The following is a 56171-nucleotide window of genomic DNA, read 5'->3' on the forward strand; positions in this document are numbered from 1 at the left end:
GAGCCCGGCCGCCACGAACGTGGTGATCTGGATCCAGCCCAGGCCGCCGGTGGCGAGCTGGCTGATCGGGTGCCGGGTGATGTCGAACCCCTCACGGGTGCGCATCTGGACGATCGTCGAGGCGAAGAACACTGGCCCGGCCAGGGCACCGGCCAGCAGCAGGCGTCCGGACGAGGGGTGCACCGTGAGGGCGGCGGGGGCGGCGATGGTGGCCATGACTTCCTCCATTCGGTGGGGTTCTTGCCGCTACCTCGTGGCCGGACCGGCGATCTCGACACGCACGTTGTGTGGTCTGAGTCACAGCTGACGGGTGTCGAGGGGCGGGCGTCGCCTCCGAGGTAGCGGCAAGTACTCACCAAGGAGGACCAATGACTGAGAACCCGCAACCAAGCGCCGAACTGCAGGCCCTGGACCGCCTGGTCGGCACCTGGAAGGTGACCGGCGGCGCCGAGGGAACCGTGCGGTACGAATGGATGCCCGGCCGCTTCTTCCTGCTCCAGCACGTCGAACTGAGCCAGTTCGGCCAGCCGGTCACCGGCCTGGAAGTGATCGGCAACCTGCGCCCGTACGGCGAACCCACCAGCGCAGACGTGGTGTCGCGGTTCTACGACGCCACCGGCAACACCTTCGACTACGTCTACGAACTCACCAGCGACACGCTCACCATCTGGGCCGGCGCCAAGGGCAGCCCCGCGTACTACCAGGGCACCTTCAACACCGACGGCACCGCCGTCACCGGCGAGTGGACCTACCCCGGCGGTGGCGGATACACCTCCACCATGACCCGGATCTGACAGCGCCGCACAAGGCGACCGGCGCGGCCGGAGAGCGGTGGCCTCGCGTAACCCGCAGGTCACCGCCCTCTTCGGCCGCGCGGCTTGTCCGGACGCACAGCCGGGTCATCGGCGCTATCGCCGTTCCGACCCCGGCGGCCAACCCCCGGCTGACCGGCCGGCTGACTGGCCGGCTGACTGGGCATCGGCGCCTGCTGCGTGGAACCAATCAGCAGCCTCTTGAACGTGACGTCTCCTGTCGCGCCAGAACGTCGACTCCGAGGCGATGGGTTCTTCGTCGTCGGTAATTCGGCCGTCGATCAGCTCGCGAATGATGTCGGCGTGGCCGGCGTGCTGCGCAGTCTCGCCGACCATCCTGATCAACAGCACGCCGAGCGTTGTCTCCTGCTGACCCTCGGCCCAGTGCGCCACCCGGCCTGGGCTGTCCAACTCGCACCCGTCGATCGTGACGTCGGAATGAGCGCAGGCCCGCTGGTAGACGGCGGTGATGTAGTCGCTCGATTCATCGGGCGTCGCCCACATGTCGATCTCGGAGTACGGGTCATCTCGGAACCACGACGGCCGCTCGAGCGGCGGGCGGCCGAACGACGCTCCGAGGTACCCGTACTCCAAACCAGCTAGGTGCTTCACCAAACCCAGCAGGTTCGTGCCTGACGGAGTCAGTGGGCGACGTCGGTCATACTCCGACAACCCGTCCAGCTTGGCGAGCATTACTGCCCGACTGCCACGCAGGGCCGTCAGCAGCTCCCCCTTGAGATCGGTCGTCAGCTTCACGAACGCCATCCGTTCCGAGTCGAGTCCGTCGTCGTCGCAGGCCAGTCTCCCAGGCTCTGCGCTCCACGCGTCAGTCGGCGGGACCGTACAAGCGGGCGACGTCGGGAGAGTCGAGCCAGGCGCTGTACGTCGGCCCCTGCGGCCAGCCTTCCGGGGAGTCCTGCCACTGCTCCCGTCGCCCGTAGGGCAACACATCGGCCAGGGCGAACGTGAACGTGAGCTGTTCCACTCCGCGACCGCTCGTGTGCCAGGTGCGGTACACGGTCTCGCCGTCCCGCAGGAAGACGTTGACCGCGAACCCGCCACCGGGTGGTGCGTCGACGTCGCCCCCGAACGGGCTGTCGGCGGTGGAGTACCACGTCATCTTGTTGCCGACGCGCTCGGCGTAGGCCAGGGCCGCCTCGATCGGTCCCTGGGTGACGATCACGGATCGCGCGTCGTAGTTGTCGAGGAAGTCCAGCCGGGTGAACGACGACGTGAAACTGGTGCAGCCGCCGCACTGCCACTCGGCGTTCGGGTCGGGGTCCCACATGTGGTTGTAGACGATCAACTGCGACTTGCCGTCGAAGACATCGACGAGCCGGACCGGTCCCTCGGCCCCGACCAGGGTGTATTCAGGCATCCTCACCATGGGGAGCCTGCGTCGAGCAGCGGCGACCGCGTCGAGCTCCCTGGTGGCTGCCTTTTCGCGTGCGCGTAGCTCGTCCAGCGCCTCGCGCCACGTAGCGGAGTCGACAACGGGTGGCAGAGCAGTCAAGATCAACATCTCCCTCGTTCGTCTTGACACACACTGGCCTTCTACTACAGACACCCGAGGATCCCGCCGGGGGGTCGTAACTGGCGGCCACGTGCCGGAGCGGGAAACGCTCGGCACGATTGGACGAGCACGATGGCGTGCGACAACGGCAATCGACACTGACCCTCCAGAACGGGGTGGCCCGCTCGGGGTAGACCGGTGCTACGGGTTCTTGCGGCCGATGCCGGCGTAGGAGGCGAACCGTGCGGGATCCGCGCCGGCCGGCTCGTCGGGAAGCCAACTGGTCAGCTCCACCAGGCCCGGCTCGGTGAGCGTGAAGCCGTGGAAGAAGGCGGCGATCTCGGTGCGGGTGCGCCAGGTCATCGGTTCCGGTGACTGGGAGTTCCAGTACTTCAGCATCTGGATGGTGTTGGCGGATTGGGCGTCGTGAGTGGCGTGCTGGATCGCCAGGTAGCTGCCCGGCACCATCCGCTCCACCAGGGTGGCCACGCAGCCGGCCGGGTCGGCGTCGTCGCCGACGAAGTGTAGGACGGCGCACAGCAGCAGACCGACCGGTCGGTCGAAGTCGATCAGCCGGGACAGCTCCGGCGATTTGAGGAACGCGGCAGGGTCGCGGATATCGCCGGCTATCGCGGCGACCCGGTCGTTGCCGGCCAGCATCGCCTTACCGTGCGTGACCGCGACCGGGTCCCGGTCGATGTAGACGACCCGGGCCTGCGGGTTGACGCGCGCCGCGACCTCGTGCACGTTGCCGACGGTGGGCAGGCCGGCGCCCACGTCGATGAACTGGTCGATCCCGGCATGCGCCATCAGGCGGACGCTGTGCCGCAGGAACGCTCGCACCGCGCGGGCCAGCTCGGGCAAGTCCGGCTTGAACCGGATCGCTTCGGCGGCCACCTGCCGGTCCACCGCGAAATTGTGGGCACCGTCGAGGAAGAAGTCCCACACCCGGGCCGCTGACGGGGTGTTGAGGTCCACATCGGGTGGTGCCCACTCCGGACGATCCATCACACCTGCCTCAAATCCCTCCGGCTCGATCACCGGACGCGTGCTTGCCCACAGTACTGGAGCGCGACGACAGGGCAACGCCACGGCGGGACTGGCGTCAATGGGTGGGAGTGGGGGGCACGGCGCCGGGCGGAATACCGGTCGGGAGGCGGCGGCGAACGTGTCGCGACCGCCTCCCTGGAACCGGGTCGTGCTGGGTCAGTAGACGAAGGGCCAGCCGGCGGAGTCGTAGCCGATGCGGTTGATGCCCAGGAACGGTGCTCCGTTGTTCGCGTAGTAGTGGTAGAAGAGCACGTCACCGTCGCTGTCGGCGATGACCGCCTGGTGGCCCGGGCCGTGGATGGAGCCGTGTCCGGCCAAGACCTGAGTGCCGCCGCCGGAGGTCATCGCCACACCGTTGCGATCGGTGTACGGACCGGTAATCGACGTGGACCGGCCCACCATGATCCTGTAGGTGCTGGACGCGCCTTGGCAGCACCGGTCGAAGGAGACCCACAGGTAGTAGAAGCCGCCGCGCTGGTAGATGACCGGCGCCTCGACCGCACCGCCGTTGCTAGGCCGGCCGGACAGCGAACGTACCGCGGTGTCGCTGGTGGATCGCTTACCCGTGGCGGGGTCGAGCCGGATCATCTTGATCCCGGACCAGAACGAGCCAAAGGACAGCCACCACTGCCCGCCGGCGTCCACGATCAGGTTCGGGTCGATCGCGTTGTAGTTGACCGACGCGCTGCTCTCAATGATCAGCCCTTGGTTGGTCCAGGAACCGGACGCACCGGTCGAGCTGGTCGCCAGGAAAATCGCCGAGCGCTGTGAACCGAATGTGGAGGCCGAGTAGTACAGGTAGTACTGGCCGTTGTGGTAGGAGATGTCCGGCGCCCACAGGTCCGCGCCGCCATTGGTGTAGCTGGTGGTCCATGGGGCACCGTTCGGCCACACCGCGCCGGCGCCGCGCCAGGTCCGGCGGTCGGTCGAGGTCTTGAGCGCCAGGTTGCGGCCGGTGGCGGCGAGGATGTAGCCACCGCTGGGAGTCTTGACCACCGTAGGGTCGTGAGCGCCTGTGTCCCCGCTGATCGCCCCAGGGTTCGGGTACGACGCCGGTGGCACCGTCGGTGTCCCGGTCGCCGATGGGGTCGATGGGCTAGGCGAGGCCCCGCCGACGCGGACCAGTAGAAACTGCTGATTGTTGCCATTGCTGTCGGTGTACTGCGATAGGCGGGCGCCGTCAGCGGTGGACCACTCCCACACATCCAGCGCCTTGCCACTGTTGCGGTTGATCAGCTGAACGTAGCCGCTGTCGGTGTCCACCACCGACCACTGCTGGTTCGTCCCACCGGTGTCGGACCACTGGATCACGTTGGCGCCGTCCGCCGTTGACCTGCCCTCGACGTCGATCACCTTGCCGCTGTGCCGGGCCCGAAGGCGGTAGAACCCACCACCGGCATCCACGAACTGGAACTGCTGGGAGGCCCCCGCCCCGGTGCTCTGCTGGACCACGCCAGCACCGTCGGCCGTCGACCCGCCGGCAATGGTCAACGCCTTGCCGCTGTGCCGGGCTACCAGCTGGTAGAACGCCGACGGATCGATCGTCGCCGCGTTGGCCACCGGAGAGATGACCGATGCGGCCGCGAGCGCGGTTGCGACGACCGCAGTCGCCGACGCCATGGCCAGATATTTGCGGCGTCGGGTAGTCAGCCGACGAAGCATCGGCGTGGCTCCTTTCTCTTGTGGGTGTGACTGGCTTGGCGTGTCATACGGTCAGCCAGATTCGCCGGATGGTGCGGCGAGGGTCACGCCGAGCCTGACGGGGGTTCCGAAGTTCGGTGTGCCGTCGGCGTTCCAGGTGAACTTCTGCGCGCGGGAGGAGCGGTTCATGTCGCAGCCGCCGGAGGCCGAGCTGTTGGCGTGGTAGACGATCCAGTCCTCAGTGCCGTCCGGGGACTTGAAGAACCCGTTGTGTCCTGGTGCGTAAACGCCGTTGGCGTCGTTGCGTTGGAACACCGGGTTGGGGTGCTTGGTCCAGTGCCCGGGGTTCATCGGATCATTGCCGGTCAGGGTCAGCAGGCCGAGCTTGTAGTCCGGTCCCCAGCACGCGCTGGCGGAGTACACGACCATGACCCGGCCGTTGTGGTACAGCGGCTCGGGACCCTCATTGACCGGGGCGGTCTGCCGCTCCCAGCTCAGCGTCGGCGAGCTGAGCCGTACCCGGGAGCCGGTCAGCGTCCAGGGGTTGCTCAGCCGCTGGATGAAGTTGCTCTGCCCGGCGCCATCACCGCCGTAGGTACCCATGAGGTAGAGGTTGCCGTTGGCCTGCAAAACGCTGGCGTCCAACTGCCAGTCGTTGCCCAGGTCTGCCTTGAACGTGTACGGGCCCATCGGGTCGGTGCCGGCGCTTTCCAACACGTGCAACCGCTGCGTCGGGTTGTAGTCGGCGACGTTCTGCCCGGCCACGTAGTACAGGTACCAGCGCTGGCCGTTCGGTCCGTTGAGCAGATGGAACTCGGGCGCCCACATGTTGCAGCAGCCGTTGGCCCGCCCGGCGAGGTTGAACACCACCTGGTCGGGCGCCGCCGCCAAGCCGCTCAGCGTGGTGGCCCGACGCATGGTGATAGTCGAGTTCCATGTCGTGGTGGCCAGGTAGTAGTAGCCGTTGTGATACGTCATCCACGGATCCGGCCCATTCCGCTTGACCGGATTCGTGAACGTCCGGGTCGCCGGTGGGGTTGATGGGGTACTGGTCGGCCCGCCACCGCTCACGTTGACGAGTTGCCATTGTTGGTTGTTGCCGCCGGTGTCGGTGTACTGCGCGATCCGTCCGCCGTCGGCGGTGGACCACTCCCACACGTCCAGCGCCTTGCCGCTGTTCCGGTTGACTAGTTTGACGAATCCCGCGGTGGTGTCCGGTACGGAGAACTGCTGGTTGGTCCCGTTGAGATCGCTCCACTGGACCACGTTGGCGCCGTCCGCGGTTGAACGCTCATACACGTCCAGGACCTTTCCGCTGTGCCGGGCGCGGAGCCGGTAGTAGCCGCCGCCGGAGCTGACGAACTGGAACTGCTGGCTCGTCTGGCTACCGCGGGTGGTCTGCACCAGCCCCGCGCCATCAGCGGTGGATGCCCCGCTGATGGTCAGCGCGAGCCCGCTGTGCCGCGAGACGATCTGGTACCAAGCGTTCGGATCGATCGTCGCCGCGTACGCGTCGCCGTGGGTAACCACGGCGGTCGAGGCTGCCGCGACGACACCGACCACGACCGCCGCCGCAGCCGACCACCGCCGGCGACGCCGGGCCGTGTCAGATCTATTCATCTAAGGGTTCCTTCCGTGGACGGGCGTCAGTGTTAACGTTCACAATCGACCGAGGTGGCGCCCCCTTCCACCTAGGGCTCCGGCGGTACGCAGGCCTCGGACATGGTCGATCCGTTTCGCACGCGCACCGACCAGGGGCGGAGCGAAAGGCAGATGTGGCGCCGATGGCCTCGAAGCGAACGGCTCCCTCGTTTCGAGTGCACGCCGAAGACGGCGCGCCTACGGCTGCCCTGGCCGTGGGCGCGGGGGCTTGTCTTTGGCGCCACTACCTTTGCAGCGCTGCAAACAGCATGCATCGATGCCCATCTAGATGCAAGAGAGACGGCTGGGAAACCTCGGCACGGCCACGTCTCCTAGCTCCATCTCCAGCTTCGCACTCGGGCCACTACGTCCTGTTAGCGCCACTACGCCGGCAGCGGCACGCAGCGCCGGGGCGTCAGTCTCGACGGGTGCGACTCGGCCGGCTCGCCATGGGGCTGCCAGCTCGCGCGGACGCGCGACGGCCCGATGCCGGAGCGGCACGCCCGGCGGTGCTTTCCCGGACGACCAGCTTGTGCGGCGCCCGCAGCTCGAGTCCAGGCGGCGGCGTGCGGCTGGAGATGCGCAGCAGCAGCCGTTCGACCGCCGTGGACGCGATCATGTCCTTGTCGGGCGAGATAGTCGTGATGGTGGGGTTGGAGTAGGCGCCATCCTCTATGTCGTCGTATCCGATCACGGCCACGTCCTCCGGGACGCGCAGGCCGCGAGAGACGAGGGTGCGGATGGCGCCCAATGCCACCAGGTCGCTGTAGCAGAAGACCGCGTCCGGCGGGTCGTGCAGGTCCAGCAGGTGCGCTGTGGCACCGGCGCCATCGGCGCGGTTGAAGCGCGGCGTCGGAATGACGAGCTCCTCGTGCACCGGTAAACCGCGGCGCTCGTGGGCATCCCGGAACCCTCGCGTACGCAGCTGTGCCGCCTCGCCGGTCGGGTAGGGCTGGTCGCCGATCGCCGCGACCCGTCGGCGGCCGAGGTCGAGCAGGTGCTCGGTGGCCTGCCGGGATGCGGCGACGTCGTCGATGCCGACGTGGTCGAAGGAACCGTCACTGACCCGCTCACCGAGGATGACCAGCGGCAGTTCTGGGTCACGGTCGGCGAGCGCCTCCTGAGACAGACCGAGCGGGCTGAAGATGACGCCGTCGAAGAGCAGCTCCCGTGATCCGCGGGTGATGAGCATCCGCTCGTGGTCGGGGTCGCCGTTCGTCTGGTCGATCAGCACGTTGTAGCCCTGGACCCGAGCGGCCCGGATGATGCCCTGCAACAGCTCAGCGAAGTAGGGCGTGTCGAGATACGGCACGACGACCGCGATCTGACCGCTGCGTCCGCGCGCCAGGTTGCGGGCAAGGACGTTGGGCCGGTAGCCGAGTTCCTGGACGGCGCGCTCGACGCGTTGTCGGGTCCGTTCGGTGACGTTGGCGTAGCCGTTCACCACGTTGGACACGGTGCGGCTCGACACTCCGGCCAGCGCCGCCACGTCGCGGAGAGTGACTTCTCTTCGCATGCCGCCCTTTCGCGATCGAGGTGCGCCGCCGGCTCGCTCGCCACCCGGACCATGCCGCGCGCCCCCGTGGGCAAGTTTCCGGCACGTTGCCTCTTGCCGTCCATCAGGTGTCCATGCATGCTGTTTGCAGCGCTGCAAAATTCTACCGGAAACCGGTGGATCTGCCCCCGACCACCCCGGAGCAAGCAGAACGCCGCGGGACAACCCGCGGCGGCGAGAAGCCGTTTGCGTCCGCGCGACGCGGGCTCCACGACTGACGGCCGGCCCGTGTGCCAGTCCGCGGCCGCCTGTCCCCGCACAAGGTATGGAGTGCGCCTTCTCAGACCCAATAGGAGGGACCACGTGAGCGCCAGGTACCTCAGCTTTGAACGTAGGCCGGCACGTTCTTTTATCAGGAGCGTTATCGCGACGCTCGCGGCCGTCACAGTGCTCGCCGCCTGTGGCAGATTCGGCGGTGACGACGAGGGTACGGCCGGCGGCCCGGTTCGCATCAAAGTGTGGGCCTGGTACCCCGAGTTCAAACCCGTTGTCGACCTGTTCAACGCCACGCACAAGGACATCCAGATCGATTGGACCAACGCGGGCACCGGGCAGGACCAGTACACCAAGCTGCAGACCGCGCTGAAAGCCGGCAGGGGCGCACCGGACGTTGTGATGCTGGAGTTCCAGGAACTGCCGACGTTCCAGCTCACCAAACACCTGGTAGACATGGGAAAGTACGGCGCCAACGACATCAAGGACAACTACGTCGACTGGGCCTGGAAGCAGGTCAGCAAGGGTGACGCGGTCTACGCCATCCCTGTCGACGCGGGCCCGATGGCGATGCTGTACCGGCAGGACATCTTCGACAAGTACCAGCTGACCGTGCCGAAGACCTGGGACGAATTCAAACAACAGGCGCAGAAGCTGAAGGCCGCCTCAAAGACCAGCTTCATGACCGACTTCGGCGCCAACGACGGCGGGTTCATGACCGGACTCATGTGGCAGGCCGGTGCCCGCCCGTACACCTACTCCATCGCGGACCCGTCACAGGTCGGGGTCCGTGTGAACGACGCGGCCGCGAAGAAGACGATGGCGTACTGGGAGGACATGGTGGACAGTGGCCTCGCCGACACCACGGCCTTCGGTACTACCGATTTCTACAATGGTCTCGCCAGCGGCAAGTACGCCACCTATCTGGCCGCCGGCTGGGGCCCTGGCTATCTGCAGAGCGTCGCCAAGACCACCACCGGCACGTGGCGCGCCGCGCCACTTCCACAGTGGAACGCGGGCGAGAACGCGCAGGGTGACTGGGGCGGGTCGTCATTCGCAGTGACCGACCAGACGCAGCACCCTGAGGAGGCTACCAAGGTGGCCATGGAGATCTTCGGGTCCAACGAAGATGCCTGGAAGATCGGCATCGACAAGGCGTTCCTCTTCCCCACCGCCACCTCCATCCTCGAGTGGGACTACTTCCGGAACAAGGAGTACGAGTTCTTCGGTGGCCAGAAGGTCAACGAGATCTTCGTCCCCGCCTACAACGGCATCGAGTCGTTCGACTGGAGCCCTTTCAACAGCTACAACTTCAGCCAGTTGACGGCCGCGATCGGGCAGGCGGTCGAGAAGAAGACATCCTGGCCAGCCGCGCTGGACACGGTGCAGAGGAACGTGACGACCTACGCCAGCCAGCAGGGTTTCAAAGTCGCCCAATGAGCGGCGGACGGAGCAGGACAGTGACCATCGATGACCCGTTGACGACGGCGGCGGAACGATCCGCCGTCCGGGTCGGGGGGAGCATGCCGTCCGGCGCGGGCCGGCGGCACCGGTTAGACCGCCAGGCGGTGACGGGGTGGCTTTTCGTCGCTCCGTTTACCGTCCTGCTCGTCGCGTTCCTGCTGCTGCCGCTGGGATACGCGTTCAAGATCAGCCTATATCGCTCCACCCTCGTCGAGGGCGAGGTGTTCGCGTACCTCGGGAACTACCGGCAGGCGTTCGCCGACCCAGAATTCCGCGCAGGCGTCTGGCGGGTGCTGATCTTCGGCGCGTTACAGACGCCGGTGATGATTGGCGTGGCACTGCTCGGCGCACTGCTCGTCGACGGGGTCACCTCACGCTTCGCGCGGCTGTTCCGGCTCGCCGCGTTCGTGCCGTATGCGGTACCGGCGGTCATCGGCACCCTGATGTGGGGCTTTCTCTACAGCCCCAACACCGGTCCGTTGAGCTCGCTGACGAACATCAACTTCCTGACCGGAAACACCATCCTCGCCTCGCTAGGCAACATCGTGACCTGGCAGTGGGCCGGATACAACATGATCGTGCTGTACGCCGCTCTCCAAGGACTCCCCCGCGAGATCTACGAACAGGCCAAGGTGGACGGTGCCGGCCCGGTCCAGATCGCGTTACGCATCAAGACGCCCATGGTGTCGGCGGCCATCGTGCTCGTCACGGTATTCACCATCGTGGGCACCCTTCAATTCTTCGCAGAGCCGTTCATGCTCCAGCCCTTGAACCCTGGCGCCATCACCAACGACTACACACCCAACATCTACGCGTACCACCAAGCCTTCTCATACCAGCAGTACAACTACTCGGCGGCGATCTCGTTCCTGCTCGGGGCGGTGGTCTTCGTCGGGTCCTACATATTCCTGTTCGTGAACCGCCGAAGGAGCGCGCTGCGGTGAGCACTCCGAACGCCTCTGAGAAGCCGCGCCGCGCCGGCGGTCGGATGCTGTCCCACGCCATCATGGCGCTGATGGCCGCCTACTTCCTGCTACCGTTTTGGTGGCTGGTGGTGGCTTCCACAAAGGACAACGACGACCTGTTCAACACCGCCCCGCTTTGGTTCACCTCTCGCAACGAGTTCTTCGACAACCTACGGGTGCTGTTCAGTCAGGGCGACGGCATCTACTTCATCTGGCTGCAGAACTCGGCGTTCTACTCGATCGTATGCGGCGTCGGGGCTACCGCCGTCGCGGCGTTCGCCGGGTACGCCTTCGCCAAGCTGCGTTTCCCCGGCCGCAACCTGCTGTTCTCACTGTTGCTGGGCCTCATCATGGTCCCCGCGACCGCACTCGTGCTGCCGACCTACCTGTTGATGAGCCGGCTTGGGCTCACCGACACGATCTGGGCGGTCATCCTGCCTTCGCTGCTCAACCCGTTCGGCGTCTACCTGCTACGGGTGTACGTGCACGACTCGGTGCCAGACGAGATGCTCGAGGCGGCCCGTCTGGACGGCGCGAGCGAACTGAGGGTATTTCGTAGCGTGGCGCTGCCGATGATGCGGCCCGCACTGGTGACAGTGCTGTTGTTCACCATGGTGGCGACCTGGAACAACTTCTTCCTGCCGCTGGTGATGTTGAGCGACGACAAGCTCTACCCTCTGACCGTCGGGCTGCGGTCGTGGTATCTGGCAGCGACGCTAGGCAACGCCGGGCCGGCGCTGTTCAACGTCATCGTGACGGGCGTGCTGGTCGCGATCGTGCCGCTGATCATCGCGTTCCTCCTGCTCCAACGGTACTGGCGCGGCGGCCTCACCATGGGCTCCCTCAGATAGCCGTCCCGGCGCGGACGGCTTCCGTAGGAACGGATCAGCAGCAGGGTGCCCGGACCGTCCGGTCTGGGCACCCTGCGGACCGGTTACGGACCTGGTGCCACGGTGAAGGCGTCCCAGTCGAGGACCCGGTTGACCCGGTAGAACTCGCCCAGGTCTCCGCCGCCGGTGCTGTTCTCGCCGGCGGGGATCATGCAGGCGGCTGCACCCACGGGCAGCGAGTCCAGCACGGTGTACGAAGGCCGGGCACCAAGCACATGTCGAGGACTATCGATTGACAATCAAGCGCTCGCCCGTAACACTTCTTGACACGTCTCAATGGGAGCGCTCACAGGGCCTGTCAGCAGGCCATTAACCCCACGCGAGGAGTGATCGTGTCGATGCAACGACGTACGTTCCTGAAGGCGAGCGCCGCAGGCGCGGCGGCCGTGGGAGGCGCGGCCCTGCTCGGTACCTGGCAGGCACACGCCGCACCGGTCAACACCCTGGACACCGCGCCGACCACACCATTCAGGGTAGGAGTACGCCGATACAACTGGACACGCGGCAGCCGCCCATGCACCACCTACGTCTACTACCCCGCCACCGGCACCCCAGGCGGCAACCCCGTCACCGACGCCCCCGCCGCCGCCGGGATCTTCCCCGTCTACAACTTCACCCACGGCTACGGCAGCAGCCCACAAAACTCGCTGTTCATCATCCGCGCCCTAGCCGCGGCAGGGTTCATCGTCCCCGCCCCCCACTTCCAGCACAACTTCAGCGACGTCAACAACGGCAACACGTCCAAAGACGTCTCCGAGATCCTGACCCGAACCCTCGCCCTCAACAGCAGCGGACCGCTGGCCGGACACATCAACACCAGCATCGGTGTCGGCGTATCAGGCCACTCCCTAGGCGGCATGACCACCCACGGCCTGCTCACCTCCTGGCCCGACAGCCGCATCATCTCCGCCAACCCGCAATCATGCGTGGACATGGGCAACCCCGCCAGCTCCGTAAAGGCCAAAGTCCTGTTCGTCCACGGCGACCGCGACTCGACCACGCAATACTCCTCGGCCCGGCAGGCGTACACCGAGATGCCCGCACCCAAAGCCTTCCTCACCTTCGTCGGCGGCAGCCACACCAGCTTCTGGAGCGACAACCGCTTCCCCAACACCGTCGTCGACTGGGCACGCTGGAGCATGTACGGCGACACCGCCGCCCGCGACCGCCTCCCATCCGACGCAGCCGGCTCCAACACCAGATGGGAAGCCAATCTGGGCACGACTCCGACCTCGGCACCGGCGACGACGGCCCCCCCGACGACACCTCCCCCGACGACCCCGGCACCCGGCGGCGCGGTCAGCGCCACCTACCGGACCGTCAACAGCTGGCAGGGTGGCTACCAGGCCGAGGTGACGGTGACGGCGGGCAGTTCGCCGATCAACGGCTGGACCGTCCGGTGGACCCTGGCGAGCGGCCAGACCATCAGTCAGCTCTGGAACGGCACATTGAGCACCAGTGGCTCGGAGGTGACGGTTCGCAATGCCTCCTACAACGGGTCGTTGGCCGCCAACACATCAGCCACCTTCGGATTCACCGGGACGGGCTCCCCGTCGACTCCCTCGCTGACTGCGACCACGCCGTAGCAGTCGATGCCCGTCTTTGTTTGGAGTGGATGATGAGACGTGCGATTGCGCTGATCGCGGCAGTCACCGTGGGTCCTTTCGCGGTCGTCGCGGTTTCGGCGACGACGAGCGGCGCGGCGGCCGGTCAGGTGTATTACGTGGCCCCGAACGGCAGTGACAGCGCCGCGGGCACGCAGGCCGCCCCGTGGGCGTCGATCGCCCGTGCGCAGACGGCTGTCCAGTCTGGAGACACGGTCTATTTCCGGGGCGGCACCTACGCCTATACCCGCGCGAACAGCGGCTGTTCGAGTCGGACGGCCCGAGTCGACGCGATCACCCTGAACAAGAGCGGCACTTCAGGCAATCCCATCCGCTATTGGGCCCATCCGGGCGAGAAGCCGGTCTTCGACTTCTCCCGGATGACGGACGACTGCCGGATCAAGGGATTCAGCGTCACGGGCAGCTACATCCACCTCAAGGGGCTGGAAGTCAGGGGCGTGCCGCAGAACAATACTTTGAACGCTGAGTCATGGGGGATCTGGGTTTCGGGTAGCAACAACGTCTTCGAGCAGATCGACACCCATCACCACATGGGGACCGGGCTGTTCATCAACGGTGGAGGCGGCAACCTCGTCCTGAACACGGATTCGCACGACAACTATGACCTGCGCAGCTCGGACGGGCCGGGTGAGAACGCCGACGGTTTCGGTTCGCACTACACGCCGGCTGGCCGTCCGGCGAACGTGTTCCGAGGTTGCCGCGCGTGGTGGAACGCCGATGACGGGTTCGACCTGATCTCCACCTACTCGCCCGTGACCATCGAGCACTCGTGGGCCTGGCGCAACGGGTACGTGCCGGGTACGACGACGTCGTCCGGCAACGGCGCCGGCTTCAAGGTCGGAGGCTTCGGCGCCGAGTGGGACTCCGGCGCGGTCAAGCACACCGTCCGCTTCTCGGTGGCGTTCGCCAACAAGGCGGCGGGTTTCTACTCCAACCACCACCCGGTGGCCAACGACTACTTCAACAACACCGGCTACGCGAACCGCCCGAACTTCGACATGCGTGGAATCGATTCCAGTGGCGCCGCCGTCGGCCGGGGCAACCTGCGCAACAACATCGCCTACTCCGGCACCGCGACATCGAACATGAACGGTACGAACGCCTCGTACAACTCCTGGAACCTGGGCATCACCCTGTCGGACGCGCAGTTCCAAAGCGTGTCGACGTCCGGCTGGGACGCGCCCCGCCAGACCGACGGCAGCCTGCCCGTGCTGCCCCACCTGCGCCTCGCGGCGGGCAGCACCCTCATCGACAAAGGCACCAACCTCGGCCTGCCCTACAACGGGGCGGCACCGGACCTTGGCGCCTTCGAGTCCGGTAGTACACCACCGCCATCCACGCGACGGTACGAGGCGGAGACCGCGCCGGCGGTGTGTCAGGGCACGATCGACTCCAACCAAGCCGGCTTCTCCGGCAGCGGTTTCTGCAACGGCACCAACGCGGTCGGCGCCTACGCCCAGTTCACCGTCGACGTGTCGGCGGCCGGCACAGCGACGTTTGCGATCCGGTTCGCCAACGGCGCCAGCAGCGGTGCGCGACCGGCGAACGTCATCGTCAATGGGGCCACGGTGGGGACGGTCTCGTTCGAACCCACAGGCGCGTGGACGACATGGGTCACCAAGACCCTGACCGTCTCGCTCAACACCGGCAACAACACCATCCGGCTGGATCCGACCACGTCAGCCGGACTGCCCAACGTCGACTACCTCGACGCCAACGGTTGAAAGGCCACACCATGATGCGTACCACGCGTAAGACACTGAAACGAGGAGCACTCGTCGCCGCCGCGATGCTGTTCATGTCGGTGGCGGCGGCCGGTGGCTTCGCCACGGCGGCGACGACGACCAGCGGTGAGACCGCTTCGGCCGGGCCTCTGGAGGGCTTGGGGAGTCTGGTCGCGGACTACAAGACGCGCTCCGCGAGCAAGTACACCGGCGACTCCTGGACACCCTTCGCCAAGGCGTTGGACACCGCAACCGAGGTCGCCGCCGACGCGTCGGCGACCGTACCGGAAGTCGCCGCCGCCAAGACGGCGCTGATGAGCGCCGCAGCCGAGCTGGAGGCCGCCGACGAGGGCACGTTCCAGACCATCACGAACAACACGTTCTGGAACGACACCAGTGGCAACCCCATCTATTCGCAGGGTGGGGGCGTTTTCAAGTTCGGCGACACCTACTACTGGTACGGCGTGCACTACCTGGGCGCCGAAAGCTACCGGGCCAACCCGACACGCAAGTACGACGACCAGGTCTCGTTCCGCTCGATCCCGGTGTACTCCTCGAAGGACCTGGTCAACTGGAAGTTCGAGAACCGGGTCGCGACGCGCTCGACCCCGATCCAAAACGGCGCCACGCTCGGTCAGGCGGGCTGGGTTGGGCGGCTTGGGGTCTCGTACAACGAGAACACCGGCAAGTACGTGCTCGCCACCCAGGCCTACGTCGGAGGCGGGCACGGGGTTCTGTTCCTGCAAGGCGACTCGCCCACCGACACCTTCGACTACGCCTACTTCCAGACCCAGGTCGTCAACTCGCCGACCACGGGCACCGGGGACCAGACCGTGTTCACCGATGAGGACGGCAAGGACTACCTGATCTTCTCCAACCGCGAAGGACGTTCGCGCGCCTTTGTCAGCAAGTTCAGGGAGTCCGACTCGCTGCGGATCGAACCGGGAGTGGAGATCGGTCGTAACTCCAACGGGCGCGAGGGCAACGCCATGTTCAAGCTCGACGGCAAGTACTACCACGCGGCGTCGGACCTGCACGGCTGGAACACGTCAGTCAACTACGTGATGGAGTCGAGCAGTGTTCAGAGCGGTTACTCGGGTGAGTACGTCCTGGCCGGCACGGAGATGGACTACAGCCACGTGACCCAGACCGGGTTCTTCGTGACGGTCAAGGGCACCAAGCAAAACACGGTGATCTACGCCGGCGACCGGTGGGCGGACTTCGCGTGGAACGGTATCGGCTACAACCAGTGGGTGCCGATCACCAGGACCGGCGCACGGCCCCAGTTCCACTCGATGACCCAGTGGCAGTTCAACGCCACGACCGGTGAGTGGCGGGTCGGGCCGCAGAACAACTACCTCCTGAACCCGAACATTCAGGCCGACCGCGTCACCGTCTCCCAGGTGCGGGGCTGGACCAATACCGGTGGAAGCGTGACCAACGTCAGCCCTGGCGCGAACGGCAGCCGCTTTGCGCTGCAGCTCGGCTCCGGATCGGCTGGCGTCCGGCAACAGATCACCGTGCCGGCCGGCACCTACAAGCTGTCCACCTACGCCAAAACCGCTGGCTCGATCAGCGGCGCACAGCTGTCGGTCACCGACGCCAGCGGCGCCACGCGTACGCTGAGCATCCCGTCATCCAGCGGCTGGACCCGGCGCGAGTCCGCGGAATTCCAGCTGGCCGCTGGCGCAGCCACCGTCACCATCCGAACCAGCGGCGGAACCCTCACCGTCGACGACCTCGCGCTGGTCAGGACGTCCGGCGACGACCCGCCGCCGCCGACCGGGCAGCGGTATGAGGCAGAGACCGCACCGGCGGTATGCCAGGGCACGATCGACTCCAACCATGCCGGCTTCTCGGGCGCCGGATTCTGCAACGGCACCAACGCGGTCGGCTCGTACGCGCAGTTCACGGCGACCGCGGCGGCGGCCGGCACCGTAACGCTGGGAGTGCGGTTCGCCAACGGCGGCAGCGGTCCGCGGGCGGCGAACCTGATCGTGAACGGTTCGACGGTGGCGACGGTTTCGTTCGAGAGCACCGGCGGGTGGACGACATGGTCCACCAAGAACCTCGCCGCATCGCTCAATGCCGGCAGCAACACCATCCAGCTCAGTCCGACCGTCGCCGACGGCCTACCCAACATCGACTACCTCAACGTCGGCGCCGCCTGACGTCCCCGTCCGATGCACTGTCACCTGACCACCGCCTGCGAAAACCGACCTTCTCCCTGGTAAGCCAGCGCGTCCGTGGCCCCGCCGACCGGGCCAGCGGGGCCGCGGACGCGCTGGCGCTTGACACCCCGGTCAACCGCGGCGGCTGGTCTGGTCGTGTGCCGCGCTCGGTGACGGCGGGCAGCGACGACCAGACCAAGAGCGACGCGGCACCCACATCGAAAGGACCGCACGTCATGCTCCGTGCTCGCGCCTGGCTCGCCGCCACGGCTGCCCTGCTCACCGCGTTCGCGGTCGGCATCGCGGCCCCCGCCGAAGCCGCACCTGGCCGCCCGTTTACCAACCCGATCAAATCGGTCAAGGCCGCCGACCCGTACCTGACCTTCTACAACGGCGACTACTACCTGGTGGGCACCACGCTTACGAACGTCCTGTCGATGCGTAAGTCACCGACGCTCGCTGGCCTCGCGACCGCGCCGTCCGTGCAGATCTGGCGGGACGCCACCAGTTCCCGCGGCACGAACTTCTGGGCGCCCGAGATGCATTTCATCAATGACCGCTGGTACGTGTACTACTCGGGTGCGCGAGTCGGCGCGACCTGCTGCGACACCCAGCGCACGCATGTGCTGGAGAGCGCCGGTACCGATCCGCTCGGGCCCTACACGTACCGGAACATGCTCACGGGCTCGAACCTGACGCCGGGCGGCTGGCTCATCGACGCCAGCGTGTTGCGCCTGAACAACTCCCTCTACCTGCTGGGCAGCGGCTTCATCAACGGCAGCGCGCAGGGCCTCGTCATCGCGCCGATGAGCAACCCGTACACGGTCAGCGGCTCCTTCAGCCTGATCTCGCAGCCCACCCACGCATGGGAGCGGTCCGGCGCGCCGGTCAACGAGGCCCCGGTGGCGTTGCAGCGGAACGGACAGACCTACGTCGTCTTCTCGGCAAGCTCCTGCCAGACCGCCGACTACAAGCTCGGCCTGCTGACGTATACCGGTGGTGACCCGCTGTCGGCCGGCTCGTGGACGAAGAGCGCCAACCCGATCTTCCAGCGCAACAACGCCGCCGGCGTGTACGGTCCAGGCCACAACGGCTTTTTCACCTCGCCCGATGGCACCGAGAACTGGATCGTGTACCACGCGAACAGCTCCGCCTCGCAAGGATGCGGCAGCGCTCGCACCGCGCGGGCGCAGAAGTTCACCTGGAACGCCAACGGCACGCCCAACCTCGGGACACCGGTCGCACTGGGCACCACGCTCGACGGGCCGGCCGGCGAGACGGCGGCCACGCCGACGGCGTACCGGATCGTCAATCGCAACAGCGGCAAGTGCCTCGACGTCTCCGGCGCCTCGAGCGCGGACGGCGCCGACGTCATCCAGTGGACCTGCAACGGCGCAGCCAACCAGCGGTGGCGGATCGAGGACCTCGGCAACGACACCAACCGGCTCGTCAGCGTCGCCAGCGGCAAGGTGCTCGACGTGAACAGTTGCAGCGGCGCAGACGGCGCCAACATCCAGCAGTGGTCGTGGCTCAACAACAACTGCCAGAAGTTCCGCGTGGTCATCAGTGCTCCCGGCGGCTGGGTGCGGCTGGAGAACGTCAGCAGCGGAAAGGTGGCGAATGTCGTCAACTGCGGCACCGCCGACGGCGCCGACGTGCGGCAGCTGACCTGGCAGTCCAACGACTGCCAGCAGTGGCAGCTCCAACCGGCCTGACCGTGCTCGCTCCCGCCCGACCACATGGCCGCTGGGCGACGAGCACTGCGTGCTCGCCGCCCAGCGGTTGTCGGCTGCCGACCGTGGCCGGCTTTAACCCTGCTGCTCCGTCATCTCCCGACAACGTCGATGACCGCGGTTACCGGTCCTAGAGCCGTCGTGCCGGTGACGATCACCTCACCGGGCGCGTCGGTCGCGCCGGCTGGTAGCGGCTGCCAGTGCACCCGGGCATGGGTGCGCTTGTTGGTGGCGGTGGTGAGCACGTGGATGGAGCGTGGTAGCTCCGGAGCGCGGCCCACCTTGGTGGTTAGGTAGACGGTGTCCTCAAGGATGTGCTTGGCGCGGCTGGCGTTGTACACATTGAAGGACGCGTGTGGCTCCCAGGTGTTGGCCAGTTCGGGGACGGCCCGGAACATCGTTTGCCATCCGGCCGGCTCCCAGACCAGCACGCCGGTGCCCTGGTTGTCGACCACGTCGTTGGCGGCTTGGAAGACCCGCTGGATGGCGTCGGCCTGGCCCTGGATCGTGCGCGGGAAGGGGGAGTTCGGCATCGGCGAGCCGTTGCCGCCCGACGCGGGATACGAAGTCTCGGCGACGTCGATCTCGTATTCGGGGTACGTGGTCGCTATCGTGTGCAGGTTGACATCCAGCGCCTCGGGGGTGCCATGCCACTCGGGGTAGTAGGAGATGGCCAGCACGTCAGGGTTTTGACCCTTGGCCTTGACGCGGGTCAGGTACTGGTGCCAGAACTCCATGGTCTTCGCGAGCCGGTTCGGGCCGACGATCACATGAATCTCCACCTTGGACTTCGGTGACGCGTCGCGGACGGCCTTGATCCCGGACGCGGCGAGCGTCGTGAACCGGTCCCACGCCTCGTCGTACAGCCGCTGCTGGACCGGGTCGGTCGATCCCCAGTACTGCCACAGCAGCCCGCCGCCGGGCTTGGACTGGTAGATGTCGGCCTGGTTGACGAAGTACGGCGGAGCGGTCGTGCCGATGATGGACGCCTCGCTGCCGTACATGAAGCCGTTGATGATCTCATTGCCGACGGCGACCTTGTCGGGTGTGGTGCCCTGCTGGATCAGTTGGCGCAGGTAGTCGGCGGTGAAGTCGTACACCGCTTCGGTCAGGTCGTCGAACTCCAGCTCGGCCCAGGCACGTGGTTTCGGTTGCTTGCTCGGGTCGGCCCACGAGTCCGCGTAGTGGAAGTCGATCCCGAGGCCCATGCCCCGTTCCTTGATCGAGCGCGCTGACGCCAGTGAGCGTTCCGGGCCTTGGCGGGGGATCGGCGTCAGTGCGCCGGTGCTCTCGTTCCTGGGCTCGTTGAAGATTCGCAGCCGGGCGTACTCCATGCCGCGGTCCTTGGATACGTCGAGCAGGTGCGGCCCTGCGCCCCGGTCGGCCGCCAGGGGATCGACCCAGTACTGCCGGTCCTGGTAGTCGTCCATCCAGGACATGTCGGCGCCCAGGATGAGATCGTCCCGCAGGTAGTTGAAGACCTGGAGTTCGCTGACACCGACCTTGGCGCGGCCGGACATACCCGTGAAGGTGAGGCGCACGAACCGCGTTCCGGGCCGGGTGAACAGGTGCACCTGCCCCCTCGACGCGGTGCGGTTGTGGGACTCGTCCGCGATCGTCTTCCACCGGCGGCCGTTGGATGAAGCCTCGACGACGTACCGGTACGCGGCACCGCGGTCCGGGAAGACCACCTTGACCTTTCGCAGGTTGTCGTAGGCGCCGCCGAGGTCCACGGTCAGCTGCTGCCGGGCGCGAGGACCATCCGCGTACCAGACGGTCGCCGGGTCGCCATCGATTGCCAGTCTGGCGGTGGCCGAGCCGCTGCTCGCCGTCGCCGAGGCCCAGAACTTGGCGGCGATGTTGCTTTCGATGGGCTTGATGTCGGCGGTGCCGAACGTCGCCTGTGCTGGCGCGGGACCTATGAGTACTTCCGTGCTGATCAGGGTGATGAGTGTTATCAGGCCGACGATGACGCGGGCGCGCCTTCGTTCCGGGGCGACCTTGAATCGTTTCACTAACTGCACCGATCCGCTGGCAGTCATTTTCAAGCCTCCATGTCGTTCACGTGGCGCGCGGCCGACCCTATGGGGTGTGACAGCTGATGCCCCTGTCGGACTCATAACTGTCAATCGACAGATACTCTCTCGTACGCCGGCTCATCCGTCTAGACCGTGAACGGGGGCAATCGGGCCCGGGTGCGCGAAATGGAACGTGTTCTAATCTTTGTCGTACGATGATGCGCATGATTGCGTCCGACGCGGTGATCTGGAACGCCCCGAACGACCCGCACCCTGCCCGCGCCGCCTCGCAGCGCTCCTACTCCGCCGTCGCGAGGGGCGACCTCGCCGGGTGGCTGTCGGTGTACGCCGAGGACGCGGTCCTGGAGGACCCGGTCGGGTCGTCGATGTTCGACCCGGAGGGCAAGGGCCACCGTGGGCACGAGGGCCTCACCGCCTTCTGGAGATCGGCGATCGCCCCCGTCGCCAAGTTCGAGTTCACCATCGACGATTCGTTCGCCAACCCGGGCAGCAACACATGCGCCAACATCGGCAAGATCAAGGCGAGCCTCGCCGATGGCAGCCACGCCACCACCGACCTGATCATGGTGTACGTCGTCGACGACCACGGACGGGTGACGTCAATGAAGGCGTACTGGGAGCCCAACCGGACGATGGCCTCCTTCCGCGCGGCCTGACTCGGTCTGGGCGCCGCGCTGGAAGGCGATGCGGTCGCCGTCGAACTGGGACGGCGCGATCTCGGCTCCGGTCAGCTTGGCGGCACGTACAGCAGCCGGTTCGGTGACGCGGGGTCGTCGAGCGAGGTGACCACGCCGGTGGTGGCGTTGGCGATGATCGCGCTGTGCACCTGGGCCGGGGTCCAGGTGGGGTTCGCACCAAGCAGCAGGGCGGCGGCGCCGGCCACGTGCGGCGCCGACATCGAGGTGCCGTCGCGGACTCCGGTCGCGGTATCCGAGGTGTGGTGCAGTGACCGGATGCCCTGCCCCGGGGCGAACAGGTCCACGCATGAGCCCTCGTTGGACAGGCCCGCGGCGCCGTCGTCGCTCCAGGTGTTGCCGACGGTGAGCGCCGCCGCGACGTACGCCGGTGTCTTGTCGCAGGCGTTGCTGCCGTTGTTGCCGGCCGACACCACGACGGCGACGCCGGTCGCGATCAGTCCTCGGGTCGCCGTGCCCACCGTGTCGGCGGTGTCGGAGGTGCGGAAGTAGCCGAGGCTCATGTTGGTCACCGCCGGTCGGACGGCGTTGGCGGCCACCCAGTCGATCGCGGCGACGGTGCGGGACATGTCGCCGAAGCCTTGGCAGTCGAACACCCGCACGGCGACCAGCGTGACGCTCTTCGCCACCCCGTGCGCGGTGCCGCCGACCGTGCCGGCAACGTGGCTGCCGTGTCCGTAGCAGTCGTCAGCGGCGCCGCCGTCGACCAGGTCGATGCCGGATACCGCCCGGCCGGCGATGTCCTGGTGGGTGGTGCGGATGCCGCTGTCGATCACGTAGGCGTGCACGCCGGCGCCGCTGGAGGACGGGTAGGTGTAGGAATTGTCGACCGGCCGGTTCCGCTGGTCGACCCGGTCCAGGCCCCATGACGGCGGGTTCAGCTGGGTGGCGTCCAGCGCTTGCGTGCGGTGGTCCTGCTCGACGTACGCGACCGCCGGGTCGGCCGCCATCCGCCGCGCGGTGGTTTCGCTGGCCCGTACCGAGAAGCCGCGCAGCGCCGTGGTGTAGCGGTGACCCACCGTGCCGCCGTACCGGGCGGTCAGGCTCGCCACGGTGCTGCTGACCCGGGTCTTGCTTGCTTTGGCGTCCTTGAGCACCACGAGGTAGCTGCCCGGGATGGCCGTCGACCCGCCGGCGTTGCGGATCTCGGCCGGTGCGGCGGGGGGTGCGGCGGTCGCCGCGGCGACGGTACCGACGGCAACGGCCGCCCCCGCGGCGGCCGTTGCGATGCAGGCGCGCAGGACGCGCGCGATGGCATGTGAGAGTGGCATTTTCCCCGTCCTTCCGATCGACCATTGTCTGATGAGACATCGACCATCGTCAGGCTAAGGGATCGGTCTGTTGCCATCAAAGGATGCGGCTCGCGAAATGGCGGAGATCTCACCCCTTGATGGCGCCGAGAACGGGACATCTAGCGGGTGCCGGTCACCTTCCAGATCCGGCCGTTCGCCTTGGCCAGCAGGTACAGCTCACCCGCCCGGTCGATGCCGAGCCGCAGGTCGACCCGGGCGTCTCCGGCCAGCGCGGCCATCGACGTCTCGGCGCCCGCGGCGGTGATGATGCGTAGCTGGTAGAGCGGCGCCAGCCCGCTGCCGCGGACCATCTCGGCCTCGTTGGTGTAGAAGACGCGGCCGTCGACGATGTCGCCGAACACGTACTTGCCACGGAGGGCCGGTAGGGCGCTGCCGCGATAGACGAAACCGCCCACGATCGCCTTGCCGGCGTCATCGCCGCACGGGATGTTGGCCGCGTTGTGGTCGTAAGCCGCAACGGGGTAGTCGTAGCCGAAGCGCGCGTCGTCGGCCGGAAGCGAGTAGAGGTTGCACCGTTCTTGCCGGTCGAAGACCCACGAGCCTTCCCGCTCGCTCCAGCCGAGGTTGTCGCCGGCCCGCAGGTCGTATACGCCCTCGATGTCGTGCTCGCCGATGTGCCCCAGGAACATCCGTCGCGTGCCCGCGGTGTCCCAGCTGAACCGGTGCGGGTCGCGCATGCCCAGCGCGTAGATCTCGCCCAGCGCGCCGCTGTTGCCGGTGAAGGGATTCCCCGGCGGGATGCCGTACCGGCCGTTGCGGCTGTTCGTACCCCGCGGGTCGATCCGCAGGATCTTGCCGTGCGGCACGTTGAGCTGTTGCGGCACGGTCGAGGAGCTGCCGCGTCCGCCGTCGCCGACCGCTACGTACAGCAGGCCGTAGTCGCCGCTGCCCGTGGTCGCGTTGGGGTTGAAGTCGATCTGCTGGATCGCGTGGATGTAGGTGCCGAATCCGATCCGCAGCAACGTCCGGCGCGTGCCGCTGAACGACACGGCCGCCGGGTCGGTCGCCGTCCACTCGGTCAGCACGCTGTGAATGACCGCACCGGACTGGGTCCAATCCGGCGCGATCGAGCTGAGCGCACCCAGCGCCTCGGTGTGCGTGGTGTAGAAGCGGCCGTTGGCGGCGAACTCGGGGTGGAAGGCCACGAAACCGAAGCCGCTTCCCAAGCCGCGTCCGGAGAAGAAGTTCGCGCCGACCGTCGCGGCCACGTCGAGATACACGCTTGGTGTGCCGCCGGTGGATGGCAACGTGTACAGCTTGCCGTTGAGGTCCGGTGTGAACAGCCGGTTCGAGCCTGGGACCTGCCCGAGGAAGTTGATTCGGGCGGTGCGCACCAGCCGCTGGTCGGTCGGCGCGGGCACCGGGTTGGACGCCGGGAACTGTGCGAACTGGGTCACGACCAGGCCCAGATCGGACCGGATCGGCTCCTGCGGGATCGGATCTGCGATCGGCGTGCGGGGCGGCACGGAGCCCGTGGGTGACACGGTCGGGGAAGGGGTGGGGGAAGGTGAGCTCGGCAGACCATCGTCATAGGACAATGAGTCGATGTTGGCCAGGCCGCGCCGCGTCGTCGCGGCGAGGCGCACCACGTTCGCCCCGGCCGATAGGGAAGTGGTCAGCGTCTGGGTGCGCCACGTCGACCAGCCACGGGTGGTGGGAAACTGCAGAGTGTCCCGCGCGATGCCGTTGACCGTCACCGTCGCCGGATGATTGGCGAAGCTGCCGTTGGCGTACCGGAAGACGAGAGTGCGGGTGCCCGCGGCGGGCGGACGCACTGTGAACTCGATGGCGGCGCTGGCGGTGTTGGCGCTGTCGACGTACCCGGTGCCGGTGAAGCCCGGGTAGTCGTTCTCCACGACGCCGTTGATGATCGTGGCCTGCTCCGCCTCGTGCCGCACCTCGGCGGCCGCGGCCCGGGGATGGTCGGGTGCTACCACGAGGGCGGCCAGGACGAGGGCCCCCATGCCTATCCCGATCGATGTGCGAACCGACGGCTTCATCTTGCCTCCAGAACGTCGTGGCGGCGTTCGATCGCCGCGGCCGCCATGAGCACGCGACCGAGTATGGGCACTGCGAGCGCTACCAGTATGAAACGTTTCAGCATCGCACCGGATTGCTCGTCGACGAGGTTGCCCGGTAACTCAGATGTGCCCGACAGTGTCGCTGTCGGGCGACTCACTGTCAATCGATGATCTTCGACCCTGATGTTAAGTCAAGTGTTAAATCAAGTAGAGACACATCGATTGACAGTTGGACGTGCGACCGTAACACTGTCTGATGCACGCCTGATCAGGTTGGAGCGCTCACAATCGATCAGGGCGACGGCTGAGCAGGTCAACCGGGCATCCTGTGTCAGCGTTCGCCTCGATCCCAGCGACCGGCTGTGAGCGCTCCCAATGCTCGACCTGCCTGCGGCGCGGTAAGACCGGGCCTTCAGCGCCGCGGGCGCGGCTGCGACCACTCAGAGAGGACATTGTGAACCCAAGAGCGTGGAGGCGGATCGCGGTCGCAGCCGCGGCTGTCGTCGCGGCGGTCGCTTTCGCTGTCGTGGTTCGCCCGGCGCTGGCGGCCGACAACCCGTACCAGCGCGGTCCGGACCCGACCGCGGCCAGCGTGTCAGCCAACCGGGGCACGTTCGCCACCGCACAAGTCAACGTGCCGGCCGGCAACGGCTTCGGTGGCGGAGTCGTCTACTACCCGACGGACACTACACAGGGAACCTTCGGCGCCGTAGCGATCGTGCCCGGCTACACCGCGACGTGGGCCGCTGAGGGGGCCTGGATGGGGCCATGGCTGGCATCGTTCGGGTTCGTGGTGATCGGGATCGATACCAACGGTCGCGAGGACTGGGACACCGCCCGCGGCACGCAGCTGCTGGCCGCGTTGGACTATCTGACGCAGCGCAGTTCGGTGCGGGACCGGGTGGACGCGAGCCGGACCGCGGTGATGGGCCACTCGATGGGTGGTGGCGGGGCCATGTCCGCCGCGCTGCGGCGTCCGTCGCTGAAGGCCGCGGTCGGGTTGGCGCCGTTCAGCCCGTCGCAGAACCTGAACAACCTGCGGGTGCCGACGATGCTTCTGGCGGGGCAGAACGATGGCACCACCACCCCGGCGAGCATCCTGAACCACTACAACGCGATCCCGTCCGGGACGGAGAAGGCGTACCTGGAGCTGAGCGGCGCCGGTCATGGTTTCCCGACGTCGAACAATCCGACGATGATGCGCAACGTCATCCCCTGGTTGAAGATCTTCATCGACAGCGACACCCGCTACACCCAGTTCCTGTGCCCGCTGTCCAACTCCAGCGGCATCCGGGCATACCAGAGCTCCTGCCCACTGGTGCCCTCCGCACCGCCGACTACGCCACCGGTCACGACTTCGCCGGTGACGACTCCGCCCGTCACGCCGACGACACCGGCACCGGGTGGCGCGTGCAGCGCGAGCTACCGCACCACCAACTCGTGGCCCGGCGGCTACCAGGGCGAGGTAACCGTGATCGCGGGCGGCTCCGCGATCAGCGGATGGACGGTCGGCTGGACCCTCAGCGGCGGCCAAACCATCAACCAGGTGTGGAACGGCACGCTGAGCACCAGCGGCACCGCCGTGTCCGTTCGCAACGCCTCCTACAACGGCGCGCTGGCGGCGTCCGGCTCAACCACGTTCGGCTTCATCGGCGGCGGCACGTCCGTCACCCCAACCCTCACCTGCACCAGCCCGTAACGGGCCGACCAACATCTGACTCTGGAGACCATCATGCCTTTACGTAGACGGCGCCTCGCGCTGCTCTCCGCCGGCGCCGCGGTGACGGTGGCCGCGGCCGGCGTCATCACGGCAACGGTAGCCACCGCGGCAGCCACCCGCTACGAGGCCGAGAGCGCACCGGCCACATGCGACGGTACGATCGATTCCAACCACGCCGGCTTCTCCGGCAGCGGGTTCTGCAACGGCACCAACGCGGTGGGTGCGGCGGCACAGTTCACGGTGACCGCGGCCGCGGCCGGCGCAGCGACCATCGCCATCCGGTATGCCAACGGCACGACCGACAACCGGTCGGCCGATGTGGCTGTCAACGGCTCGGTGGCGCAGGCCGGGAGTGCGTTCGAGGGCACCGGGGCCTGGACGACGTGGGCCACGAAGACGCTGACCGCATCGCTGAACGCGGGGAGCAACACGATCCGGTTGAGCCCGACCACCGCCAACGGCTTGGCCAACATCGACTACGTCGACGTCGAGGTGGGTGACACACCACCCACGAGCCCGCCGCCCAGCTCACCGGCGCCGGGGTCCGGCAAGCAGATGGAGGACCTGAACCGGGGTCTGATCAGCGTGCGTTCCGGGTCGGGCAACCTGGTGTCGTGGCGGCTGTTCGGGTACGAGTCCCAGTCGACCGGCTTCAACGTGTACCGCGGCTCGACGAAGGTGAACTCGTCGCCGATCACCAACTCCACCAACTACCTGGACTCCGGTGCGGCGGCCGACGCGTCGTACACCGTGCGGGCCGTCGTCGACGGGGTGGAGCAGGAGGCGTCGGAGGCGTCACTGCGGTTCGCCGGCGGCAACTACCTGGACGTGCCGATCTCCCGGCCGGGCAGCAGCTACACCGCCGGCGACGCCAGCGTGGGTGACGCGGACGGCGACGGCCAGTACGAGATCTTCCTCAAGTGGGATCCCTCCAATCAGAAGGACCCTGCCCAGGACGGGGTCACCAGCAACGTCTACATCGACGCCTACCGGCTCAATGGCACCCGGCTGTGGCGCATCGACATGGGCCCCAACATCCGGGCCGGGGCGCACTACACCCAGTTCCAGGTGTACGACTACGACGGCGACGGCCGTGCCGAGATGGCGGTGCGGACCTCCGACGGGACCCGCTCCGGGACCGGTCAGGTGATCGGTAACGCCAGCGCCGTGCACCGCAACTCGGCCGGGCATGTCAACGCCGGACCGGAGTTCTTGACGATGTTCGACGGCCTTACCGGTGCGGTGCGCTCGACGGTGACCTTCGAACCGGTCCGGGGCAACATCGCCGACTGGGGCGACACCAAGGGCAACCGCGGTAACCGGTTCCTGGCCGGGACCGCCTACCTCGACGGTCAGCGGCCCAGTGTCATCATGAGCCGCGGCGTCTACGAAAGGACCGCGATCGCGGCCTACGACTTCCGCAACGGTCAACTGTCACTGCGGTGGAAGTTCGACTCCCGCACCGCCGGTAGCCAGTGGGCAGGCAAGGGGGCGCACTCGCTGTCGATCGCCGACGTCGACCGCAACGGCACCGACGAGATCGTCTTCGGTGCTATGGTCATCAACTCCAACGGCACCGGCCGCCACTCCACCAGCTTCTACGGCCACGGTGACGCGCTGCACGTCAGTGACTTCGTGCCCAGCCGGACCGGCCAGGAAATCTGGATGATCCACGAGGCGGCCCAAAGCCCGGCGGCGACCCTGCGCGACGCCAACACCGGCGCGGTCATCATGCAGAAGAACAACACCTGCAACTGCGAGGGCCCGGCCCGTGGTGTGGCCGGTGACATCTACGCCGGCAACGCCGGCGGCGAGTTCTGGGGCAGCGGGACCGGACTGGGCAACCTGTTCAACGCCTCCGGTGGCTCGGTGGGTCGCAACCCCAGCAGCAACAACTTCCTCGCCTGGTGGGACGGCGACCCGGTCCGGGAACTGCTCAACGGCAACTACGTCGACAAGTACGGCACCGGCGGCGACAGCCGCCTCATGACCGGCTCCGGTGCCCACTCCGTCAACGGCACCAAATCCACTCCGTCGCTGTCGGGTGACCTGTTCGGCGACTGGCGCGAAGAGATCATCCTTCCGCGTGACGACAACAACGCCCTGCGCATCTACTCCACCCCCACCCAGACCGACCGGCGCATCTACACCCTGATGCACGACGCCCAGTACCGCGTCGCGATCGCCTGGCAGAACACCACCTACAACCAGCCGCCGCACCCGAGCTTCTTCCTCGGCAACGGCATGAGCACCCCACCTCAACCCAACATCCACGTCCGCTGACATCCCGATCGTCGAGCGCGCCGGCCGTCCAGCCGGCGCGCTCGACTCACTACATCTACGAATGCGGGAAGACGATGAAGTGGTCAGGCAAGATCTTGATGGTCGCGGGCGTGGCGACGGTGCTGTCCGGGACGGCAGTCGTGCTCAGCCTCGGCGCGCACGCCGCGACCAACAGGTACGAAGCGGAGACGGCACCCGCCGCGTGTGACGGTTGGGTCGCCTCGAACCACACCGGCTACTCCGGAAGCGGCTTCTGCGATAGCTCCAACGCCCTTGGCGCCACGGTCCAGTTCACCGCGAACGTTCCCGCCGCGGGCACCGCGACCCTGGCCATCCGGTACGCGAACGGCACGACCGCGAACCGGCCGGCCGACGTCGCGGTCAACGGTAGCGTCGTGCAGGCCGGGCTCGGGTTGGAAAGCACCGGTGCATGGAGCACGTGGGCGACCAAGACCCTGACAGTGGCACTGGCCGCGGGCAACAACACCGTGCGGCTCGCCGCGACGACCGCTGGCGGGCTTGCGAACATCGACTACCTGGAGGTCACCACGACCGACGGTGGCAGCCCCAGCCCGACCACGCCCAGCCCGACCCCGTCCAACAGTTCGATAATGCAGGGCGCGGACGTATCCACCCTGCAGCGCGCCGCCGACCTCGGAACGAGGTTCTACTACCCGAACGGCACCCAGGGCGACCCGCTGGACATCCTGACGAGCGTCGGCGTGAACTACGTGCGGCTGCGGATCTGGAACAACCCGCGCAGCGGCTACAACAACAAGGACAAGGTGCTGCAGTACGCCCGGGCGGTGAAGGCCAAGGGCCTGCGGCTGATGGTCGACTTCCACTACTCCGACACCTGGGCCGACCCCGGCAAGCAGTACAAGCCGGCGGCGTGGGCCAGCCACGGCATCAGCCAGCTGCAGACGGATGTCTACAACTACACCTACGACGTGTGCAACAGCCTGAAGGCGCAGGGGACAACGCCGGACAGTGTGCAGATCGGGAACGAGATCAACACCGGCATGCTCTGGGAGGACGGCCGGGTGACCAACAACAACTTCAACAACCTGGGGTTGTTGCTTAAGGCCGGCTACAACGCCACCAAGGCGTGCAACGGCGGAACCCAGGTGATCATCCACACGGCGCGGGTGGAGAGCGGTGCCCGTTGGTTCTATGACGGCATCCGTGCCCAGGGCGTGCAGTGGGACATCACCGCCCTGTCGTACTACTGCATGTGGCACGGCAGCATGTCCAACATGGCCAATGTGGTGTCCGACATGCGGTCCCGGTACGGCAAGCCGGTCATCATCGCCGAGACGGCGTACCCGTACACGACCGCCAACGCTGACAGCACCGCGAATGTCGTCACCAGCGGCTGCTCGGGCTACGCGATCTCACAGGCGGGGCAGCAGGCCAACTTCGCCGCGGTACAAAACACCGCCCGCAACGCCGGCGCCATCGGCATCTTCTACTGGGAGCCCACCTGGTACGCGGTGCCCGGCAACGGTTGGAATCCAACCGACATCAACAACTCCGGCAACGAGTGGGACAACATGGCCGTCTTCGACCGGAACGGCCGCCTCAACCCCAATATCCGGTGGCTTCCCTGACCACCTGACCTCGACGGTGTGCCCGACAGCGCGTGAGCGATCAACGCGTCGTCGGGCTCGCCGTCGCACACCGCATCCATCAACCAAGGGCTGAGCCACCAGCTCATGAACACTTTGAGAGGGAGGCACCAAGGTGAAAGTCAAGCCATTCATCGCTGGTCTCAGCCTGCTGGTCGGCACAGGAGTAATCGTCGTGTCGACCGCCGGCACCGGGTCGGCGGCGGCGACGCGCTACGAGGCGGAGAGCGCACCGGCGACGTGCGCCGGCCTGATCGAGTCCAACCACGCGGGCTTTTCCGGTAGTGGGTTCTGTAACGGCGACAACCAGGTGGGAGCGGCGGCGCAGTTCACGTTGACCGCGTCCGCCGCCGGCACGGCCACCGTCGGCGTCCGGTACGCCAACGGCACCGCCACCAACCGGCCAGCCGACGTGGTCGTCAACGGCACCGTCGCGCACGCCGCCGCCGCGTTCGACCCCACCGGCGGGTGGACGAGCTGGATCACAAGGACACTCACCGTACCGGTGAACAGCGGCACCAACACGATCCGGTTGAGTCCGACCACCACCAACGGATTGCCCAACGTGGACTACCTGGACTTCGAGGCCGGTGCCGCGCCCACCGCGTCACCCACCGCGTCGGCCTCCCCACCGCCCGGCCGGCCGCCGGAGTGCACCGGGAACTCGCCGATCACCTGCCGCTTCGCCGTCTCGCCGGGCAACTACACGGTCACCGCGTGGATCGGTGACCGTGCCTCCGCAGGCAACACCTCGGTGTCCGTGGAGGCGCGTCGACGGCTCCTGCCGGCGGTGAGCACCGCGGCCGGCACGATCACCCCGTACGTGTTCACCGTCAACGTTCGGCAACCGGAGGGCCAGCCGACCGGACAGGGCGGCAACGGCAACCCCGGGTTGGACGTCACCTTCGCCGGGTCCGCCCCGAAGCTGTCCGGCCTGACGGTCCAGGCGGCGAGCAATCCGCTGGTCGTCTACCTGGCCGGCGACTCCACGGTGTGCGACCAGATGACCGCCCCGTACACCGGCTGGGGACAGATCCTGCCGACCCACGTGTCGGCCGGCGCGAGCATCGCCAACTACTCGGACTCGGGGGAGAGCTCCGGCAGCTTCTTGAACAACTCCGCGTTGTTCCCCGCGATGAGGCCGCGGATCAAGACCAACGACCTCGTACTGATCCAGTTCGGACACAACGACAAGCAGACGACGGCAGCGGCCTTCCGCGGCAACCTGACCTCCATGATCAACCAGGTGCGTGACAGGGGTGGCGTCCCCGTCCTGGTCACCCCACCGGTACGGCGGCAATTCAGCGGCAGCCAATTGAACGGTACCGCGCTGCACGTCAACGGCGTCGGCGTCGACCTGCCGGCTGAGATGCGCCGCCTCGGATCCTCGCTCAACGTGCCTGTGATCGATCTGACCGCAAAGAGCGAAGCGCTCGTGGAGTCGCTCGGCGTAACCAACTCGGCCGCCCTCTACCTGCGCTCATCGGTGGACGGGGTCACCGACAACACACACTTCTCCGAGTACGGCGCCGGCCGGATGGCCGACCTGGTCGTGCAGGGAATCCGTGAACGCAACCTTCCCCTGGTGGGCTACCTGCGCTGACACACCAGCCAGGACACGGATTCACGACGGATCGCCCGATCGAGGCCGGGGGGGCGCAAATCCGCCCCCCGGCCCCTGTACGACTACGGAGACAACCCATGAGACTCAAGTCCTCTGTCCTCAGCAGCACACTGCTCGTCGCCGCGGTAATGGCGCTGACCGGCAATCCCGCGGTGGCGGCCCCGGTCCGGTACGAGGCCGAGACGGCGCCGGCGACGTGCGCCGGCACGGTCGACTCCAACCACGCCGGCTATTCCGGGAGCGGGTTCTGCAACGCTGACAACGCGGTCGGCGCGGCGGCGCAGTTCACCGTGACCGCGTCCGCGGCCGGAACGGCGACGCTGGGCGTACGCTTCGCCAACGGCACCACCACGGCCCGGCCCGCGGACGCCGTCGTCAACGGCTCCCGCATCACGACGACGTCGTTCGAAGGCACCGGCGCCTGGACCACCTGGGTGACCAAGACGCTCACCGTGTCGCTGAACGCGGGCAGCAACACGATCCGGTTCAGCCCGACCACGGCGAACGGCCTGGCGAACATCGACTCCCTCGATGTCGATGCGACCGGCGGCTCCACCGGGGGCAACGGCCGGCCGAACGACTCGAACATCCAGTACTACGGCCGGTGGAACACATCGGATTCGGCCTACTACGCGATGGGCTGGGCCGGCGGCTATCTCGACGCCCAGTTCACCGGAAGCTCCATCGGAGTGCGCCAGCGGAACGCCATCGACCTGTACTACTCCATCGACCGGGGGCCGCTGCAGTGGCGTCGTAACGTATCCGGGAACGTCACCCTCGCCACCGGCCTGTCGGGTGGCTCGCACACCATCCGGATCGGCTACCGCGAGCGGGCCGGCTCGTACAACGGCGACCCGGTCTTCGGCGGGCTCATCCTTGCCAGCGGAGCGCAGACCATGCCCCTCGGCAGGCCGACGAACCTCATCGAGTTCATCGGTGACTCGATCACTGTGGGCCAGCCCAACGCCAACCGTCCCTTCACCGCCTACCCGTGGCTTTCGGCCGAGGCCCTCGGCGCCGGCCACACCCAGGTCGCCCAAGGCGGTGCATGCCTCGTCAGCCGCGACTGCTACGGCATGATGGACTGGTTCCGCCGCTCCTCGGCATGGGCCACCTACGACGACTGGAACTTCGCGACCTACCAAGCGAACGCCGTCGTGATCAACCTTGGCACCAACGACATCGGTCACGGCGTCTCGACCACGCAGTTCCAGCAGGGCTACATCGTCATGCTGGAACGCCTCCGTCAGGCGTACCCCAACGCTGAGATCTTCGCGATGGGCGTGTTCCGCAACCGATACGTGCCCGAGACCCGCAACGCCGTGGCGACACGCAACGCAGCCGGCGACACGAGGGTCCACTTCGTCGACACCGCGGGCTGGATCACCGCGGCGGACACGACCGACAACGTCCACCCGTCCGACGCCGGCCACGCGAAGATCGCGCAACGGCTGCGGCCGATCCTCGACCAGTACCTCTGAAGGACACGAGGAGAGCCATGAAGCGTCGACTGATCATCGCGGGCGCGGTCCTGACAAGCGCTTTGACCGTCGTGTACGCCACCATCGCGGTGGCCGCCGAGATCCGGTACGAGGCCGAGACGGCGCCGGCGACGTGTGCCGGCACGATCGACTCCAACCACGCCGGCTATTCCGGGAGCGGGTTCTGCAACGCTGACAACGCGGTCGGCGCGGCGGCGCAGTTCACCGTGACCGCGTCCGCGGCCGGAACGGCGACGCTGGGCGTACGCTTCGCCAACGGCACCACCACCGCGCGGCCCGCCGACGTCCTCGTGAACGGCACAGCACCACAGGCGATCTCCTTCGAACCTACCGGTGCGTGGACGACATGGGTCACCAAGACGGTGACCGTGCCGGTGAGCTCGGGCGCCAACACCATCCGATTCAGCCCGACCACCGCCGGCGGACTGCCCAACGTCGACTACCTCGAAGTGACGACGAGCGGCCCGACGCCAAGCCCGACGCCATGCGCACCGCCCTCGCCCACTCCGTCCTCTTCGCCGGGCCGGGTCACGGTCTGGTTGGCGGGAGACTCCACCATGGCCAACCCCTCCGGCGGAGCAGCCTGCCCAGCGGGTTGGGGCGGTCAGTTCGCCCAGTACTTCAACAGCAACGTCACCGTGCGGAACAGCGCCATGGGTGGGCGAAGCATCCAGACGTGGCTCTACGATCCCAACGTCAGCAGCACCAAGAACGCGGCCGGGGAGTGCGTCATCAACCCGGTCACGTACTCCGCGCGCTGGCAGGCCATGCTCGACTCGGCGAGCGGCATGAAACCCGGCGACTACCTGCTCATCCAGTTCGGGATCAACGACGGGACCGCCGCCTGTCCCCGCCACGTCGGGTCCGCGCGATATCAGCAGCTGCTCGGGATGATGGCCAGCGCGGCGAAGGCGCGGGGAGCCCACCCCATCTTCCTGACACCCGTGGCGGCGATCAGGTGCTCAGGCGGCACGGCGGTGGGCAACCGCGGGTTCATCACCGAGACGAACTCGGCCGGCGGCGCGAACGCCGTACCCGTCATAGACCTGCACCGGCTGAGCTACACGCTCTACAACGCGCTTCGTCTGTGCCCCTTCAACGGCGACTACAACTCGGGGCCGGTAGGCGCCTTCTTCTGCAACGATCACACCCATTTCGAGCAGGCCGGCGCCCGACAGATCGCCGGCGTTGTCGCCAAAGCAATCCGTGACCAACAAATCCCGCTAGCCACGTACCTGAAGTAGTCGAGAAAACCGGCTGCGGCGCGTCGAGCGCCGCAGCCGGCCGGAGACGCCCGCAAAGCGACTCAGGGCAGGCGGTGGTACAGGTCTCGGGCGCGGATGGTGTAGATGTCGCCGGGCACCCACGGGTCGTAGTTGTGCCGGACGAAGTACAGGCGGTCCAGTGACGGTGAAACCGACGGGTGGTACTCGTCGAGTGCCGTGTTGACGGTGGGGCCGAGATTGCGCGGGGTGGACCATGACCCGAGTGTCGCGGCCGAGTACCAGAGGTCCCCGGCGCCGTACCCGCCGGCGCGGTTGAGGCCGGTGAACACCAGCAGCGGTCCGACCACCACCGGGTTGAACTCCCAGCCGTCGGTGTTCACCGGGGCACCGAGGTTTTCGGCCGGACCGTACCGGCCGTCGCGCCCGGGGCGGGATCGGTAGATGTCCCATCCGCCCAGCCCGCCCGCGCGGTCGCTGGCGAAATACAGGGTGCCGTCGGCGGTGACCGTGGGGTACAGCTCGTCGGCCGGGCCGTTGACGGCGGCGCCGAGGTGTTGCGGCTCGCCCCAACGGCCGTCTCGCCGCTTCTCGACCATCCACAGGTCGGCGTCGGTGCGTGGTTGGCCGTCGACGGGACGGATCGACGACCAGAACAGCCGCCGTCCGTCAGCGGTGATGAACGGGTCGATGTCTGGGTACTGGCCGGAGAACGACGCGGTGTGCGGCGCCGACCAGCCGCTGTTGGTGGTCCGCGACACCAGGATGGTGGCCTGGCGGGAAACGGGGAAGAAGTCGGCGCTGCGTGCGAAGTAGGCGCTCCGGCCGTCGGGCGTGAAGCTGATCCGCCACTCCTCCTGATCGGAGGAGATCACGCCGGGTGCGAGGATGGTGGCCTCTGTACCGGCGGTGGCGGGCGTACCGGCGGCGAGCACCGACAGCCCGGTAGCGATCGCGATCAACCAATGTCTCATGCGCGGAGGCTACGGCGGCGCCGCCCGGGGAACCGCCGACGATGGGACGAACGGGCGGATCGGATGGACGGACGGGAGCATCAGCGGGACAGGCCCAGCGCGGACCTGACCGGATCGCGAAACCGCCGCCCGGTGATGAGCGCCGCCCCAGTGGTCAGCCGCAACATCAGCTCGCCGTGGTCGAGCGTCTCGATCTCCCGCACCCGGTCCAGCCGGACGACCAGCGATCGGTGCACCTGGAGGAAGTCCGCGGGATCCAGGCGGGCCACAAGGCCGGTGAGCGTCTGACGGAGCAGGTAGGACTGGGCACCGGCGTACACCCGCACGTAGTTACCCTCGGCCCGCAGGTAGTCGATCTCGTCGGCGTCGACGAGCCGGATCCGCCGGCCCACGTCGACCGGCAGGCGCCGCAGCGGTGCGGGCGGGGCGGTGAGCGCGGCCAGTTGGGACGCCGCCCGGTCCAGCGCCGTCCACAGCCGCTCCCGTGCGAACGGCTTCACCAGGTAGTCGACCGCCCGTACATCAAAGGCACGCGCCGCGTGCTGGCTGAACGCGGTCACGAAGATCACTGCCGGTGCGTGGTCACCGCGCAGTTCATCGAGTACGTCGAAGCCGTCGCCCTCCGGCATCCGGATATCCAGAAGAACAAGGCTGGGGTGGGTCTGCCGGATGGCGGCAACCGCGGCGGACGCGGTGCCCGCCTCACCGGAGACCGCCACGTCGGGACGGTCACGCAGCAGAGCCCGAAGACGCCTCCGCGCCGGCGGTTCGTCGTCGACGATCAGCGTACGCATCATCGCTCTTCCCCCGTACGGTAAGGCACGGTCATGGTCACGGCGACCCCGCCGCCGTCACGCGCGACGACGGTGAACTCGTGCCGCGCGCCGTACAACTGCTCGAGCCGCACCCTTGTATTGGCCAACCCGAGTCCAGTCGATGGCGGACCACCCGGGGGAAGCCCTACGCCGTCATCCTCGATCGCAATCCGCAGCTTTCCGGCCCGACGGCCGGCAGTCACGCGCAGCTCTCCCGCTCTCGCCCGCGGCCACAGACCATGCCGAACCGCGTTTTCCACCAGCGGTTGCAGGAGCAGCGGCGGTACGAGCGCATCCGAGGCGTCCGGCTCGATCCGCCAGGAAACCCGCAGCCGGTCTTCGAACCGGGTCTGCTCGATGTCCAAATAGGACGAGGTGGTGGCGATCTCCTCGTGCAGCGGCACCTCGAGCCGGCCGTCGCTGTCCAGCGAGCGGCGCAGCAAACCGCCCAGGCCGCTGATCATCCGGTCCGCCTTCTCCGGATCGTCCGGCACCAGTGCGGCGATCGTGTTGAGCGTGTTGAACAGGAAGTGCGGTTGGAGCTGAGCGCGCAGCGCGTTGAGTTCGGCGCGGGCGAGCTGTCGCTCGCGCAGGCGGTGCACACGGGCGTAGTACACGGCGTGCGCGGCGGCGACGATCAGGCAGTACGTGAACGCGTCGAGCTGAATGTTTCGCACCAAGAGGTCGTCGAACGTGGGTGTGCTCAGGTACCAGCCCACCATTGGGTTGAGCGCGATCACCGCGACCGCCCGGCCAGCCAGCGCCACAATCAACCCGCCCAGCTGCGGCAGTGCCGCTCGCGGCCCGGCGCCGATCGGAAACCGATGCGCCAGCCACAGCGCCAGCAGTGTGAACGGCACCCACGGCAGCGCCAGGGCCAGCTCGCCCGGCAGCAGACACACCGGCTCGGCCACCGCGCCGTTTCCGCGTAACACCTCAGCGGCCCGCACGGCGTTGACCCATGCGTAGGCGGACCACCACCCGACCGCCGCCCCGGTCCACAGTAGATAAGGCATCGATCAGGCTAACAGCCCGCGCCGGTAAACTGGCCCCTCGAGGAGCGGCCGGCGGGCGACCTCCCGGTTGGACGAGCCCTCGGCTACATGTCGCAGCGCGCGGCGACAGGCACCGCGCACCCCCAAGGGAAAGTCGCGCACCCCCAAGGGAAAGTCGCACCCCCAAGGGAAAGTCGCACCCCCAAAGGGAAACAAGTCTATTGTCGCCGGCCGGCGGTCAGTCGATTATTGGCGCAGGTGCCGCGATTTTCGGAACAGGAAAAGGATCCCGCTAACCGGGGCGTGGCGGAACCCCCAAAACTCCTCGACCGCTTCCGTTGCGGCTTGAACCGGGCTGTCCGAGCGCCTTTCTGATCCTGTCCGTAATCAGCATCGTCCGAGATGGACTGATATGCCGCTGCAGCGTCGGCACGTGTCTAAGGCTCTCCGCGAAGCGGTGGTCACGGGCAGGTGGCTTTCTCGCTTGGCCAGCGACACTGGGAGGAACAAGATGAGCAGCACCACGAGCATGTTTGCCGCACGCGGACGGTTGGGCCCATCGCGGAGGCACCGTCGTATTCGACGTGGTCCACTGGCGGTGGGTCTGATCATGGTGCTGGTCGCCAGCGGTTGGACCGCGATGACCGGCTCCGCCAGCGCCGCGATCCCGTTCCCGTTCGAGGTTCAGAGCCTCGACGGCAGCGGAAACAACGTTGCGAACCCGGCCTGGGGCCGCTCAGGGATCATCTACCCGCGTACGGGCCCAGCGCGCTACGCCGACGGCATCGGCGCGCAGGCGCCAGGGCCGAACTCACGCGCGATCAGCAACCGGATCTTCAACGACAGGCATCAGAACCTCTTCTCACAGCGCCAGGTCACTCAGTGGGGCTTTGTCTGGGGCCAGTTCCTGGACCACTCCTTCGGGCTCCGGCAGGCGCCAGGCGTCGGCGACGCTCCGGACCCGAGCTCGGCGAACATCGAGTTCAACGCCGACGACCCGATGGAAGAGTTCACTGAGACCAGCGGGGAGGCCATAGGCGAGATCTCGTTCACCCGGTCGAGCATCGCGCCGGGGACCGGAGTAACAAGCCCACGACAGCAGGTGAACACCGTCAGCTCCTACATCGACGCCTGGGCGGTCTACGGCGGGTCCCAGGCACGGCTGGAGTGGATGCGGGAAGGCCCGGTCGACGCCAACCTGGCCAACAACAGCGGGCGGCTGCTGATGCCGAGCCAATACCTGCCGCGCCGTGACACCCGCGGTGACGCCGCGACCGCCCCGGCGATGGACATCGACGGCCGGCTGCGGGCCACCCCCAACCGGGCCGTGGTCGCCGGCGACGTGCGTGCCAACGAGAACATCGCCCTGACCGGCACCCACACGCTGTTCGCGCGTGAGCACAACCGGATCGTGGGGCTGCTGCCGAACACGCTGACCGAGCAGGAGAAGTTCGAGATCGCCCGGCGGGTGGTCATCGCCGAGCAGCAGTACATCACGTACACCGAGTTCCTGCCGGCCATGGGAATCAACCTGCCGGTGTACACCGGGTACAACCCGAACGTGAACGCCAGCCTCGGCAACGAGTTCGCGACAATCGCCTACCGGGCGCACAGCTTCATCCACGGTGAACTGGAGATGATCTCCGATCCCGGTCGCTACTCCGCCGCGGCCCGGGCCGCCCTGGAGGGCCAGGGTGTCGAGTTCGTCGAGGAGGACGGTGAGCTGGAGCTGATCGTTCCGCTCAACGTGGGCTTCTTCAACCCGGATCTCGTCCCACTACTGCAGCTCGGCCCACTGATGCAAGGGCTGGGTCTGGAGCCGCAGTACAAGAACGACGAGCAGATCGACAACCAGCTGCGCAGCATCCTGTTCGAGATCCCAGTCCCGGGTAACCCCGACTGCCTCGACGGGCCCGAGCTGCCCGCCTGCTTCACCAGCGTGACCGATCTCGGCGCGATCGACGTCGAGCGCGGCCGCGACCACGGTATGCCCACCTACAACCAGATGCGCCAGGCATTCGGGCTCGCTCCGAAGACCTCGTTCACCGCGATCACCGGCGAATCCACCGACCAGTTCCCAGCCGGCTTGAGCGGCGACACCCCGGCCAGCCTCGACTTCGTCTCACTGACCGACATCTTCGGCAACCCCATCGATCTGGAGGACGAGGATGCCGTCGAGGGTGACGCCGTCAACGGCGTCCGCCGTACCACGCTGGCGTCCCGCCTGCGCGCTGTCTACGGCGACGTGAACAACGTCGACGCCTTCACCGGCATGGTGGCCGAGGCCCACGCCACCGGAGCGGACTTCGGCGAGCTCCAGCGGGCCGTATGGACCCGCCAGTTCCAGGCGCTGCGCGACGGTGACCGGTTCTTCTACCAGAACGGCTTCGTCCAAAACACGCTCAACGAGATCCGGAATCGGTACGGCGTCGAGTTCCAGCGCAACCTCGGGGACGTCATCGCGTCCAACACCGACATCCCGCGTCCGGAACTGGCGCCCAACGTGTTCTTCGTCGAAGGCAACGTGCCACCCACGAGTTGCCGAGTGCAATATCAAATCACCACGCAGTGGCCGGGCAACTTCCAAACCAACATCGTCGTCACGAACACCGGAAGCCGGCCGATCCCGGCGTGGACCCTCCGGTTCCGCTTCACCTCGGGCCAAGAGATCTACGAGATCTGGAACGGCGTGTCGGGCCAGGACGGGGCCAACGTTCCCATCAGCAACGCCGCCTCCAACGCCCGCATCGCACCCGGCCAGAGCCGGACTCTGGGGTTCAACGCCACACGCGACGACGCCGCGCCCAACCGGCCGCCCGTCAACGTCACCCTGAACACCGCATCGTGCACCGTCACCTGACCACTGACCCACTGACCCACTGAGCCGCCAGCGACGGGCCGGTCACAGCCTTACCGAGGACCGGTCCGTCGCCGCGCTGATCTGTGCTTGTACTGGATGACTCGCCCCGGCTCGGGGCGCGGAGGGTCATGGCAGTCGATTCCAGGATCTCGATCAGCGCGGTCGTGGCGGGTGGGTCTGGCGGGTCGCCGTACGTGGCGGCATAGATCTGGCGCGGGCTCTCGGCGAGCTGTGTGGCGTGTACGCCTGGTGTCCGGTGCGCGTGCAACGCGAGTCCGTTGACTATCGCAACGCCCATTCCGGCGGCTACGAGCGCCTGGGCGATGACCGTGTCGTCGCAGGAGTAGGCGACGCGTGGGGTGAAGCCGGCGCGCCCGCATGCCGTGATCATGGCAGCTCGACAGCGTTCGCAGCCGCCGACCCAGGCGGAGTCACGGTGGTCCTCGAGACGCTGATGGGGCTGGTCACTGATGAGGTAGAGGGGATCGTCCAGAAGGTGGGTGAGCCGGAATCCTTCCTGCTCGTCCGGGGGAGTGTCGGCGTTCCGGAAGATCAAGGCGATGTCGACGTGTCCGGAACGCAGCATGGTCAGGCCCACGGCCGGGTGGGCATCGACGAGGTTCAACTCGATTCCAGGGTGCGCCCGGGACAGCTCGGCGGCTGCCTTCGGTACGAGGGTGCTGAGGACCGTTTGGAAACCGGCGAGTCGCACCCGTCCGGCACGAAGTCCCACCCGGGCGGCCAGCTCGACAGATGCGGCGTTCAGTCGCCCCAGGATCTCGGTCGCCCGTCCCGCCAACAGTTCTCCTTCGGGGGTGAGCCGGATCCCGCGGCCCACTCGTTGGATGACCTTCGCTCCCGTGGCGGCTTCCAACCGCGCCAGGTGATGGCTGACCGACGACTGGGAGTAGTGCAGCTCCTTCGCGGCTTCGGTCACCGATCCATGGCGGGCGACTGCCTCCAGCACTCTGAGCTGGGTCAGGTTCAGCATGGATTAAGTTTATCGATGAGATCTGGGCAGATTTGGCATTAGACGTCATGACCTTGGGGCAGCATCATCGCTAAGTGACCGAGCTCTACGAGAAATGACTCGCCGAGTACCGAAGGAGCACCAGCCATGTCGCTCGCCCGCGTCCACAACTTCGCCATCTCACTCGACGGCTTCGGCACCGGTGAAGGTCAGAGCCGCGACGCGCATTTTGGTCACGCAGGCGAGAGGCTGCACGAATGGATGTTCGCCACCAGGTGGTGGCGGGGGCGCGACGAGCCAGGTGGCAGCGGTGGCGTCGACGACGCGTTCACGCGGCAGTTTGATCCGGGGATCGGCGCCGAGATCATGGGTGCCGGGAAGTTCGGCCATCCCGGATGGCACGAGGACCCGGAGTGGAAGGGCGCGTGGGGCCCCAACCCGCCGTTCCACACACCCACCTTCATCCTCACTCACCACCCGCGCCCGTCGATCGAGATGGAGGGCGGCACAACGTACCACTTCATCAACGCCTCGCCCGCCGAGGCGCTCGAGACGGCGCGCAAGGCCGCGGGCGGCCAGGACGTACGCATCGGCGGCGGCCCCACCGTGATCCGAGACTTCCTCGCTGCCGGGCTCGTCGACTACATGCACGTCGCGGTGGTACCGATCCTGCTCGGCCGAGGCGTACGCCTCTGGGACGGACTCGAGGGACTCGAGAAGGACTACCAGGTCGAGGCCACCTCTTCGCCCAGCGGCGTCACCCATGTGACGTTCACCCGCACGGGCGCCTGAACCGCGTCGGTCGGTACCGGTGGGGCTGCTTGCGGCAGTGGTGTCGGGTTGGCGGGCCGAGGAATGCGTTAGCGTCTCGGTGTGATCGTCGGGCGGGCCGCTGAGCTGTCGCGGATCAATCGGCTGGTGGCTGACGCCAAGGACGGCCACAGTCGGTCGTTGGTGCTGCGCGGTGAGGCGGGCATCGGCAAGACGGCGCTGCTCGATTACGCGGCCAGCCTGGCTGGGGGGATGCGGATCCTGCGCGTAGTCGGCATCGAGTCCGAAGCCGAGGTGGCGTTTGCCATCCTTCACGTGCTGTTCGCCCGCGACTTCGCCCGCTTCGACGCCCTGCCGAAGGCCCAGGCCGATGCGCTTCGGGTCGCGTTCGGCACCGACGGCAAGCCTGTCGACCGCGTCCTACCGGGAGCAGCGACGCTTGCGCTGCTCGCGGACATCGCGAGCGAGCGCCCGTTGCTGTGCCTGCTGGACGATGTCCAGTGGTTCGACCAGCCATCGGTGGACGCGCTGCTGTTCGCGGTACGCCGGCTCCACGCGGATCCGATCGCGACCATCTTCGCCATCCGCGATGGTGGGCGTCCATTTCCCGCGCCCGGCATCGAGAGCCTCACGCTCGCTCGGCTCGGGCGGTCGGACGCTGCGCACCTGGCGTCCATGGCCGGCGCGACAACGACCGAGACGACCAGTCAGATCTTGGACGAATCAAGCGGGAACCCGCTGGCCATCATCGAACTGGCGGCCAGCGTGGAAGCCTCGGCAACTCGGGCTCCGATCGCTCCACTGCCGGCAGCGGGCCGACTTGAGGCGCACTTCGGCCAGCAGGTAGCCGCCCTCGGCGAGCGGACGGGGACGGCGCTGCTGCTCGCCGCAGCCGATCACGGATCGGACCTGCCAACCCTCATGGCGGCTGCCGGACGCCTCGGTCTGGAGGTGACCGATTTTGGGCCTGCCGAACGCAGCCGTCTGGTCCGGGTGACCTCGACCGGGGTGGCGTTTCGGCATCCGCTGATCCGGGCCGCCGCGTACCAGGAACCGCCGTTCGCCACGCGTGTTGCCGCGCATGAGGCGCTGGCGGCCGTGCTGTCCGATCCGCGCCACGCGGATCGCCGTGCCTGGCATCTGGCCTCCGCCGCCACCGGGGTCGATGACCGGGTCGCGGCGCAGTTGGAACAGGTGGCGCGGAGCGCCGCCCGTCGTGGGGGCCCGGCCGCGGCGGTGCGGGCACTGGAGCGGGCCGCGCAGCTGTCCAGCCACACCGCCGATCGCGGACGGCGGCTGGTGGCAGCGGCTCGTGCGGCCTACGACGCGGGACAGTTGGACCGCGCGGCCGACCTGGCTGCCGGCGGTGCCTCCCTCACCGACGAGCCTGGTGAGGCGGCAGAGGCAGCCTGGATACGGGCCCAGGTCGCGTACGAACGCACCTCTCCGGCGGAGGCGTCCCGGCTCGCGGTCGAGGCCGCGGCCCCGGTGCTCGCTGTTGATCCGGACCGGGCGGTCGCAGTACTGGCCGAGGCCGCTTGGTGTGCCCGCGACGCGGCTGCTCCGTCGTTGTTGGGGTCCTGCGCGGAGCAGCTTCGCGGAATCCGCGGCGGGCCGGTGGTGCTGGTCGATGGTCTGGTGGGATTTACCGATCTCCTACGCGGCAACGTCGCGGCCGCCGTCAACCCGATGCGAGCCATGCACGATGCCGCGAGAAATGGCGACGGGGAGGCGTCGCTGGAGCGGATGATGGCCGGCTTCATGGGGCTGCTCATCGGCGCGGACAGCAGCGCTCTGGCGATGCTCGACGGCCAGGTAGCCGACTTTCGCCAGCAGGGCGCCTTGGGCTGGCTGCCCTACGCGCTGGAAACGTTGACGCTGGCGCAGATCGCCACTGGGCGGCTGCGCGACGCCGAAGCGAGCGTCACCGAGGCGCTCGCTCTCGCCGGCGAGTTGGGACAGCCCCTACAGGTCGTTGTGCTCACCTCGATGTCCGCGTGGCTCGCCGCGGTGCGCGGCGACGCCGCCGCTGAGGGCGCCGCCACCCGGGTGCTGGGCGATAGCCACCAGCACGAGATGTCGGCGGCGATGGCCAGGTGGGCGCTCGCCCTGGTCGATTTCACCGGTGGCAACCCCAAGCCGGCGCTCGACCTGCTGGAGCGCGTTTGCGACGGTCCGCCTGGCAGAGACGTGATGGTCCGCGCCATTCCCGACCACGTCGAAGCCGGTGTGCGAGCAGGGGACGTCGCTCGCGCGGAGAGGTATCTGCCGCGACTCGTCGACTGGGCGAACTACACAGGGAGCCCCGCCGCGGCTGGTCTCATGCTCCGCTGCCGGGCGCTCCTGGCCGATGATGCCGATGCCGGCGGGCTCTTCCAAGAGGCGCTGCGCGTCGACGGCTGCGGCCCATACGACCGGGCCCGTACCCGCCTGGCGTACGGCGCGTGGCTGCGGCGGAACAGGCGTCCATCTGCCGCCAAAGAACAGCTCCTCCTCGCGCACGAGGGATTCGACCAGATCGGCGCGCACGGGTGGGAACGGCTCATCCGGGCGGAGCTGGTCGCGCTGGGCGAGGGCATACCTGAGGCTGCGGCCACCGGTGCGGGCCTGCTGACACCGCAGGAGTTGCAGGTCGTGCGGCGTGCGGCGCGGGGGCTGAGCAACCGGGAGATCGCCGCGGAGCTGTTCCTGAGCCCGCGTACGGTCGGATATCACCTGTACAAGGCCTACCCCAAGCTGCGTGTCAGAAGGCGTGCCGAACTCGCCCAGCTCGACCTGTGACCGCTTAGGTAGACGAAACCCCGTCAGCACCGGTCGTTTGACAGATGGCGGCTGTGGGACGGGCTCGTAGCGTCCCTGACATGGGAAAAGTCATCATCCACGAACAGATCACCGTCAACGGCGCCTTCGAATCACCCTCGCCCGAAACGTGGCTGGAGCTGGACACCGACAGCGGTGACGCCGCGCTCGAACAGCTAATCCTCGCCGACGCACTGCTGCTCGGGCGCAAGACGTATGAGGGCCTCGCGCCGGTCTGGCCGCAGCTCGCGCAGGACCCGTCGATGGCGCACTTCGCCAAACGCGTCAACAGCATGCCCAAGTACGTCGCGTCGCGAACACTGAGCGGTCCACTGGAGTGGAACGCCACGCTCCTCGACGGCAGCGTCGAACAAGCGGTGCCAGCCCTCAAGCAGGAGCACAAGGGAAACCTGATCGTAACGGGGTGCGGCGAGCTCGCCCATACGCTGACCACGCGAGGCCTCGTGGACGAGTTCTGGTTCTGGGTCAATCCGCACCTGTGGGCCGAAGGGCCACGTATCTTCGACGGGGTCGGACCGGTTCGGCTGCAATTCGTCTCCTCCACCCAATACCGCTCCGGTGTCCTGTGGCTGCGCTACCGGCCCGCCGTCGGTTGATTCCGCGGTGAGCGGGTCGTCGACGTCGTCGCTGGGTACATCGGCGGACAGGTGCTCCGGCTCGGCCTGATCGATCAGGCCGTCAAATCTGTTCGCGAAGCCACTCCAGGCCTGATTCGGCCTGATTGACGATCGTAAAATGGCTGGCGCCCTCGCTGAGCCGCAACTGGGCGGTCGGGCAGTGGGCCGCCAGCCATGATCCGTGGCTGGCGGGGATGATCCGGTCATCGGTGCCGTGCAGCAGAAGGATCGGGGCGCCGACCTCGCCGGGGTCACAGCCCCACGGGCGGGTGTAGGAAACGTCGTCGTCGATCTGCCCGTACGGTCCGGCGTCCAGAGCCGGCCCGCCGACCTTTCCCAGCCATCCCCACGGCCCTTCGAACAGAGCCAGGTCGGCGGCCGTGAACTGGGCGTCGTAGGCGAACCCCGACGCCTCCAACGCCGTCCGTACCTCGCGGCCCGCCGCCGCCGTGCCCAACGCGGCAACACCGGAGGGAACCATCCCGGCGAACCAGTCGAGCCCGTCGACACCGTACGGAGCGATGGCGGCCAGCGTCAGTACCGCCCGGACGCGACTGCCTAGAACCGCGGCGCATCCCAGCGCATAGCATCCGCCACCGGAGTACCCCATGACGGCGAACTGGTCGATGCCCAGCGCGTCCGCCACCGTCGCCACGTCACCGGCGACCGACGACATGGTCCGTCCTGGTGCGACGGTGGAGCCGCCATAACCGGGCCGATCGAACGACACCCACCGCAGCCCGAGCCTGTCGGCAGCGGCGAACAGGGGCTCCGGCGGCGCACCCACGTTGGGCGTGCCGTGATGCCAGATGACGGGCATCCGCCCGACGTCCAGCGGCGCACTGTCGTAGACGTGCAGCAGGCGACCGTCGCCCACCCGGACATCCCGCTCGATCATCTCATCGCCCCCGGAAGATCGGCTTCCATCCCGTCAATGCCCATGGCGTGCCAGCACCCGTCGCCAAGGCCTACCCATCCGGGCCCGACCTCGCTCCTGCTCCTGCACGGCGGATGGTACGTCACCTGAGAGGACGTAGCGTGGGCTGGTGTTGACAACACGCATTGCGAACATGGCCGATGTCGCGGTCGTCGTTCGCCTCTGGACAGCGGCCAACATCGCCCGGCAGGCAGCGCTCGGGTTGCCTCTGGGGGCAGTCGCCGGCGCGGGCAGCGCCGAGGCCGAACAACAGGTACGTCGCCGGTTGGCCGGCCCGGCCAGTTTCGCGGTGCTGGCGGAGGATGACGGCGAGTTGGTGGCGCTGGCGCTCGTACTGCAGGCGCTCGCTCAGGACGGCGCCAGCGGGGATCCACTGCCTGGCCTCGCTCACGTGTCGATGGTCGCGGTCCATCCGGACCGGTGGGGGCAAGGGCTGGGTGCCCTTGTCGTGGGCCAGGCACAGCTCAAGGCGAGGGAGCGCGGATTCAGCCAAGCCCAGTTGTGGACCCACGCGACCAACGGACGCGCTCAGCGGCTCTACGAGCGACTCGGGTGGACGGCGTCGGGACGTACGAAGATCGACGATCATGGCGAGCGAATCCTGCACTACGTTCGCGAACTATGAGGGATACACGGCCGTCGCCAACCCCGAGCGGTTGCCCATGTCGTCGAGGGCCCGGACGCCGTAGACGGCACCTGAGTCGGCCGCGGGCAGCGCGTACGACCCGCCGGTGGTGGTCGCGATGACCGCGCCGTTCCTGGTCACCTCGTATGCGGCTACCGCCACGTTGTCGGTCGACATGCTCCACTGCAGCCAGGTTCCGGTGGAGGTATAGGGCAGCCGGCCGATTCGCACGTTGGTCGGCGTGCTCGGTGGCTCCGTGTCGATGCTGCACGGCGTGCCACGGGAGAGGCAGTTCTGCGGCCAGCTCTGGCCGAGGATGGGGATCCCGTAGTTGACTGAGCGGCCCGGGTTTATCGTCACCGGGTTCGCGTTCTCGAGGATGAAGTGCTGGTCCACTTTGGTGACCCGGATGCTGAACGTGAACAGCCCTTGGACGAACTCGCCCGGCGGGAGATCGAATTCCATCCGCCAGCCGTTCAGGGGAGCGCTCGTGTCGTTGGTGATACTGAAGACCAGGATGTACGACCCTGAGCCAAATGGCCGCCGGCTCAGGGCCGCCGTGTCCGCGTAGGCCGCGCCGGGAGCGACCAGCGTCGCTGCGCCGACAAGCGTGGCCATCAATCCGGCGAGCGCGGCAAACCGCCGTCGCCATCGCTTTGCGTTGTTGCGCAACTCAACCTCCCGCAGGCGTATCCGCCGTCGCTGTCTTCCGGACAGTCTTGCTCACCCGCCTGGAATGAAGCTCAACGAACGGTTGGAAGTACCGGGCCTGCGGCGTTCGACATGGTGGACACCGTGTCCACAGTGGAAGCGGATGGCAGCGGCCGGGACGGTCAGGGCGTTTCGGCCGTGTCGACGGGCACTGGCCGTGCCCCGTCCGCCGGGCGGGCGTGGCCGAGGGTGAGCTCGCTTTGCAGGACGAGGACCGCCCCGCCGATCGCCGCCGCGTCCGACCCGTTGACGGACGGCACGACCCGTACCGGATGGGCTCGTCGGGCGAAGAGGCGGCGGTCCAGTTCCGTACCAGCGTGCGGGGCTTGCCGCCGGTCGGCGCACCCCGGCCGGCCTCGACGACCAGGCCGTCGCCCATCAGCTCGCGCACCACCTCGGAGATCGTCGCGCCGGTGAGACCGGTCGTCGCCACGAGCTCCACCCGGCTGATGATGCGCGCCGCTCTGATCACGTCCAGGACCAGACCGCGCGTCTTCGGCCGGCTTGCCCAGATCGGGCTGCTCGCCACGGTGCCCTCCTCCATCCGCCGCCTTGTCACGCTACTTCACCTACGTTTTCGCGTGGTCATCCGCGCTGCCTCGGCCCACCTGTCCGGCGCGACCGCACGGCACATTGACTTCCGTAAGCAACTCAATAAAGGATGTTGGCAGCGCTCCCATCGATCCCTCACGGCAACGAGGAGATCAGATGAAACACCGTCATACACTGCTGGCCGCCAGCGCCGCGGGCGCGCTGGTACTGGGTGCCACGGCAACGGCTACCCTTCCCGCCTCGGCGGCCGCCACCGGCTGTTCGGTCGCCTACACGGTGCAGAGCCAATGGCCGAGCGGGTTCAGCGCCAACGTCGCGGTCACCAACCTCGGCGACGCGGTGTCGAGCTGGACGCTGACGTTCGACTTCGGCAACGCGAGCCAGAAGGTCACGCAGGGCTGGAGTGCCACCTGGACCCAGTCCGGCACTCGGGTGTCAGCCGCCAGCATGAGTTGGAACGGATCGCTTGGCACCGGCGCCTCGACCTCGATCGGCTTTGTGGGCTCGTGGAGCGGCGCCAACCCGGTACCGGCGTCGTTTGCGCTCAACGGCACCACGTGCACGGGATCGGTGACATCGCCGTCGGCGAACCCCACCTCCGCTCCGCCCAGCAGCCCGCCGGTCACGACGCCGCCGCCCAGCGGCCCCGCCCCCAAGCTCAAGGTGTCCGGTAACAAGATCCTCACCGCGGACGGCAAGCCGTACAGGCTGTTGGGCGTGAGCCGGTCCAGCGGGGAGTTCGCCTGCGTGCAGGGCAAGGGACTGTGGGACTCCGGGCCGGTCGACCAGGCGTCGGTCGACGCGATGAAGACGTGGAACATCCACGCGGTGCGGATACCGCTGAACGAGGAGTGCTGGCTGGGCGTCAACGGCTCGCCCAGCGGTGCCACGTACCAGCAGGGCGTCAAGGAGTACGTGAACCTGCTGGTGGCCAACGGCATCAACGTGATCCTCGACCTGCACTGGAACTGGGGTGCCTACACCAACAGCCCTGACTGGCACTGCAAGGACGAGCACGCCACCTGCCAGAAGCCGATGCCCGACGCGCGGTACGCGCCGCAGTTCTGGACCGGCGTGGCCAACGCGTTCAAGGGCAACGACGCCGTCGTCTTCGACCTGTTCAACGAGCCCTATCCGGATATGCCCGCCGAATGGAACAAGACGCTGGGCTGGCAGTGCCTGCGTGACGGCGGCACCTGCACCGGCATCCCCTACGAGGTAGCCGGCATGCAAGACCTGGTCGACGCGGTCCGCGCCACCGGCGCCACCAACCTGCTCATGGTCAGCGGCCTGGAGTGGACCAACGACATGCGGGAATGGCTGGCGTACAAGCCGAACGATCCGCTGAACAACATCGCCGCCTCGTGGCATGCGTACAGCTTCAACGCCTGCGCCACCGTGTCCTGCTGGGACACCCAGATCGCCCCGCTGGCGCAGCAGGTGCCGATCGTGCTCGGCGAGTTCGGCCAGGACAACTGCGGCTTCGACTACATGCAGGCTCTGGTGAACTGGGCCGACGACCACGACATGGGATACCTGGCCTGGACCTGGAACCCGTGGGGCTGCACCGGTGGTGCCGTGCTCATCAAGGACTGGACCGGCACGCCGGAGCCCGGTGTCGGTGAGGGCTACAAGGCACACCTGCTAACCCAGAGCCCATACGTCTGACGGACCTGCCGGCCGGCCAGCTCCGCCAACGCTGGCCGGCCGGCTGCCGCAACGTTCTGTACCGCCGATATATGACGCTGGGTGCGGCCGCGCTGACTGCGAACCAATCGTGTGGGGCATCCGTCCGCCAGGGCGGTGGGCCTGCTCAAGTTGGTGATCGCCTTAGTGCCGGGGCGCGACGCTGATATCACGAGGTCGGACACAGCAGATCGCGTCTGGGTCGCGTGTACATGGGTGGAGATCGTTGGTAGACGACGGACAAGACGGGAGGCGGGATGACCTTCGAGGAGTACACCGTGTTGCGGTCGCCCGCGTTGCTGAGGTATGCCGCAGTGCTCACTGGGGATCGTGACCTCGCCCAGGACATCGTGCAGGAGGTGCTGGCCCGCGTGCACGCGCGCTGGCACCGGATCGCCCGGCTGGATGTACCGGACGCGTACGTACGTCGGATGATCACGAACGAGTTTCTGTCGTGGCGACGGGGGAGGTGGACCCGATTGGTGCCCATCGGCCGCTTCGCTGAGGATCACCGTCCCGTGTCGGTGGCCGCGCAGCCGGACACTGCGACCGTCTACGCGGAGCGCGACGCACTGCTGTCCGAACTGGCTCGACTGCCGCGTCGCCAGCAGGCGGTCCTCGTCCTTCGCTTCTACGAAGGGCTGTCCGATAGCGAGATCGCGGACGTCCTGGGCTGCGGGCCGAGCACCGTGCGCGGTTACGCCTCACGGGCGCTGGCCACGCTGCGCGTCGAGTTGGACCCCGTCGACCTGCATCGCAACACCCCCGCCCTCGTCAGGAAGGATCGATAATGCGAACCGAGGAAGACCTGCGAGCCATGTTCGCCGCCCGGGAAGAGCTGGCGCCGGATCAGCATCTGGTGCTGGAGGGGACGCGGCAGGTCGTGGCCAGGCGCCGCCGGCGACGCACTGTCGGCGCAGCGGCGGCAGCCGCCGTCGTGGTGGCGGCCGCCCTACCGGTGGCGGCCCGCCAGTGGTCGGGGCCCTCGGGCCAGGGCACCCCCATCCCAGGGGTGGGCGCGCCGGCCGGAAGCACCGCCTCGTCGGAGCCCGCCGGGCAGGTCCCGAGCGGTCCCCGGCCACCCTTCGCGTTCACGATCCGTCCCAGCTCGATCGCCGGCTTCGAGATCCAACCGACGGCCGTCAACCCCGACCTGCAGATCGCCTCCGTCCGCGGGGTTGGCCAGACACAGACCCAGGCCGAGTTGTACGTGTACCGGCCGGGAACAAATCACCGTGCCGGCTGGGACCTCAGCAGGGATCCGGTGCCAGTACAGGTGAACGGGGCGCCGGCCTGGTACTCCGTCCAGGACACCCGGAGCGCCATCCGCTGGCAGCACACGCCCGGCGGCTGGGCCGTCATCAACACATCGGGATCAGCCATGCCCAAGCAGACCTTGATCGGCCTGGCCCAAGCCGTTCAGTTCACCACGCCGTACCCGGCTAAAGTGCCGTACCGGCTCAGTTACCTGCCCGCCGGCTTCAAGCCGTTCCAGGTGGCGCAAGGCATCCCTGGTGCGGCCACTGCCCGAACCGCCGTGCAGTTCCAAGCGCAGGGCGGGAACGCGGTCATGGACATCGCTGTTTTGGACGGATCCCCGAGCGGCCGGCCCGGCTGGCGCGCCGACCTCACCATGGCCGGCCGGCCCGCACAGTGCACCGGCCACGTCGATGGCCACCGATGTGCGGTCGACTTCGGCGCATTCACCGTCGATGTCGGCAGCAGGACCGTGCCGCGCACCGAGATAGCCGAGGTGGTTGCGGGTATGAGCTTCGCGGACTGGCGCGATCCGGGCACCTGGTACGACATCGACACCGCGATCCCGAGCCGGTAAGCCAAGCAAAGGCGCGGCCTTCCCGCAAACGCTTCAGGGATGGAACGGTCCTCCGACTACCAACGGCCGGGTGGTGCATTTCGTCCGCGGCTACGGCGTGGCGTTGCGGTAGGCCCGGATCAGCTGCGCCAGGTGGGTCCCGGCCAGCCGCAGCGGTGTCTCGTTTCGGGAGACCTGGCTGGCTAGCTCGGCTCCTTCCAGGGTGCTGATGACCGTGTGTGCCAGGTCGTGGGCGTGGGGGCCGTCGATGCCCGCTTCTCGTAGTTTGGCTTCCACGAGGGCCCGCCAGCGCGCGAACGCCTCGGCGGCCGCGTGTTGGATGTCGGGTGCCCGTGTGGACGTGCCGAGCGCGGTGGCGGTGACTGGGCAGCCGTCGACCCAGTCCGTGCGGCGCATGTCACGGGCGAGCGTGTTGGCGGCGGACTCGATGGCCTCGGCCGGGTCGGGCACGCTGTTCAGGATCTGGGTGAGGAACGCGGCGAACTCCTGGTCGCCGTGTCGGATCGCCTCGACCGCCAACTCCTGCTTGCCGCCCGGGAAGAAGTGGTAGACCGACCCCAGGGTGGCGTCCGCTTCCTGCGAGATCTGCTTGATCCCGGTCCCGTCGTAGCCCTGCCGCTGCATCAGCCGGGAGGCCGTACGCACGATCCGCTCGCGGGTGCCGAGCCCGCTGTCCGGCCCATCGGCCGCCGCGCGCCGCGTTGTGGTCCTCACCAGCCCAGCCTATCGGATAGAGCGTTCGTTTTAGAACCGTGCTAGCGTTGCGCCTACTAAATAGAGCGTTCGTTCTAAAGGAGAGCTGTGATGAGCAAGCAACCGGTGACCGTTATCGGGCTCGGGCCCATGGGTTCGGCGATGGCCGGCGCGTTTCTGGACAACGACCACCCGGTGACGGTCTGGAATCGGACCGCCGGTAAGGCCGACCATCTCGTCGCCCGGGGCGCCGTCCGAGCGGACACCGTCCAGGCTGCGTTGGCCGCCAACGAATTGGTGGTGTTGAGCCTGACCGACTACGCGGCGATGTACGACGTACTCGGGCCGGCCGCGACCGCACTTTCCGGGCGCGTGCTGGTCAACCTCAGCTCGGACACCCCGGACCAGGCCCGCGCGGGAGCGCGGTGGGCCGCGCGACACGGCGCCACCCACCTGACCGGCGGCGTGCTGGTTCCGCCGCCCTGGATCGGCAAGCCCGGCGCGTCCACGTTCTACAGTGGACCGCGTCAGGCGTTCGAGACCTATCGCGAGACCCTGATGGTGCTCACCGGAACCGACTATCGTGGCGACGATCCAGGCCTCGCCGCGCTCTACTACCAACTCAACATGGACATGTTCTGGACCAGCATGCTCAGCTGGCTACACGCTCTCGCACTGGCCCGGGCCAACGGCATCACCGCCAAGGAGTTGCTGCCGTACGCCACATCAGCGCTGGACCTGCGGTACTTCCTGGAGTTCTACACCGACCGGATCGACGCCGGCGAACACCCCGGCGACGTCGACCGATTGGCCATGGGGGTGGCCAGCGTCGAGCACGTCGCGCACACCACCCGTGATTCGGGGATTGACTCCGCGCTGCCCGATGCCGTGCTGGAGATCTTCCGACGGGGCCAGGACGCCGGGCGTGGCGGCGACAGTTTCACTAGCCTGATCGACATCCTCGCCGCCCGGCGATAGCCGGCCATGCGGGCTGCCGCTTCGAACCGCCGTGCACGCTCTTACCGGGAGAGTGCACTCAACCGGCGCCGAGCCGGTGTGGGACGTGTCAGCCGAGGCCGGATCGGGCGATGACGTTGGTGATGGTGATGCGAACTGCGGTGAAGCCTTCCTGTACGAATGATTCAACGACGTCCTCCGCGGGTTGGGAGGGGTAGTAGCGGTCGGCGATGCCCGCGGCGACGTGTTTGACCTGGTCTGGCTCGGCAGAAGTTCGCGCGTGCCCTTCCAGGGTCACGAAGCCGTAGGGTTGCCGCTCATCGCTGACGCAGACAGCGATGCGCCGGTCACGGGCCAGGCTCTTGCGTTTGACGCTCCCGGGCGATAAGGCGAAGGCGAGTTCATCGCCGTCGATGATGAAGCAGACCGGGGTTACATGGGGTCGCCCATCGGCGCGGGTGAGGGCGACGTGGGCAAGCCTCGTTCCCGTTGTGACGAAGGATCGCCATTCATTGTCGGTCATTCCGACAAGAACAACAGGAGGAATTGAACGCCATGACGGTACGCATCGGCATCAACGGGTTCGGGCGGATCGGGCGCAGCTACCTGCGCGCGGCCCTGGCGAACAACGCCGACGTCGAGGTGGTCGCGGTCAACGACCTCACCGACGCCCGCACGCTGGCCACCCTGCTCGAGTGGGACTCTGTCTCCGGCCACCTGGACGGCGTCGCCTTCGACGGCGACGCGATCGCCGTTCAGGGCGCGCGTATGAAGGTCTTCGCGCAGTCCGACCCGGCCACCATCCCCTGGGGTGACGCTGGCGCCGACGTCGTCATCGAGTCCACCGGCCACTTCACGGATGGCGTCGCGGCGGCGGCCCACCTCAAGGGCGGCGCGAGGAAGGTCATCATCTCGGCGCCGGCCAAGGGAGACGTCCCCACGTTCGTTCTCGGGGTGAACGACGACAGGCTCGACCCGGACAGCCATGACGTCTTCTCCAACGGCTCGTGCACCACGAACTCGCTCGCGCCCTTGGCGAAGGTGCTCAACGACTCGTTCGGCATCGAGTCCGGCCTGATGACGACGGTCCACGCGTACACGGGCGACCAGCGTCTCCACGACGCGCCGCACTCCGACCTGCGCCGGGCCCGCGCGGCAGCCGTGTCGATCATCCCGACGTCGTCGGGTGCGGCGAAGGCGATCGGCAAGGTCATCCCCGAGCTCGACGGGCGTCTCACCGGCGCCGCGCTGCGCGTTCCCGTCCCGGTCGGCTCGATCACCGACCTCACCGTGGTCCTCCGGCAGGGCACAGATGTCGAGGACGTCAACGCGGCGTTCCGTGAGGCGGCCGCCTCCCAGCGGCTGCGGCACTACCTGCAGTACTCCGAGGCGCCGCTGGTCTCTGCGGACATCGTCGGCAACCCTTACTCGTCGATCTTCGACGCGCCGCTGACCGAGGCCGTCGGCAACCAGGTCAAGGTGTTCGGCTGGTACGACAACGAGTGGGGGTTCTCCAACCGCCTCGTCGAGTTCTCTGAGCGGATCGGACGGCAACTGCGCGGTAGCGTCCACGACTAAACAGCACCCTTTGAGATAACAACTTCCGCAATCGAAATTGGGCTCCGCTTTCGGTGCGCTGCGGAGGTTGAGAGTCTGGGAGCGCTCCCGTAATATAACCGGCCAGGCTGTTGACGCTAAGGGTAATGACACCTGTGAATGCGAAGGCGACCATCCCGTCTGGAGGGTGCTTTATGTCTAGATTCAGGGCGACCAATGTCGGCCTGGTGTCGGCCAGCGTCGCGTTGCTGGTGTCGGCGGCGGCTGTCGTGGCGTTGCCGGCCGGTGCCGCGGCGGCGGGTTGTTCGGTGAACTATGCCGTGTCGTCGCAGTGGCAGGGCGGATTCGGCGCCAACGTGTCGATCACGAACCTGGGTGATCCGTTGACCAGTTGGACGTTGACGTGGTCGTTCGGTGCCGGGCAAACGGTGACGCAGGCGTGGAACACGTCCTTGACGCAGAGTGGTTCGGCGGTGACCGCCAGGAACATGAGTTACAACGGTTCGATCCCGACCAACGGTGCGGTGTCGTTCGGTTTCAACGGGTCGTGGACCGGCAGCAACCCGGTGCCGACGACGTTCGCCGTGAACGGCGTGGCGTGTACCGGTAGCACGGCGCCGACGACCCCGGCGACGACACCGCCGACTACAGCCCCGACCACCGCGCCGCCGACGACACCGCCGCCGAGCACGTGCAATCTTCCGTCGAGTTATCGGTGGAGTTCGACGGGGTCGTTGGCGAACCCGAGGTCG

At 67.5% G+C, this 56171-nt stretch carries 46 protein-coding genes (1 of these 46 cut by a window edge); 26 read left to right on the forward strand and 20 right to left on the reverse strand.

Features of this window, described 5'->3' with window-relative positions:
- On the reverse strand, positions 1-216 hold the start of the coding sequence (locus V6V89_RS14420) for a DUF998 domain-containing protein (RefSeq protein WP_334619602.1). 429 nt of this gene lie to the left of the window's left edge; only the first 216 of its 645 coding nucleotides appear in the window; it begins with the start codon at positions 214-216; its stop codon lies beyond the left edge, outside the window.
- Positions 217-368: 152 nt separating this feature from the next.
- Between V6V89_RS14420 and V6V89_RS14425 the strand changes: the two genes are divergently transcribed.
- On the forward strand, positions 369-794 hold the full coding sequence (locus V6V89_RS14425) for a hypothetical protein (RefSeq protein ID WP_334619603.1): 426 nt from the start codon (positions 369-371) through the stop codon (positions 792-794).
- Positions 795-908: 114 nt separating this feature from the next.
- On the opposite strand, the gene V6V89_RS14430 is transcribed toward V6V89_RS14425, so the two are convergent.
- From V6V89_RS14430 to V6V89_RS14455, 6 genes are all read right to left on the reverse strand, one after another.
- Complete coding sequence (locus V6V89_RS14430) at positions 909-1568, reverse strand: DinB family protein (protein WP_334619604.1); 660 nt, start codon at positions 1566-1568, stop codon at positions 909-911.
- Between the two features lie 70 nt (positions 1569-1638).
- Complete coding sequence (locus tag V6V89_RS14435; protein WP_334619605.1) at positions 1639-2334, reverse strand: DUF899 family protein; 696 nt, start codon at positions 2332-2334, stop codon at positions 1639-1641.
- Positions 2335-2526: 192 nt separating this feature from the next.
- Complete coding sequence (locus tag V6V89_RS14440) at positions 2527-3333, reverse strand: SAM-dependent methyltransferase (protein WP_334619606.1); 807 nt, start codon at positions 3331-3333, stop codon at positions 2527-2529.
- A gap of 198 nt (positions 3334-3531) precedes the next feature.
- Positions 3532-5037, reverse strand: a complete 1506-nt coding sequence (locus V6V89_RS14445) for a family 43 glycosylhydrolase (RefSeq protein ID WP_334619607.1) — start codon at positions 5035-5037, stop codon at positions 3532-3534.
- 51 nt (positions 5038-5088) lie between these two features.
- Positions 5089-6636: a family 43 glycosylhydrolase gene (locus V6V89_RS14450; protein WP_334619608.1), complete on the reverse strand. Its 1548-nt coding sequence runs from the start codon at positions 6634-6636 to the stop codon at positions 5089-5091.
- Positions 6637-7072: 436 nt separating this feature from the next.
- Complete coding sequence (locus V6V89_RS14455; RefSeq protein ID WP_334619609.1) at positions 7073-8173, reverse strand: LacI family DNA-binding transcriptional regulator; 1101 nt, start codon at positions 8171-8173, stop codon at positions 7073-7075.
- A 342-nt stretch (positions 8174-8515) separates the two neighbouring features.
- Here V6V89_RS14455 and V6V89_RS14460 point away from each other — a divergent pair, with 342 nt between their 5' ends.
- From V6V89_RS14460 to V6V89_RS14470, 3 genes are read left to right on the forward strand one after another with little or no spacing between them, the layout of a single operon-like run.
- Entirely contained in the window at positions 8516-9865 is a 1350-nt protein-coding gene (locus V6V89_RS14460; protein WP_334619610.1) for an ABC transporter substrate-binding protein, read from the forward strand.
- A 20-nt stretch (positions 9866-9885) separates the two neighbouring features.
- Positions 9886-10833, forward strand: coding sequence for a carbohydrate ABC transporter permease (locus V6V89_RS14465; RefSeq protein WP_334619611.1), 948 nt, complete (start codon positions 9886-9888; stop codon positions 10831-10833).
- Positions 10830-11705 carry a carbohydrate ABC transporter permease gene (locus V6V89_RS14470; RefSeq protein WP_334619612.1) on the forward strand — a complete coding sequence of 292 codons (876 nt, stop codon included), beginning with the start codon at positions 10830-10832 and terminating at the stop codon, positions 11703-11705. Before V6V89_RS14465 ends, V6V89_RS14470 begins: the two co-directional genes overlap by 4 nt.
- An 83-nt stretch (positions 11706-11788) precedes the next feature.
- Here the strand turns inward: V6V89_RS14470 and V6V89_RS14475 are convergent, their stop codons facing one another.
- The gene (locus V6V89_RS14475) at positions 11789-11959 is read right to left on the reverse strand and encodes a hypothetical protein (protein WP_334619613.1); all 171 of its coding nucleotides are present in this window, start codon (positions 11957-11959) and stop codon (positions 11789-11791) included.
- Positions 11960-12082: 123 nt separating this feature from the next.
- Between V6V89_RS14475 and V6V89_RS14480 the strand changes: the two genes are divergently transcribed.
- The 4 genes from V6V89_RS14480 to V6V89_RS14495 all read left to right on the forward strand — a co-directional run bounded on the left by V6V89_RS14480 (position 12083) and on the right by V6V89_RS14495 (position 18979).
- Positions 12083-13330 (forward strand): cellulose binding domain-containing protein, encoded by a 1248-nt coding sequence (locus V6V89_RS14480; RefSeq protein WP_334619648.1) that lies wholly within the window; start codon positions 12083-12085, stop codon positions 13328-13330.
- A gap of 32 nt (positions 13331-13362) precedes the next feature.
- Positions 13363-15093 (forward strand): right-handed parallel beta-helix repeat-containing protein, encoded by a 1731-nt coding sequence (locus V6V89_RS14485; RefSeq protein ID WP_334619614.1) that lies wholly within the window; start codon positions 13363-13365, stop codon positions 15091-15093.
- An 11-nt stretch (positions 15094-15104) separates the two neighbouring features.
- Positions 15105-17264 (forward strand): CBM35 domain-containing protein, encoded by a 2160-nt coding sequence (locus V6V89_RS14490; RefSeq protein WP_334619615.1) that lies wholly within the window; start codon positions 15105-15107, stop codon positions 17262-17264.
- A 236-nt stretch (positions 17265-17500) separates the two neighbouring features.
- Positions 17501-18979, forward strand: a complete 1479-nt coding sequence (locus tag V6V89_RS14495; protein ID WP_334619616.1) for a family 43 glycosylhydrolase — start codon at positions 17501-17503, stop codon at positions 18977-18979.
- A 110-nt stretch (positions 18980-19089) separates the two neighbouring features.
- Here V6V89_RS14495 and V6V89_RS14500 read toward each other — a convergent pair whose 3' ends face one another.
- Entirely contained in the window at positions 19090-21039 is a 1950-nt protein-coding gene (locus V6V89_RS14500) for a glycosyl hydrolase 53 family protein (RefSeq protein ID WP_334619617.1), read from the reverse strand.
- Positions 21040-21239: 200 nt separating this feature from the next.
- Between V6V89_RS14500 and V6V89_RS14505 the strand changes: the two genes are divergently transcribed.
- Positions 21240-21692 carry a nuclear transport factor 2 family protein gene (locus V6V89_RS14505; protein ID WP_334619618.1) on the forward strand — a complete coding sequence of 151 codons (453 nt, stop codon included), beginning with the start codon at positions 21240-21242 and terminating at the stop codon, positions 21690-21692.
- A gap of 71 nt (positions 21693-21763) precedes the next feature.
- Here the strand turns inward: V6V89_RS14505 and V6V89_RS14510 are convergent, their stop codons facing one another.
- Together V6V89_RS14510 and V6V89_RS14515 are read right to left on the reverse strand one after the other, a co-directional pair.
- Positions 21764-23002 (reverse strand): S8 family peptidase, encoded by a 1239-nt coding sequence (locus V6V89_RS14510; RefSeq protein ID WP_334619619.1) that lies wholly within the window; start codon positions 23000-23002, stop codon positions 21764-21766.
- A gap of 140 nt (positions 23003-23142) precedes the next feature.
- Positions 23143-25008: a PQQ-dependent sugar dehydrogenase gene (locus V6V89_RS14515; protein ID WP_334619620.1), complete on the reverse strand. Its 1866-nt coding sequence runs from the start codon at positions 25006-25008 to the stop codon at positions 23143-23145.
- A gap of 511 nt (positions 25009-25519) precedes the next feature.
- Between V6V89_RS14515 and V6V89_RS14520 the strand changes: the two genes are divergently transcribed.
- From V6V89_RS14520 to V6V89_RS14545, 6 genes are all read left to right on the forward strand, one after another.
- A complete protein-coding gene (locus tag V6V89_RS14520) occupies positions 25520-26764 on the forward strand; it encodes a poly(ethylene terephthalate) hydrolase family protein (RefSeq protein WP_334619621.1) in 1245 nt (414 codons plus the stop codon).
- A gap of 33 nt (positions 26765-26797) precedes the next feature.
- Positions 26798-29068, forward strand: coding sequence for a rhamnogalacturonan lyase family protein (locus V6V89_RS14525; RefSeq protein WP_334619622.1), 2271 nt, complete (start codon positions 26798-26800; stop codon positions 29066-29068).
- A gap of 110 nt (positions 29069-29178) precedes the next feature.
- Positions 29179-30678, forward strand: coding sequence for a glycosyl hydrolase 53 family protein (locus V6V89_RS14530; protein WP_334619623.1), 1500 nt, complete (start codon positions 29179-29181; stop codon positions 30676-30678).
- A 133-nt stretch (positions 30679-30811) separates the two neighbouring features.
- On the forward strand, positions 30812-32299 hold the full coding sequence (locus V6V89_RS14535; RefSeq protein WP_334619624.1) for a GDSL-type esterase/lipase family protein: 1488 nt from the start codon (positions 30812-30814) through the stop codon (positions 32297-32299).
- Between the two features lie 98 nt (positions 32300-32397).
- Positions 32398-33801, forward strand: coding sequence for a GDSL-type esterase/lipase family protein (locus V6V89_RS14540; protein WP_334619625.1), 1404 nt, complete (start codon positions 32398-32400; stop codon positions 33799-33801).
- A gap of 17 nt (positions 33802-33818) precedes the next feature.
- Positions 33819-35066 (forward strand): carbohydrate-binding protein, encoded by a 1248-nt coding sequence (locus tag V6V89_RS14545; RefSeq protein ID WP_334619626.1) that lies wholly within the window; start codon positions 33819-33821, stop codon positions 35064-35066.
- Positions 35067-35128: 62 nt separating this feature from the next.
- On the opposite strand, the gene V6V89_RS14550 is transcribed toward V6V89_RS14545, so the two are convergent.
- The 3 genes from V6V89_RS14550 to V6V89_RS14560 all read right to left on the reverse strand — a co-directional run bounded on the left by V6V89_RS14550 (position 35129) and on the right by V6V89_RS14560 (position 37850).
- Positions 35129-36019 carry a hypothetical protein gene (locus V6V89_RS14550; RefSeq protein ID WP_334619627.1) on the reverse strand — a complete coding sequence of 297 codons (891 nt, stop codon included), beginning with the start codon at positions 36017-36019 and terminating at the stop codon, positions 35129-35131.
- Between the two features lie 80 nt (positions 36020-36099).
- Positions 36100-36813 (reverse strand): LytR/AlgR family response regulator transcription factor, encoded by a 714-nt coding sequence (locus V6V89_RS14555; RefSeq protein WP_334619628.1) that lies wholly within the window; start codon positions 36811-36813, stop codon positions 36100-36102.
- Positions 36813-37850, reverse strand: a complete 1038-nt coding sequence (locus tag V6V89_RS14560) for a sensor histidine kinase (protein ID WP_334619629.1) — start codon at positions 37848-37850, stop codon at positions 36813-36815. Before V6V89_RS14560 ends, V6V89_RS14555 begins: the two co-directional genes overlap by 1 nt.
- A gap of 577 nt (positions 37851-38427) precedes the next feature.
- Between V6V89_RS14560 and V6V89_RS14565 the strand changes: the two genes are divergently transcribed.
- On the forward strand, positions 38428-40689 hold the full coding sequence (locus V6V89_RS14565) for a peroxidase family protein (protein WP_334619630.1): 2262 nt from the start codon (positions 38428-38430) through the stop codon (positions 40687-40689).
- Here the strand turns inward: V6V89_RS14565 and V6V89_RS14570 are convergent.
- Positions 40682-41680, reverse strand: coding sequence for a LysR family transcriptional regulator (locus tag V6V89_RS14570; protein WP_334619631.1), 999 nt, complete (start codon positions 41678-41680; stop codon positions 40682-40684). The two genes, V6V89_RS14565 and V6V89_RS14570, sit on opposite strands and share 8 nt — an antisense overlap.
- A gap of 126 nt (positions 41681-41806) precedes the next feature.
- Here V6V89_RS14570 and V6V89_RS14575 point away from each other — a divergent pair, with 126 nt between their 5' ends.
- The 3 genes from V6V89_RS14575 to V6V89_RS14585 all read left to right on the forward strand — a co-directional run bounded on the left by V6V89_RS14575 (position 41807) and on the right by V6V89_RS14585 (position 45846).
- A complete protein-coding gene (locus V6V89_RS14575) occupies positions 41807-42451 on the forward strand; it encodes a dihydrofolate reductase family protein (protein WP_334619632.1) in 645 nt (214 codons plus the stop codon).
- 81 nt (positions 42452-42532) lie between these two features.
- Positions 42533-45211: an AAA family ATPase gene (locus V6V89_RS14580; RefSeq protein WP_334619633.1), complete on the forward strand. Its 2679-nt coding sequence runs from the start codon at positions 42533-42535 to the stop codon at positions 45209-45211.
- Positions 45212-45291: 80 nt separating this feature from the next.
- Positions 45292-45846 carry a dihydrofolate reductase family protein gene (locus V6V89_RS14585; protein ID WP_334619634.1) on the forward strand — a complete coding sequence of 185 codons (555 nt, stop codon included), beginning with the start codon at positions 45292-45294 and terminating at the stop codon, positions 45844-45846.
- Positions 45847-45928: 82 nt separating this feature from the next.
- Here the strand turns inward: V6V89_RS14585 and V6V89_RS14590 are convergent, their stop codons facing one another.
- Positions 45929-46765, reverse strand: a complete 837-nt coding sequence (locus V6V89_RS14590) for an alpha/beta fold hydrolase (RefSeq protein WP_334619635.1) — start codon at positions 46763-46765, stop codon at positions 45929-45931.
- 148 nt (positions 46766-46913) lie between these two features.
- On the opposite strand from V6V89_RS14590, the gene V6V89_RS14595 reads away from it, so the two are divergent.
- Positions 46914-47429: a GNAT family N-acetyltransferase gene (locus V6V89_RS14595; protein WP_334619636.1), complete on the forward strand. Its 516-nt coding sequence runs from the start codon at positions 46914-46916 to the stop codon at positions 47427-47429.
- Here V6V89_RS14595 and V6V89_RS14600 read toward each other — a convergent pair.
- Together V6V89_RS14600 and V6V89_RS14605 are read right to left on the reverse strand one after the other, a co-directional pair.
- Entirely contained in the window at positions 47424-48047 is a 624-nt protein-coding gene (locus V6V89_RS14600) for a cellulose binding domain-containing protein (RefSeq protein WP_334619637.1), read from the reverse strand. The genes V6V89_RS14595 and V6V89_RS14600 overlap by 6 nt on opposite strands.
- A 215-nt stretch (positions 48048-48262) precedes the next feature.
- Complete coding sequence (locus V6V89_RS14605; RefSeq protein ID WP_334619638.1) at positions 48263-48400, reverse strand: hypothetical protein; 138 nt, start codon at positions 48398-48400, stop codon at positions 48263-48265.
- 448 nt (positions 48401-48848) lie between these two features.
- On the opposite strand from V6V89_RS14605, the gene V6V89_RS14610 reads away from it, so the two are divergent.
- The 3 genes from V6V89_RS14610 (at position 48849) to V6V89_RS14620 (ending at position 52212) form a co-directional block, all read left to right on the forward strand.
- Positions 48849-50360, forward strand: coding sequence for a cellulase family glycosylhydrolase (locus V6V89_RS14610; protein WP_334619639.1), 1512 nt, complete (start codon positions 48849-48851; stop codon positions 50358-50360).
- 275 nt (positions 50361-50635) lie between these two features.
- A complete protein-coding gene (locus V6V89_RS14615; RefSeq protein ID WP_334619640.1) occupies positions 50636-51169 on the forward strand; it encodes a SigE family RNA polymerase sigma factor in 534 nt (177 codons plus the stop codon).
- On the forward strand, positions 51169-52212 hold the full coding sequence (locus tag V6V89_RS14620) for a hypothetical protein (RefSeq protein ID WP_334619641.1): 1044 nt from the start codon (positions 51169-51171) through the stop codon (positions 52210-52212). Before V6V89_RS14615 ends, V6V89_RS14620 begins: the two co-directional genes overlap by 1 nt.
- A 90-nt stretch (positions 52213-52302) precedes the next feature.
- Here the strand turns inward: V6V89_RS14620 and V6V89_RS14625 are convergent, their stop codons facing one another.
- The gene (locus tag V6V89_RS14625; protein ID WP_334619642.1) at positions 52303-52926 is read right to left on the reverse strand and encodes a TetR/AcrR family transcriptional regulator; all 624 of its coding nucleotides are present in this window, start codon (positions 52924-52926) and stop codon (positions 52303-52305) included.
- Between the two features lie 90 nt (positions 52927-53016).
- On the opposite strand from V6V89_RS14625, the gene V6V89_RS14630 reads away from it, so the two are divergent.
- Positions 53017-53883, forward strand: coding sequence for an NAD(P)-dependent oxidoreductase (locus V6V89_RS14630; RefSeq protein ID WP_334619643.1), 867 nt, complete (start codon positions 53017-53019; stop codon positions 53881-53883).
- Between the two features lie 88 nt (positions 53884-53971).
- On the opposite strand, the gene V6V89_RS14635 is transcribed toward V6V89_RS14630, so the two are convergent.
- Positions 53972-54385, reverse strand: coding sequence for a PPOX class F420-dependent oxidoreductase (locus tag V6V89_RS14635; protein ID WP_334619644.1), 414 nt, complete (start codon positions 54383-54385; stop codon positions 53972-53974).
- 32 nt (positions 54386-54417) lie between these two features.
- Between V6V89_RS14635 and gap the strand changes: the two genes are divergently transcribed.
- Together gap and V6V89_RS14645 are read left to right on the forward strand one after the other, a co-directional pair.
- Positions 54418-55440 carry a type I glyceraldehyde-3-phosphate dehydrogenase gene (gene gap, locus V6V89_RS14640; RefSeq protein WP_334619645.1) on the forward strand — a complete coding sequence of 341 codons (1023 nt, stop codon included), beginning with the start codon at positions 54418-54420 and terminating at the stop codon, positions 55438-55440.
- A gap of 173 nt (positions 55441-55613) precedes the next feature.
- Positions 55614-56171: cellulose binding domain-containing protein (locus V6V89_RS14645; RefSeq protein ID WP_334619646.1), on the forward strand; the 558-nt coding region annotated here is incomplete at its 3' end.

The sequence above is a fragment of the Micromonospora sp. CPCC 206061 genome (assembly GCF_036906915.1).
Taxonomy (GTDB): Bacteria; Actinomycetota; Actinomycetes; order Mycobacteriales; family Micromonosporaceae; genus Phytohabitans.

What these genes read in the sequence shown, in the direction of transcription:
- V6V89_RS14425 (WP_334619603.1), top strand. Translation starts at nt 369, where the DNA reads ATGACTGAGAACCCGCAACCAAGCGCCGAACTGCAGGCCCTGGACCGC.
- V6V89_RS14435 (WP_334619605.1), bottom strand. Translation starts at nt 2,334, where the DNA reads ATGTTGATCTTGACTGCTCTGCCACCCGTTGTCGACTCCGCTACGTGG.
- V6V89_RS14440 (WP_334619606.1), bottom strand. Translation starts at nt 3,333, where the DNA reads ATGGATCGTCCGGAGTGGGCACCACCCGATGTGGACCTCAACACCCCG.
- V6V89_RS14445 (WP_334619607.1), bottom strand. Translation starts at nt 5,037, where the DNA reads ATGCTTCGTCGGCTGACTACCCGACGCCGCAAATATCTGGCCATGGCG.
- V6V89_RS14450 (WP_334619608.1), bottom strand. Translation starts at nt 6,636, where the DNA reads ATGAATAGATCTGACACGGCCCGGCGTCGCCGGCGGTGGTCGGCTGCG.
- V6V89_RS14455 (WP_334619609.1), bottom strand. Translation starts at nt 8,173, where the DNA reads ATGCGAAGAGAAGTCACTCTCCGCGACGTGGCGGCGCTGGCCGGAGTG.
- V6V89_RS14480 (WP_334619648.1), top strand. Translation starts at nt 12,083, where the DNA reads ATGCAACGACGTACGTTCCTGAAGGCGAGCGCCGCAGGCGCGGCGGCC.
- V6V89_RS14485 (WP_334619614.1), top strand. Translation starts at nt 13,363, where the DNA reads ATGAGACGTGCGATTGCGCTGATCGCGGCAGTCACCGTGGGTCCTTTC.
- V6V89_RS14490 (WP_334619615.1), top strand. Translation starts at nt 15,105, where the DNA reads ATGATGCGTACCACGCGTAAGACACTGAAACGAGGAGCACTCGTCGCC.
- V6V89_RS14495 (WP_334619616.1), top strand. Translation starts at nt 17,501, where the DNA reads ATGCTCCGTGCTCGCGCCTGGCTCGCCGCCACGGCTGCCCTGCTCACC.
- V6V89_RS14500 (WP_334619617.1), bottom strand. Translation starts at nt 21,039, where the DNA reads ATGACTGCCAGCGGATCGGTGCAGTTAGTGAAACGATTCAAGGTCGCC.
- V6V89_RS14505 (WP_334619618.1), top strand. Translation starts at nt 21,240, where the DNA reads ATGATTGCGTCCGACGCGGTGATCTGGAACGCCCCGAACGACCCGCAC.
- V6V89_RS14510 (WP_334619619.1), bottom strand. Translation starts at nt 23,002, where the DNA reads ATGCCACTCTCACATGCCATCGCGCGCGTCCTGCGCGCCTGCATCGCA.
- V6V89_RS14515 (WP_334619620.1), bottom strand. Translation starts at nt 25,008, where the DNA reads ATGGGGGCCCTCGTCCTGGCCGCCCTCGTGGTAGCACCCGACCATCCC.
- V6V89_RS14525 (WP_334619622.1), top strand. Translation starts at nt 26,798, where the DNA reads ATGCCTTTACGTAGACGGCGCCTCGCGCTGCTCTCCGCCGGCGCCGCG.
- V6V89_RS14540 (WP_334619625.1), top strand. Translation starts at nt 32,398, where the DNA reads ATGAGACTCAAGTCCTCTGTCCTCAGCAGCACACTGCTCGTCGCCGCG.
- V6V89_RS14545 (WP_334619626.1), top strand. Translation starts at nt 33,819, where the DNA reads ATGAAGCGTCGACTGATCATCGCGGGCGCGGTCCTGACAAGCGCTTTG.
- V6V89_RS14550 (WP_334619627.1), bottom strand. Translation starts at nt 36,019, where the DNA reads ATGAGACATTGGTTGATCGCGATCGCTACCGGGCTGTCGGTGCTCGCC.
- V6V89_RS14555 (WP_334619628.1), bottom strand. Translation starts at nt 36,813, where the DNA reads ATGCGTACGCTGATCGTCGACGACGAACCGCCGGCGCGGAGGCGTCTT.
- V6V89_RS14560 (WP_334619629.1), bottom strand. Translation starts at nt 37,850, where the DNA reads ATGCCTTATCTACTGTGGACCGGGGCGGCGGTCGGGTGGTGGTCCGCC.
- V6V89_RS14570 (WP_334619631.1), bottom strand. Translation starts at nt 41,680, where the DNA reads ATGCTGAACCTGACCCAGCTCAGAGTGCTGGAGGCAGTCGCCCGCCAT.
- V6V89_RS14575 (WP_334619632.1), top strand. Translation starts at nt 41,807, where the DNA reads ATGTCGCTCGCCCGCGTCCACAACTTCGCCATCTCACTCGACGGCTTC.
- V6V89_RS14585 (WP_334619634.1), top strand. Translation starts at nt 45,292, where the DNA reads ATGGGAAAAGTCATCATCCACGAACAGATCACCGTCAACGGCGCCTTC.
- V6V89_RS14590 (WP_334619635.1), bottom strand. Translation starts at nt 46,765, where the DNA reads ATGATCGAGCGGGATGTCCGGGTGGGCGACGGTCGCCTGCTGCACGTC.
- V6V89_RS14600 (WP_334619637.1), bottom strand. Translation starts at nt 48,047, where the DNA reads ATGGCCACGCTTGTCGGCGCAGCGACGCTGGTCGCTCCCGGCGCGGCC.
- V6V89_RS14610 (WP_334619639.1), top strand. Translation starts at nt 48,849, where the DNA reads ATGAAACACCGTCATACACTGCTGGCCGCCAGCGCCGCGGGCGCGCTG.
- V6V89_RS14615 (WP_334619640.1), top strand. Translation starts at nt 50,636, where the DNA reads ATGACCTTCGAGGAGTACACCGTGTTGCGGTCGCCCGCGTTGCTGAGG.
- V6V89_RS14620 (WP_334619641.1), top strand. Translation starts at nt 51,169, where the DNA reads ATGCGAACCGAGGAAGACCTGCGAGCCATGTTCGCCGCCCGGGAAGAG.
- V6V89_RS14630 (WP_334619643.1), top strand. Translation starts at nt 53,017, where the DNA reads ATGAGCAAGCAACCGGTGACCGTTATCGGGCTCGGGCCCATGGGTTCG.
- V6V89_RS14635 (WP_334619644.1), bottom strand. Translation starts at nt 54,385, where the DNA reads ATGACCGACAATGAATGGCGATCCTTCGTCACAACGGGAACGAGGCTT.
- gap (WP_334619645.1), top strand. Translation starts at nt 54,418, where the DNA reads ATGACGGTACGCATCGGCATCAACGGGTTCGGGCGGATCGGGCGCAGC.